We start from the raw sequence: 41,656 nt of genomic DNA, 5'->3' as shown, positions 1-41,656 counted from the left end.
TGCCACCCTCCAGCACCAGGCTCGCCAATCGTTTCCGTGACTGCATAAGCGATTGCTCCTGAAATGGCATCCCACACCTCCCGAGCGAAGTGTAAAGGATGTCTTGTCAGAAACTGTCCACCATCTATTGTCATCAGACAGTATTGGGGGGTAGGGGGGCGCCGGAACGCCTCCGATGTCGGCGAGGACGCCGACACTACCGTGTTCGGCCATTCTGCATTCTGAACTCTGACTTCTGCATTCTCCCCTAGAACTCCCAGCCTTTGCGCGGCTTGGTGCGGAGGAACGCTTCGGCCTCGGGGAAGCCTTTGCACTGGAGCTTCTTCGGGTCCCATTCCAGCTTGCGGCCGGTGCGATACGCCACGTTGCCCAGCAATACGGCTTCGGTCAGTGCGCCGCTGTAATCGAAGTTGCACGTGGTTGGCCCGCCGGTCTTGCACGCCTCGATCCACTCCTTGTGGTGGCCGATGCTGTTCGGGATGGTCGGCTTTGGCGGTTCGAACCCCTCGAAATCCTTCTCGGGCAGGAGTTTCCACTGGCCGTAATCGGCCAGAAGCATGCCCTTGTCACCGACGAACAGGGTGTTGCCCCAGTCCTTGGGGCTGCCGGCCTCATCGAACGCTTTGGGCCGCGTTGGGCCGTTGTACCAATTCAGCGTCACAGGCGGGTTCTCGCCGCGCGCCGGGTATTCGTATTTCGCGCTCGTCCAGGTCGGGCAGCGCTGAGCGTCCACGGCGGGACCCTCCGCCTCCACGGTCAGCGGCGCGCGCAGGTCCAGCGCCCAGTGCGAGAGGTCCATATGGTGGCACGCCATGTCTCCATAGGCGCCCCCGCCGAAATCCCACCAACCGCGCCAGTTCACCGGACCCCACACGGGGTGATAGGGGCGTTCCGCGGCGGGGCCAAGCCACAGGTCCCAGTGCATGCTCGCCGGCACCGGCGGGAACTCCGTGGGCATGGCGTCGCCGTCCCACACGCGGTTCACCCACACGTGGACGAGGCTGACCTTGCCGATGGCGCCGCTCTTCACGATTTCCACCACGCGCCGGTAGTTGTCCCCGGCGTGGATCTGGATGCCCATCTGCGTGACGCGCTTGTGGCGCTTCGCGGTCTCCGATACCAGTCGACATTCGGCGATCGTGTGCGTCAACGGCTTCTCACAATACACGTGGCGTCCGGATTTCAGCGCCCACATCGTGGCGATGGCGTGCGTATGGTCCGGCGTGCCGATGGTGACGGCATCGATATCCTTCCGCTCCAGCAATTTGCGGAAATCGTTGTACGTCGCGGCCCTGGGGAACTCCTTCGCCACGTTCGCGAGGATGGTGTCATCCACGTCGCAGAGCGCGACCACGTTCTCGTCCTTCACGTTTTCGACGCTGAAGTGCCCCTGGTTGCCGACGCCGATGCACGCGATGTTCAATTTCTCGTTCGGCGAGCGCTTCTTCGCCCGCGCCAGAGCCGGCGAGCCGACGAGCGCGATCCCTGCCGCGGCCAGAGCCGAGGACTGCAAAAACTCGCGCCTGGATTGCTTGTTTGCCATTGTCATCTCCTCTACGTGTGATGGAAACGAGGAAATGGCACGGACATTTCCTCATTTCCCAGTTTCCTCAGTTCGCTATTTCCTCGTTTCCTTTTCGCTGGGCCTTCAGTTCCTTCTCAACCTTGGCCTGCAAATCCGCCAGGGCGGCTTCCGGCGTTTTCGTGCCGAACATCACGAACTCGGTCGCCCGGCCCAGTTCGTCCTGATACAACTGGCCGACCGGCGATACCGGAAATCCCCGGGCGTGAACGTTCTGCGCGATCTGCCAGAATTTACCATAGTTCCGGCGCGCCTCCGAACCGGTGGTCAGGCGCCGCATCCGGAGGGCGGATCGCGTGTTGGGTACGTTGTTCAACGCCTGGGCAAACTCCAACTGCACCTCCGGCCTCTGCAGCCATCTCAGAAACTCCCATGCCTCGCCCGGGTGCTTCGCCTCGGTCGGTATGGCCAGCAGGTTCACGCCGATGAGGGTCGTGCCCTTCAAATCGGGCCGCGACGCCTCGTACGGCACCGGCGCCACACCGTAGTGCAGCCTGGGCGCGTATCTCTCGATCCAGGACGGGATCCACTCGCCGTTCACCATCATCGCCACCTTGCCGACAAAGAACGGGTGGTTCGGCCCCTGCACCACACCGAAGCCCGACCCAAACGCTTCAACGCGCTCGCGCCCGCCCATACCATCCACCAGAGCCTTGTAGAACTTGAATGCCCTGATGTTGGCCGGCGTGTCCGCGGTCGGCCGCCCGCTGGAATCGACAAAATCGCCGCCAAACACCCAGCAGAGCAGCGTCGTGTCCGGCAGCATAAGCCCCAGGCGCCGGATGTCGCCGCTCCTGTCTTTCAGCGTCAGCCGCACCGCGTAATCCTTGAGTTCGGCCATGGTCCTCGGAGGGCGTTCGGGATCCAGCCCCGCTTCCCGAAACGCATCCTTGTTCCAGAACAGCGCGTTGGTGTCCATCAACAGCGGCACGCCGATGAAGTGCCCCCGATACTTGCATTGATCCACCGCGCCCGGCACGAGGTCCTCTTCCTTCAGCCCGGACGCCTTGTACTGGGCATCCAGGTTGCTGATGGCGCCGTAAGCGGCCAGTGGCCCCACGTCCCCCGCGTTCCAGATCGTGAAGCAGTCCGGCGGCACGCCGGCGGTGATCGCGCGGATCACCATGCTGTTGTCCGTCACGCCGCCGCGGTTGTGGATCCGCACGCCGGGGTGCGATCTGTTGAACTCGTCGCAGAGTCTCTGGAACGAAACGGCCTCCTGGCCGGTCCACCCGCTCCACACCTCAACGGTCACACCGCCGCGCCCCTCCGGCCGGCCCGAACAACCGGTCGCGGCGATTGCGGCGAGCGCCAGAATGCAGATGCGCGGTTTGAGCATGATGGTGATGGGCGCTGGGTGCGGTGTAAACCCGGCAGCAACAGAGCGTTACGCTCCATTGTGGCACGGAACATGGCCGAAGGGTATAAACCGATATAGCGGGCGGACGCCGACGCCGAACGCGGAACGGCAAGCCCCGTTTTTCAGACCGGTCCCCACCCTCCATCTCGAGCCATCCCGGTATGATTTCACCGGAATTGATGTGCCGGACATGGTAAATCATCCGCCGGACCGATGGCGCCCAAGCGTGAACACGGTACCCGGGCTACCTGCGGTGTTACCATTTTCCCCTGGTCGGTTGAGCCCCTCCGGGCCGACCCTGATATTGGGGTCGACCATGTCCGGAAATGCTCGGACGGCCGGACCCGCGCGGAGAGCCAGGAGGCAACCCCATGGCCAAACGGATCAATCAGGATCTTTGTATCCAGTGTGACGCCTGCAGGACGAACTGCCCGAACGGCGGAATCTACGAGATTGAGGCGGTCTACATCGTCGACCCGCGCCTGTGTCAGGAATGCTCCGGATTCGACGGGCGGACCTTCTGCGAGGAAGCCTGCCCGGTAGGCGCCATCGAGTGCGATGATTGGAACTGGGACGGCGTGATGAAGCCCATCCCCGAAGGCGCCATGCGCGGCCCCGTTCACTGAGCCAAAGGAGACGGACATTGACCAGCCGAGAGCGTGTCAAAGCTATGCTGGCCGGCCAACCGGTCGATCACCTCGCTTGCATGCCGATCACCATGATGTTCGCCGCGGACCGGATTTCGGTTCCGTTCCTCCAATACTCCATCAACCACGAGGTGATGGTCGCCGGCCAGTTGGAAGTCTCGAAGGATTTCGGCATCGACCACGTCAATGTCATGTCCGACCCGGCCGCCGAAGCCTTCGATTGCGGCGCCACCATCAAGTTCTACCCGAACCAGCCTCCCGCAATCGATGAAACGGATACCCTGCTGTCGCACCGTGAAGCCCTGGCATCGTTCCGCCATCCGGACGCCCGGAAGCCTGGCCGCATGCACAACCGCGTCAACGCCCTGAAGGCTTACAGGAAGCGCGTGGGTTCGGAGAAGTGGATCGAGGGCTGGGTCGAAGGGCCTTGCGCCGAAGGCGCGGATCTGCGTGGAATCAACACCGTCATGACGGATTTCTACGATGATCCGGATTTCGTTCGCCAACTCTTCGCCACTATCATTGAGATGGAACTGCGCTTCGCAGCGGTCCAGGTGGAGGCGGGCGCGGACGCTATCGGGATAGGGGACGCCGCCGCCAGCCTCGTTGGCCCGGCGGTGTACAACGAGTTCGTGTGGCCGTTCGAGAAACAACTCGTGGACGGGATCCACGCCCTCGGCGTGCCGGTCCGCCTGCACATCTGCGGCAACACCGGCAAGATGCTGGAAGGCATGGGCCGCCTCGGCTGCGAGATCGTGGATATCGACTACTTGGTGCCTCTCGCGAAAGCCCGGGAGGCGATGGGACCGGATCAGATTCTGCTAGGAAATATCGACCCCGTCAGGACACTGCGCGACGGAACGCCAGACTCCGTCACCGCCGCCATCGCCGCGTGCCATCGAGAAGCCGGACCGCGATTCATCGTCGGCGCCGGCTGCGAGGTGACACGTGATACCGCCCCCGAAAACCTGTTGGCGCTCGCCCGATACGCCCAAACCCACGCCCCCGATGACCTCTAGGTAGTGTCGGCGTCCCCGCCGACATCTGGCATCGGTGGGGCGGGCCTCCGTGCCAGGCACCGTGTCGGTAGGTCGGGCATCCGTGCCCCCATCGGTAGTGTCGGCGTCCCCGCCGACATCTGACATCGGTAGGTCGGGCCTCCGTGCCACCATCGGTAGTGTCGGCGTCCCCGCCGACATCTGGCATCGGTAGGTCGGGCCTCCGTGCCCGACACAATATCAACGGCCGCGCGTCCGTGCCCGACGGGAAGGTGTCGGGCACGGAGGCCCGACTTACCAATTTGGGATGCGGGCGAGGCGCCCGCGCTCCGGTGTCGGGCACAGAAGCCCGACCGACCGTGAAGGAAATCAACCTCAATTGCCTCCAGAAACCACATATCGCATCCTGCTGCAACCCATCGGGGTGGAACTCACCGCTTCGGCGGGAACGCAATTACGTGACATCCTGTTCGATCAGGGCGTGGAATTCCCCTGCGGCGGGCAGGGACGCTGTCGCGGCTGCCGCCTGCGTGTCGTCAAGGGGAATTTCGCCGTCAACGACGCCCAGCGTGAACACCTCAGCCCCGCGGAACTCGCCGACGGTTGGCGGCTCTCCTGCCAATGTACGGTCGAAAGCGACGCGACGATCGAACTGCGGCAGTGGGATGTGCCGGTCCTGGTGGACGACTCCTCGTTCTCGTTTACACCGCGGCCCGGCTTGGGCGTTGCCGTAGACCTGGGCACCACCACCCTCGTGGCGCAACTACTCGACCTGGAAACCGGGCGGGTGCTGGCGGTCCGCACCGCGCTCAACCCGCAGGCGCACCATGGGGGCGATGTCATGAGCCGCGTTGAGTTCTCCATGACCCCGCCCGGCCAGGAGCACCTTCAGACGCTGATTCGCGGCGCCATCGGGAAACTCATCCACCAGTTGCTGCACGTCGCGGAGAAGGACGGCGAACGGATCGCCGCCGTCGCGCTGGTCGGCAACACGGTGATGCATCACCTGTTTTGCAGCATCACCTTGGAGCCGCTGTCCCATACGCCGTTTGAGCCGGTTGATGACGGCCTGCAGATCCTGACCGCCGAAGAACTCGGCTGGGACGGGATCGGCGAGCCGGAGGTCCGTTTTCTTCCCTGCCTCGGCGGGTTCGTCGGCAGCGACATCCTCGCCGGCCTGCTGGCGACCGGCGTGCACCTGAGCGAGGACCTCGTCGCGCTGGTAGACCTGGGGACGAATGGTGAGATCGTGCTGGGCAACCGCGAGGGGCTGCTTTGCGCCTCCACCGCGGCGGGCCCGGCGTTCGAGGGGGCGCGTATCTCCAGCGGGATGCGCGCTTCAAGCGGCGCCATCTGGAAGGTCACCGGATCGGATGGCCGGATGGAATGCGAGGTTCTGGGGGGCGTCGAACCGACGGGCATCTGCGGAAGCGGGCTGGTGGACGCGGTGGCCGTTGGCCTCGACCAGCAGCGCATCAAACCCGGCGGACGCCTCTGGAACGGCGAGGCGGACATGAGCATCTGCGAGCCCATCCGCATCACGCAGACGGATATCCGCGAACTGCAACTGGCGAAAGGCGCCATCGCCGCCGGCATCCGGTTGTTGTTGAACCGATGGGGCGCCGGATTGGGCGACGTCAAGCGGGTCTACCTGGCGGGCGCGTTCGGCAATTACATCAGCCGCGCCAGCGCGCAGCGCATCGGCCTGCTGAAGTTCACGAAGGAGCAGGTCGCCCCGGTAGGCAACAGCGCCCTCCTCGGCGCTAAAATCGCGCTCTGCATGGATGGGTCGCACGACCCCGATTTCGCGGACCTCCTCGGCCGGGTAAAACACATTTCACTCAGCGAAGAACCGGGCTTTCAGGACGTCTACGCTGAGGAAATGGGATTCCCGGCAAAGCATTCATAAGCCCTCGCTATGACCAAGGTCTCCCCGCGCGATGACCGCGCGCATGTTGGCGCGCCGTTTAATAAACACGCCAGGACTTGACCTTCGGCATCATAGATGACGAGACTAATCATGCAGATTCCGAAATGACGAGGCAGGTGACCAGATTGATAATCAGAACGAATAAACCTTTGACGCTGGTGCCGGGGCTGTGCGGCCCGCTGGACTCCGTTGACTCCGTGGAATCGTGTCTGCGATCGGGGTCGGCCGGGCGTCCCGACGGTTCGCTCGCGGTCGGCGATCTCGCATCGCCCCGGTCGTCTGCTGAAACGCACCCCGCAGGCTCGGGGCACTCCTATATCAACCGAAAGGACCTCTGTTGATGCAAAGCGATCAAACCACGGTTCAGGGAAGCAAAGCCGGCCCCGCGCCCCCAGGCGCGCCTGGTTCCGACGACCGCCGGTGGAAACTCGTAAGCGCTACCATGCGCCGCCACGGCCATTCGTCGCAAGCCCTCATTGAGACGCTGCACACCGTTCAGGAAGTCTATGGATACCTGGATGACGACTCGCTGAAGCAGGTAGCCCACGCTCTGGGCGTTCCGCTCAGCAAAGTGTACGGCGTGGCGACGTTCTACCATTTCTTCACGCTGAAGCCGCAGGGCGAGCACACATGCGTTGTTTGCATGGGCACCGCCTGCTACATCAAGGGCGCGCCGACACTCGTTGCCGCGGTGAACGAAGTTGCCGGAATCTCCACCGGCGAGACCACGGCAGACGGCAAGCTGTCGCTGCTCAGCGCCCGCTGCCTCGGCTCCTGCGGACTCGCTCCCGCCGTTGTGATGGACGGCGAGGTCGTCGGACGGATCGGCGACAACGATATGAAGGCACGCATCACGAACTGGCTCGAATCGCCGGGAGCGGAGGTGGCAAATGCCTGAAGAAACCACTAACGGAACGCAGGCCCAGACAACACTGGACATCTGCGTCGCCGCCGGCTGTCTCTCCTGCCAGGGCGACCTCGTAAAGGAAGCACTGGAGAAGGAAATAGACGCCCGCGGTCTCGCGGAACGGGTTGCGGTGCGCGGCGTCGGCTGTCTCGGCCTTTGCATGGCGGGTCCGCTCCTCCGGGTGAGCCCGGACGGGATCCTCTACCAGGCGATGGTGCCGGAAGACGCCGGCGAGATCGTGGAAAGCATCGGCAAGAAGCCGGTCAAGCGCCTTGAGTGTGACGCCGAGCAGTCCTTCTTCACCCGACAGGTGAAGATCGTCCTCGAGAACTCCGGTGAAGTCGACCCGGACAAACTGGACGATTACACGGCGGTGGGCGGCTATGACGCCCTGGCCAAGGCGGTTGGCGAAATGGAGCCGTCCGAGGTCATCTCCGAGATGGTCACCAGCGGCCTCCGGGGCCGTGGAGGCGGCGGCTATCCCTCGGGCCTCAAATGGGGCACCGTGGCCAAGGCCGATGGCGCCCGCAAGTACGTAATCTGCAACGCGGACGAGGGCGACCCCGGCGCGTTCATGGACCGCAGCGTCCTCGAAAGCGATCCGTTCCGCGTCCTCGAGGGCATGGCCATCGCCGGCTACGCCGTCGGCGCGGACAGCGGTTACGTTTACTGCCGCGCGGAGTACCCGCTGGCGGTCAAGCGCCTGAAGAACGCGATCCGCCAGGCGGAGCGCGCGGGGTTCCTGGGCAGCAACATCTGCGGGTCCTCGTTCCGCTTCACGGTTGATATCCGCCTCGGCGCCGGCGCATTCGTGTGCGGCGAGGAAACCGCGCTCATCTCCAGCATCGAAGGCAACCGCGGCAGCCCGCGGCCCCGCCCGCCGTTCCCGGCGGCGTCCGGCCTCTGGGACTGCCCCACGCTCATCAATAACGTGGAGACCTTCGCCAACGTGGCGCCCATCATACGTAACGGCGGCGAGTGGTTCTCCGGAATCGGCACCGAGAAGAGCAAGGGCACCAAGGTCTTCGCGCTGGCCGGACGGGTGCAGAACACCGGACTCATCGAAGTGCCGATGGGCACCGTCCTCCGCGACATCATCTTCGATATCGGCGGGGGAATTCCGGACGGCCGCAAATTCAAGGCCGTTCAAACGGGCGGACCCTCCGGCGGCTGTATCCCGGAACAGTTCCTGGACATGGCTGTCACCTACGAATCATTGGCGCAGGCGGGCTCGATTATGGGGTCCGGCGGCATGATCGTGATGGACGAGACCTCGTGCATGGTGGACGTGGCGCGCTACTTCATGGAGTTCTGTATGACGGAATCCTGTGGAAAGTGCGTACCCTGCCGGGTCGGTACCATGCAGATGCACGAACTCCTGGAAAAGATCACCCAGGGCCGGGCGTCTATGAAGGACCTCGACCTCCTGGAGGAACTCTGCGAAGTCGTGCGCTTCTCTAGCCTCTGCGGCCTTGGCCAGACTTCCCCGAATCCCGTTCTCAGCACGCTGCGCTATTTCCGCGACGAGTACCTCGCGCACATCAGGGATCACGTGTGCCCGGCCGGCGTCTGCAAAATGAAATCGCCCAGTAAAATCCACGCGGAGGTGGCCTGATGCCTGCCAAAGTCATAACCCTGACGATTGACGGTCGAGACGTCAGCGCGCGCGAGGACTATACCATCCTCGATGCCGCGAAGGAAGCGAACGTTAAAATACCGACCCTTTGCCACCTCGAAGGCCTCTGCGACGTAGGCGCGTGCCGCCTCTGCATGGTCGAGGTCAAAGGGATCCCGAAGCTCCTGCCCGCCTGCGTCACGAAAGTGAGCGAAGGCATGAGCGTGACCACCGACTCAGAGCGTCTGCTGCACTATCGCATGACGATCGTGGAGCTGATGTTCAGCGAGCGCAATCACATCTGCTCCGTCTGCGTGTCCAACGGTCACTGCGAACTGCAGGCCATGGCCATGCGGCTCGGCGTGGACCACATGCGGGTGCCATACCGCTACCCGACGCTGCCGGTGGACGCCTCGCACGAACGCTTCGTGCTGGACCACAACCGCTGCATCCTCTGCACCCGATGCGTGCGCGCTTGTGACGAAATCGAAGGCGCGCACACGTGGGACGTCATGGGCCGCGGCATAGACGCCAAGGTCATCACGGACATGAACGAGCCATGGGGCAAATCCGAGTCGTGTACTAGCTGCGGCAAGTGCGTGAACGTATGCCCCACCGGCGCGCTCTTCGAAAAGGGCCGGTCCGTGGGTGAAATGGTGAAACGCAAGGCATTCCTGCCTTACCTGACGCAAATGCGGGAGGGGAAGAAGTGAGCAAAACCCGTGTTGCAACGGTGTGGCTGGATGGCTGCTCCGGTTGCCATATGTCCTTTCTGGACTTGGACGAGCGCCTGCTGGACATCGCGCCGCTCATCCAGTTGGTCCACAGTCCCATCGCGGACGTGAAGGAGTTCCCGGAGAACGTTGACGTCGCCCTGGTGGAAGGCGCTGTGAGCAGCGACGAAGATGAGGAGAAGATCCTCAAAATCCGCGAGCGCTCCAAAATCCTGGTGGCGCTGGGCGATTGCAGCGTAACGTCAAACGTGCCCAGCATGCGAAACCAGTTCGAACCGAACAGGATGCTCCACGCCATCTACGGCGACGGGGTCATCCCGCTGGGCGGCGGACCCGTTCCCACGCTGCTGAGGAAATCAAGACCGATCCACGAGTTCGTGAACGTGGACGTCTACGTGCCGGGGTGCCCGCCGCCCGCGGACCTGATCTTCGATACGATCAGCAACCTGCTGGCCGGCCAGAAGCGCGAAGACGCGCCGGCGCCCAAGTTCGGATGACGGAAGGAAAATAATGGCACAAACAATAACCATAGACCCCGTCACCCGCATTGAGGGTCACGCGAAAATTACGCTGACCCTGGGTGACGATGGACGCGTATCGGACGCCAGGTTCCACGTAACGCAAGTACGCGGTTTCGAAAAATTCGCCGAGGGCCGCCCCTTCTACGAAATGCCCTCCCTGATGGCGAGGATATGCGGAATCTGCCCGGTGAGTCACCTGGTAGCCTCCGCCAAGGCCTGCGACGGCCTGCTGGCGGTGAAGGTACCGGAAACCGGCGCCAATCTGCGCCGCTTGATGAACCTTGGACAGATCACGCAAAGCCACGCGCTGTCGTTCTTCCACCTCTCCTCGCCGGACTTCCTGTTGGGAATGGATTCCGACCCCGCCACCCGAAACGTCTTCGGCCTCGCCGAGAAGTTCCCGGACCTGGCGCTGGCCGGCATCCGCCTGCGCAAATACGGCCAGGAGATCATCGAAACGCTGGGCGGCCGCAAAATCCACCCGGCGTGGATCGTCCCCGGCGGCGTCAACGACCCGCTGACCGTTGAGGAACGCGATCGCATCCTCGCCGGACTGCCGGAAGCCAAGGACACCACACGCCTGGCGCTGGACCTGTTCCGCCGCACCGCGCCCAAGTTCGCCGACGAACTGGACTCTTTCGCCAACTTCCCGTCGCTGTTTATGAGCATCGTGGGCAAAGAGGGCGAACTGGAGCATTACGACGGCAAGTTCCGCGTGGTGGACTCGGACCGCAAGATCGTTGCGGACGGCGTCGCCCCCGCGGACTATGCGGACATCATCGGGGAAGCCGCCGAGGAGTGGACCTACCTGAAGATGCCGTACTACAAGCCGCTGGGCTACCCGTACGGTCTCTACCGCGTCGGCCCGCTTGCCCGATTGAACACCGTGGACAAGTGCGGCACGCCGGAAGCGGACGCCGCTCTCCACGAGTTCCGTGCAATGGCTTCGGGCTCGATCCTGAGCTCGTTCCACTACCACACCGCGCGCCTCATCGAGATCCTCTACGCGCTGGAGAAGATCGAGGAGTTGCTCACCCAGACGGACATCCTGAATACGCACGTTCGCGCTAAGGCCGCGCCGAACGCCAGCCACGGCATCGGCGTTTCCGAAGCCCCGCGCGGCACGCTGATCCACGACTACGAAATCGACGACGACGGCCTGATCACCAAGGCCAACCTCATCATCGCCACCGGTCACAACAACCTGGCGATGAACAAGGGCGTCCTGCAGGTCGCTCAGCGCTTCGTGGATGGCAAGAACCTCCACGAGGGGATGCTGAACCGCGTAGAAGCGGTGATCCGGTGCTACGATCCGTGCCTCTCGTGCTCCACCCACGCCGCCGGCCAGATGCCGATGATCATCACGCTGGTAAACCCGGACGGCACCGTGGCGGACTCGATCACGCGAGGATAGGAGTTAGTGAGCGAGGATTCAGGGTTCAGGATTCAGGATCCAGTTGTCCGGCGAGACGCCGGACCTACCGTGGCTGGGCTGAATCCTGAATCCCGAATCCTGAATCCTGTTCTCCTGATTGGTTACGGCAACGGCCTTCGCGGCGACGATGCTATCGGCATCATCATTGCGGAGGCCGTTGACGCGTGGAACCTCCCGGACGTCCGCGTCATCGCCTGTCATCAACTCACGCCGGAACTCGCGGAAGACATCTCGGAAGCCGGTCTGGTGATCTTTGCCGATGCCGCGTCACCGGGCAGCCCCGGGGAAGTGACCGTAGCCGAAGTGGACCCGATGGACCCCACGGCATCTTCGGCTCACTCGGGCGATCCGGCCAGGCTCCTCGGCCTGGCCCAGGTCGTTTTTGGGAAGTGCCCGCCCGCGTGGTATGTCACCGTTGCGGCCGAAGACATGGGATTCCGCGAAGGCCTCACTGAGACCGCCCGGCGCGGGGTCGAAGAAGCATTGGCGCGGATTCGCGTGTTCATAACCGGGTGATGTTGCTTCCGTTCTGCTTGCCGCCGGGCCTCAATGCAGTTCACCATGCCGGGGAACGCTCGTTGGGTGAGGAGGATATCATGCCAACACGGGAAATACGGCGCGACGGCGGGAGGGTCTTCATCGAGGGCGCCCCGCGCGTGACGTGGGACACCGGCCAGATGTGTGAGTTTGCCTCGTGCCTGGTCTCCGCCCTGGACTGCCTTGGCCAGACGGTGCCGTACCACGATGTGATGGCGGCCTGCGGCGCCGCGTTCCGATTCACGCTCTCGCCGGACCACTGGAACCCCGGGAACTACAGCGTCGACAGCATTACCACCGATCCTCGTGCTCCCACAGACCGCGCCTTCCGTATGGTGGGCCGACCGTACACGTGGGTCCAGTGCGGCGATGCCAAACGCGATGCGGCCTCCATCACGGAGAGCATCGACCGGGGTGTGCCCGTCATCGCGTCCGGCGTTGTCGGCCCGGCCGACTACAGCCTCATCACCGGCTACGATTGTGGCGGCGAAGTGCTGATGGGCTGGAGCACGTACCAGGACATCCCTGTCGACCACAACGAGCCCGCCGACGAGTCCGGCTACTTTCGCAAGTCGCAATGGCATGCCAACACACGCGGCTTCATCCTGATTGGAGAGGCCGTCGCCCCGCCACCACGCCGGGAGATGATCCTCGATACCCTTCGCTGGGCGGTTGAGCTGGTGCGATACCCGCGGGCTGACGACTGGGTGCGCGGCCTCGAGGGCTACGATGCGCTGGTGGACGATCTCCTCGATGACAGCCTGTACCCGCCCGGGGACATGGAAACCCTCGGTTTCCGATACCTCTGCCTGCTCTGCGATATGATGATGGTCGATGACCGCCGCGCCGCCATTCCCTTCCTCCACCAGGTTGCCTCCGACGAACCGGACATGGCGGGCGAAGCCCTCGCCGCCGCCTCCTGCTACGAGTCCACAGCCGCCGCGCGCGACGAGGCGCGTTCGGTCTTGCCGGAGGACTTCAGCGAGGCGACGACCAGAAGCGTCGCCGACCGCACCACCCGCCTGGCCTACGCGGACGCGATCCGCCGAATTCGCGATGCGGACCTCAGGGCCATCGAGCACATCGAGCGGTGTTGTGGGGTACCGTGATTCACAGCGGCGCCTCAATACCGGCCGTCGGTGCCCCTCGAGGGCGATTGTCACCGCACCACCGCCGTGTCCTTCCACCCGTACGCCACTTCGACGAGGTCCACGCCGCCAATGGCGAGCACCCGTCGGCGGACGTACTGGCCGCCAAGCGCCTCGTAGAAACCGCGCGACGGGTTGTCGCGGAGAACCCAGATCAGCATCGAGTCCATCCCGGCTTCGCGCAACCGGCGCGCAGCCTCCGATACGAGGCGCCGCCCGAGGCCAAGGCGCTGGTGCGTCGCGAGGAGATAGAGGGCCCCAAGCTCTCCAGTGAACACCGGGTCTTCGCTTCGTTCCGGCCCGGCGCTGGCGAAGCCGACAACGCGGCCGGCGTCCTCTGCCACGAGCGTGAACCAGCCCTTGTCCACGTCCTGGGCCAGGTTCTGCGTCCAGCGCACCGAGCGGTCTTCCACACTAAGCCCGTCCAGGACCGCCTCAGGCACGATGCCACGGTAGGTCGAGCGCCACGAAGAGACGTGGACGCGTGCGATCCCAAAGGCATCGGCGAGAGATGCGAGCCGGATGGTGATTCCGGTGTCTGAGGTTGGCACTGAGTCTGCCCCTACTTCGGTCCGATGAGCGGGTGTTGGCGAAGGATTACCTGGACGGCGTGTATCATCAGCAGCAACCATCCGATGACGGCCGCCCAGCGAGGGATCGCCAAGGGGTCGGAAGGTTCAGCGCGCGGCAACCGTTCAGGCTCATCACCGGGTGGAGTCGGGACGCGCAGCGGTTGCGGAGGGCCGAAGACGACCGGCGCCGATCCAAGGGGCGCGAAACCCAGGCCGGCGAGGCTCCCCGGAGAGCCTTCCGCGATCTCGGCGCCCACCCGATTGAGACGGGCAGCGGCAAGCTCAGCGTGGGTGGGCGGCGGCCCTTCGGGGGCGCACCGCCAGCAGCAATCATCCCCCAGCGCCATGAACGTGTCCCGGCACTGCGGGCACTGCACCAGTTCGATATATGTGTGTACGGGCTTCATAGTGGATATACTCTTCGCTACGACCAAGGATACGTCACACTCCACATGGGAGCCAAATCGCCGACGGGGCAGGGCGCACGGCGGCGAAAAATCAAATCTGAATCCTTGACAATATACCTGAGTTACTTTATCATATTACTTAACCAGAGCGGTCGGCGACGCGTCCCCCAGGGATTGCGCCGACGTCAACCAGGGCGATTGTCGGATTCGGGTCATTGTATTCCGGGAGGCAGCGGCATGAAATTCGCAACGAAGGCTATACACGCGGGGCAGGCGGCGGACGAATCCACCGGAGCCACTATTGTTCCCATCTATCAGACGTCCACGTACACGCAGGCGGGGGTTCACAAGCACAAGGGCTACGAGTATTCGCGCTCGGGAAACCCGACGCGGGCCGCCCTGGAGGAATGCATCGCCTCCCTGGAGGGTGGGGGGAACGGCCTCGCGTTCGCGTCAGGGCTTGCGGCCGAGACCGCTGTTCTCTCGATTCTACGTCCGGGAGACCACGTAGTCTCCGCCGCGGACATCTACGGGGGGACTTACCGTCTCTTCGAAAAAGTTCTGACGCCGCAGGGCGTCAGCTTTTCCTACGTGGACGGGGCGATCCCCGCCAATTTCGAGGCGCCGCTGACGCCCGCCACGAAACTGATATGGATCGAATCGCCCACGAACCCGCTGCTGCAACTCGTCGATATCGCCGCGGTTGCCGCTATCGCCCGCGCGCACAGCGTGCCTCTGGCCGTGGACAACACGTTCGCTACACCAGCCCTGCAGCGACCCCTCGCCCTGGGAGCGGACATCGTCGTGCACAGCACCACAAAGTACATCGGCGGCCACTCCGATGTCATCGGCGGCGCGGTGGTGGTGAACGACGCGGTCCTGCACCGTGATATCCAGTTTTACCAGAACGCCGCGGGCGCGGTCCCGGGGCCGTTCGACGCCTGGCTCACGCTGCGCGGCGTCAAGACGCTGCAGCTGCGTATGCGGCAGCATGGCCAGAACGCCCAGCGGATCGCTGAATTCCTGCAAACCCACCCGCAGGTGGATGCCGTCCACTACCCCGGGCTGCCGGCTCACCCTCAGCACGAGCTTGCGAAACGCCAGATGGACGGCTTCGGCGGAATGGTATCGTTCGCCATCAAGGGCGGCCGCCCGGCGGTGGAGGCGTTTGCGAGCAGCCTGAAGGTCTTCGCCTTTGCGGAGAGCCTGGGCGGCGTCGAATCCCTCTGCTGTTACCCCTCGGAAATGACCCACGCCTCGGTCGCCCGCGAGGAGCGCGAGCGCCGGGGCATCACCGACGGAACACTGCGGCTGTCCGTCGGCATCGAGGATTCGGACGATCTCATTGACGATCTGGACGCCGCGCTTAAGGCGGCAGTTTCAAGCCGGTAGGCCGGCACGGAGGCTGGCGCCGCGCGACAGACGCGGGGGCCGGCGCCACACTAGGGAAAAGGAACATACAAGATATGAGCACTCAGAACCAGGGGGTGGAAACCCTCGCCCTTCACGCCGGCCAGGTTGTTGACCCGGCCACCAACGCGCGCGCCGTGCCGATCTACCAGACGGCATCGTACGTATTCGATTCGTCTCAGCATGCGGCCGACCTCTTCGGGTTGCGCGCTTTCGGCAATATCTACAGCCGCATTATGAACCCTACGACCGACGTGTTGGAGAAACGCCTGGCCGCGTTGGATGGCGGTACAGGCGCGCTGGCGCTTTCCTCGGGGCAGGCAGCGATAACACTGGCGGTCCTGAACATCACCAGCGCCGGGCAGAACATCGTTTCCGGGAGCAATATCTACGGCGGAACTTACAACCTTTTCCACTACACGCTGGCGCGCCTGGGCATCGATGTCCGGTTCGTCGATTCGTCGGATCCGGCCAATTTCGAGAAGGCGATCGATGAGAACACGCGCCTGCTCTACACGGAATCGCTGGGCAATCCGGCCAACAATGTGGATGATTTCCCGGCGATCTCCGAGATCGCGCACAAACACGGCATTCCGCTGGTTGTGGACAACACCGTGGCGCCGCCGCCGATCCTGCGCCTGAAGGAACTTGGCGCGGACATCATCGTGTACAGCCTCACCAAATACATCGGCGGGCACGGCACCAGCATCGGCGGCGCGATCGTGGACCTGGGCGCCTTCCCGTGGGACAACGGCAAATTCCCCGAGATCACGGAACCCGACCCGTCTTACCACGGAGTCTCCTACTGGGCGGCCTTCGGCAATCACGACAAGGCGGTGGTACCCGGCATCGCGTACATCCTGAAGACGCGCGTTCAATTGCTTCGAGACATCGGTCCCACGCTGGCGCCGCAGAACGCCTTCTATTTCCTGCAGGGTCTCGAGACGCTGCCGCTCCGCATACGCCAGCACTGCGCCAACGCGTTGAAGGTTGCGGAGTGGCTGGAGAAGCACCCGAGCGTAGCCTGGGTAAACTACCCCGGGCTGGCCAGCCACAGGGACCACGCCCGCGCGACGCAGTTCCTGAAAGACGGCTTCGGCGGGATCATCGGATTCGGCATTAAGGGTGGCAGTGAGGCCGGCGCCAAACTCATCGACAACGTGAAGCTGTTCTCACACCTGGCGAACATCGGCGATGCGAAAAGCCTGATCATCCACCCGGCGTCCACAACTCACCAGCAGTTGACGCCCGAGGAACAGAAGAACTCCGGCGTTTCCGCCGATTACGTTCGCCTGTCCGTCGGTCTGGAAAACGTGGACGACATTATCGCCGACCTGGACCAGGCGCTCGCGGCCAGCCAGGCGTAGGCTGGACGACGGGTGACAGGTTTTGAGTATTGAGTTTTGAGTTCCGGGTTTCGAGACCCGGAACTTGGAACTCGAAACTCAATACTCTCACAGGCCGTGCGTCTTTCGGAGAATCCACACTGCGTCGTCCATTTCGATGGACGGGCCGCCCGTCACGTTGAGACGCGCCATATCAACGGGCGTCGCCACGTTGAAGCCGAGCGCGACCTCCAGCGCACGCACGGCGTCTGCCGCGGAATACGCCCCCACGGCTGTCAACTGAACATGGACATCATCGAGGGCGAGTTCCTGGAAATTCGGAGGGGTGGGGTTCTCTACCACGCACTTCACGTGCAGCTCATCGAAACCTTCGGGATCATACCAGCCGACGATCGTCCCGACCGGTAGAGAAGGGTTAGGCCCGATCTGCCCCGAAGACACAACGGCGGTCCCCCGCAGCGTCTCCCACACGAGCCAGCCGAGGTTATCGCCCCACGGGACTCCGTAGATGTCGCCGGTGGTCCAACCATTGCCGTACAGGAACTCAATGGCGTAGATCCGCTTCTGGTCGGTGGTGCGAATAGTGGCCTGGGTCGTGTTACCGAAGTCAGGGAAAAAGAAGGCCTGGGTAGCCGGGTCCATCGGCAGATGGAACGGATTAAACGGGGGTATGACGCTTGGCCCCCATCCGACGGTGCTGTCACCATCAGTGCCGATGAAGAGGAGGCCCTCGGTGTAGTCGCTCAGCGGCGTTCCGTTGTGCGTCCAGTCCAGCCGGTCGAACGTCGCGGAGCGGTCAATCGACGATACAGACGATCCGGCGCCGGTCGAAGTGACGGTCGCGGCGGCAGCGTCGCCGCCCAGCATCAGCTCAAATGCTCCAATAACGACAGCGGAACACAGCGCCAAACGATTCATCCGGGCCCCCCATTCCGACGCGACAATCAAGACAGGCAGCCTAAGAGAAGAAGCAGCCCCGCCCCAAGCGCCTTGGGCGTTTATTACCCTGCAGAAAGCCGAATCCAAAACGGGTAATTTGCACCGTCTCGAAGTACCCGGGTACCAAAGAGGAGGGTTCCGGGTTCCGGGTCTCGAAACCCGGAACTCGGAACCTGAAACTCCCTTACTGCGGCTTGAGCACGACGCAGTCGAGGCCGAAGAGGTACCCGCTGGAGAGGGGGTCCTTGCCGGCATTGGTGACCTTGATCTCGTTGTCGCCGGCTTTCAGCTTCACACTGCCAATGGGAATCGGACCGGAGGGCATCACGCCATCGTGGTAGAGGTTGATCTCGCCGGGAATGGAGACGCCGTTCACCGAGACGCGGAAGATGCCATAATCGTGGGCCTTCGTGAGGTAGGCCGTCGCATCATATGTGCCCGCGTTGGCGACCGGAAGCTGAAAGGTCAGGACCCCGTTGGCCCGTTCGGGAATCCACCAAAGCTGGTTGTCGCCGCTCCAGGCGCCCGCGTCCGACGTCAGTTCTTGCGTGAGGACGTTGCCGACGGTGGCCTTTGCCGAGCCCACGAGGTTCTCGCCTTCAATGGCGCCCTGGATCTTCATCGGGGGCGGCGGAACGGTCGGCAGCAGGTCGGCTGCGTTGGCAGGCAGGGGCGGGTAGGCCTTGTGCGGCTCACTCTGATAGAAATAGGCAACGCTGGAGTAGTCCGCCACGTGGTCATTGTTGGTGCCGTGCTCGATGGTGAACTTGATGGACTTGTGGAACGGGATCGCGTCCTCAATATGCCATCGATAGGTGCTCACGCGCCCGAGGGTCTCATCTTTGATCTGTACGCCGTGGTAGTTGGCGGAGTAGGTGCCTCGATCGAAGTACCAGCCGCTGGAGAAGTAGTCTTCAGTGCCGGTTCCGTTGATGCTGGGCGTGGTTTCGCCATCGATGTAAACCATCTCGTCCCCCTCGAGGAAGCCGAGACCATGGCCCCGCCGGTTCTGCATGAAGAGCGCGGTACCAACGTAATGGCCGTCGCCCTCGGCCTCGAGGATCGTGTAGTTCTTGCCGGGAGAAGTGGGGTTCTCGCGCCGCCACGAAGCGTGGAAATGCCTCATGTTCGGGTTCATCGTCTCGAGGGCAGTGTAATCGATGTTGTAGTAGAATGCATCCAGATTCTTCTTGCTGCGGTTCTCAATGGTCCATTTAGCCGACTGGTGGAACGGCATCGGCCAGTAGCAGTTGTAACCGCCGCTGGTTTCGTTGAGCGGCATGGACTGGTAGTCTACCTGCTGCCCGAAGCCCACCCCGAAGAAATCGCCGATGGGGCATTCCACGCTGGGGTCCTTTTCGCCGTCCCAGTACATGCGGATGATGGTCTGTCGCAGGATTTCCGTATCGGTTCGCGGGGCGATGGTCACCCAGAAACGGTGGACCACCGCGGGGCCTTTCGCGTCGAAGATGGTCAGCGTTTCTCCGGGCTTGATGAAACGCATATCGGCATTGCCGCCTGAGCGATCCCAGGAGCCTTCATGTTTGGCCGTGCCGGCGTGGGGGTTTGCTAGCCCGGCAAGCGGACTTCCGGAGCCGCCGCCGAATCCGCCGCGGGGAGCCTGTGCGCCTGCGGTGCAAGGCAGGAAAGCCGCCATGGCGAAGGCGGCAAGCGTCAAACGGGTGTGCATTGATGCTTCCTCTCTAGCGTGGAGATGAGGGATGCGGAGCCATGCCGCTCCCGCGGGTATGGTAGCAGTTTTCGCGGCATCTTAAGGACGAGCTAGGCGAAACCTGGAGATGTCCGACGGGACCACTCTGCGGTTGGCGCAGATGAAGGTCTCCCGGTAGATGATTGGACCCGCCGGGAGACACCCTCACGCTGCGGGATCACATTCCCACGGTCTTCATCTTGCGGACGTCTGCCTTCGTCTTGCCAGGAACATCGCCCTGACCGGCTTCCCAGCCACCCTTGCACTCCCGGCAATTGCCCATCCCACTGGCGACGCCCTTCGCACAGGAACACGAGCCCATATGCGTCGCACAGAAGTCACACGAAGGGCCGATGCAGCAATCGTATCGGCCGTTCTTCGCCGCCTTAACCTTGACGGCATCTACATGCTTGCGCAGCTTCCTGGCGTCCGGGGTCATCATCATGCCCATGCCGCCCTTCATGCCCTTCATTCCGCCCATAGGCATGGCTTTTATCGTGCCACCCTGCGCCACCTTGCGCTGGGTGGACTGCTGGTCCTTCGGCGCGGCCGAAGCCGAACCCGTTATTCCTGCGGCCATAGCCGCGCTCAACACGAGCATCGCGAACCGTTTCATATTTGCCTCCTGAGGCTCATTGCCGGGTCAACTCCGTGCGGCTCCCACCCGGCTTCGGGAGCGGCCAGCTTTCGCGGCGATGCGCTCATTTTCTCCACCAGTTCCAGAAGCGGAAACGCCGCACCGGGTCCGGCCGGCGGCCGGAGATGGCCGCCATGATACGGGCGTCGATCGCTGCCGGAGCTCGGACGTTGGTCATGAGGGTTGCGCCTGCCACGTCCTGGGTCTCGGAGAGGAGTTCCATCGCCTTCTGGCACCGGAGGCACTTCTGGACGTGCCGGTACAACTTGCTGGATTCGGACACGCCGAGTTCGTCGGATAAGTAGGCCAGTATTCGGTTTTGCACCCAGCCGCACGTTACCATCAGCCTATCCCCACGCCTTTCCGGGCAAGTTGTTGTCTCACCTGCACCAGCGCCCGCCGTAACCAGGTCGAAGTTGTGGCGAGCGGTACCCCGAAGGTCTCACCAAGCTCCTTGAACGACATACCGTCCAGCACGCGCAAGATCACAACCTGTCGCAGTTTCGGGTCCAGTGACTCGACGGCTTCGAGCACTGCGCGCCGTGTCTCGATCGAGAGGATGGCTGCCGCTGGATCGGTTCCTTCAGCCGCCACTTCGCCGCCGTCGTCCGGCAGTCCCAGGTCCACAGTTGCCCGCCACCGGTTCCTAGAATGTGCCAGGTTGATACAGACATTCGAGACCACCCTGTAAAACCACGGCGCAAACGGCCGGGACGCGTCATAATAGCCTAGCTGAGTGTACCCGCGTATGAAACACTCCTGGGCCCAGTCCTCGGCATCCTCCGAGTTCCCCGCGCATCGATAGCAGATGCGGTAGACCCGGTCGCGGTGGCGGGCAATGAGCTTCTCGAAACAGCTCTGCTCACCTTCCGCCGCGCGGCGGGCCAGCACTTCATCTGGAGCTTGAAAGATCATTCGTTTGTTCGCCGCGCACGTTCTCCCAGCGGCATTCATTCAATGTACAGTGTGCGCCAGGGAAATTGTTCAAAATTAACTGAGGATGTTCTCCGATTGGCGGGGAGACGGCTACGCGCCTCCCCGCCATCGTCGATCAAGAACGGCCGGGAGGGAAGCTGAGTACGCTGCGAATCGAGCCGCCCTGCACCACACCCCGCGCGCGTCCCACTCCCCAGACCGGGTGGAAGAGGTCGCAGATGAACCCGATATTCCCGTTGGCGTCCGCCACGATGGGAGTGAAGGACTGGTAATGCATCACGATCGGTTCAGGTTGCGGGTGAGGCCGTCGCGAGGATTGGTTCCCGGGCTTCTCCACTCGAATGTTGTAGTTCCCGTAGACCAACATCGCACCGGCTGGCAGCGTCTTTCCGTCCGGCCCGCCAAACGCGCCGTGGACCACCGTTTCCTGAGTCAGCATTACGGCCCAGCCACCATCCCGCACCTCCCAACCGCTCGCCGGAACGGATTCACCGGAGATGGTGTAAGCGCGGTAGTTCACTTGCGGACTCTGATAGAAGCCGGTGAACATGGCGCCCGGGATCATCTCCTGGCCCATGGCGTCCGCCTGGGTGCTTCGGAAGTCGAGGCCGAAGCGATCGAAGAAGAACTCCTTCGCTGCGGTCTTGTCGGCCGCGATCTGCGCCGGGGTCCGGCCCATCACATGGCTTTGGAAGTAGTTCACCGTGGCGGGATCCATGCCGAGGGTGGATTCCCCTGGAGCGGCGCTGGATTCAGCCATGTAGACCAGGTATTTGTTGAACCCTGTCGGAGTCGGCGTGGTCCCGCCGGGATCGGCTGATGCGGATGCGGCCTGGAGGGCGGATACTGCGACGACGGCTGCGCCGGCTCGGAGCAGGAATGGTATATGTCTCATCTCGGTTTCCTTTCGTTCGGCCCACGCATCTAGCGGGCCGGGACTTGGCGGCTCGTGCCGCTCGTGCTTTCACAGGGTCTTACAGGCTCGCTCGGGCCGATTGTTCAAAAAAGAAACGTGAATAATGTACCCGCCGCCGCGTGTAACCATGCTTGGGGATTGTGTCTCATCACCGACATTGGTCCCCGAACGTGACAGGCCTCGGACGGCAATCAAAGGAGGTTGTATGGGGATGCGAGATCACATCAAGCCACCGGGTATGGCGGTTCCGGTTCTATTGCTGCTGGCAGCGCAGCCGGGGTATACTCAGAAACCGGCGGGGACAGATTCGGCGCCAAAGAGCCTCACCGGCCGGAAGGCAGCAGCCTTCTCGCTGCCGGATGAGGACGGGCGTAAGGTGGACATCGGGAGGATCATGGGCAGGAAACCCATCGTCCTTGTGTTCTATCGCGGTGTGTGGTGACCGTACTGCCATGCGCAACTGGCCCAGTTGGGCCGGCTCAAACAAGAGTTTCAGAAGTCGGGAGCCGCCGTTATCGCCATCTCGAATGAGGACGGGACCGCCCTGAAGCAGATGCAGGACAGGGAGAAGGCTGACTTCATCACCTTCCTGTCGGACCGGAACGGCGAAGCCGCACGGAAGTACGCCGGGGTCTACACGAACGGGGTACTGAAGCCGGGCACGTTTGTTATTGACCGCAAGCGGCGCATTTCATTCGCCTATGAAAATGAGGACTACAGGATCCGCGCTGCGGCGGAAGAGGTGCTCGATGCTGTGCGGAAAGCGGCTCGCTGAAGGCGCGATCAGGGGGCGAGGCGCATCTGGCCAACGGCCAACAAGCATCTCGCCCCCAGCATCCGCATCCTTGGTCAATCGCTCTCAGTGTGCCAACATCGGCGCGCCACTCGACCACTCGCCGCCGTGGTCCTTTGCCGGCGCGCCGGCAATCGCGCCGAGGATGGCGCCGTAGACTATGTGTAACATCATGGGCCCGGCAACCATCATCATCGGACTCGGGGTCTTGGTGCCGAAGAAGCCCAGCCCCACCATGGGGAAGGCCATCGTCTCCATGCCTAGCCACAGCGCCGTGCCCCACAACAGACCGCGCACAACGGGAGCACCGGGAAGTATACGGTGAACGAAGTGCGTGTAGACGAGCGGGAAGACGATGGAGCCATTCACGAAGTGCACCATCATACCCAACCACCATATCCCGCTCATCATCGGCGGGTGGTGCCCGCCGTTCATCATCGATCCGACCATCCCGGCAAGGTCCATCTGGACCAGGCCCATCATATTCGCGGCGTAGAGCATAACCGTCATCACCGCTGTCCCGACGAAGCCCCCTACCATCGCTTTTCCCGAACTGACGTTGTTCATCTGATTCTCCTTTGGTTCCTGTAGTTCCTGCCCCGCTGAGCGGTGCGTGTATGCCTGACATGGATTACTACAGGTGGAGACAGCCGTGTTATTCATCCGCCGGGAACGGAATCGGGCATCCGGGCGGAGAACACCAGGCTTGGCTGACGCCTCGGTAGGCGTGGTGGTGAGTCTGTGCTTTTTCAGGAGAGTCGAGATGACGGATGCGGAGCCATACCGATCGCGCGGGCATGGTAGCCGTTTTCGGCGAAGGGGATACGAAGACCGGAGTCCAGCCGTGACCGTGGAAGCTCAATGTCACACGGAGGACGAACCGCCCCGCGCGCTTGAAACCGCGGCTGGAATCGCCACGGCGTGCCGTGGCGTTTCCAGCTAACTCACAGAAGCCGCAGGCCGGCCGCGATGCGCATGATCTGCGCAACGTCGCGATAGTCCAGCGTACCGTCCCCGTGGAGGGGGCCGCCCACACCCGCCCATGGGTAGATGTCGAGGCGCTGTTGGCCGTACGGGTCCATGGGGTCCGTCCCGGCGATCATCCGCGCCGCCTCAACCGCGTCGCGCATATCCACAATGCCGTTGTGATCGATATCGCCATACGGCCATGGGAAGTTGAAGTCCGCACCGAAATTGTCCACGCCGGGCCGAACCGTCACTACCACAGTGCCGATGGACGTTGTGGTGGACGCTGTAACTGCCCACTGTCCCGGCGCGAGGTTGGCGATCCGGAAGCCGCCGTCGGGGCTGCGTGTGTTTACGCTCTTCGTTACCGTACCCATGGTCGCCGTGATGCGGATTCCCGTTTCGGCGTTGGCATTGGTCGTCACCTTACCGACAATGCACCCAACTGTCGCGTTGCGCGTATCGACGTTACCGAGTGTTTTCGCCGCGTCGATCCGCCCGAAACCACCGTACTCGCTCCATCCACCATTGGCAACGGCCTGGGTATTGACCGCGCTCCGCTGAAGCGCCTGGTAGAGGGTGGCGGCGGCGTTGGGGGTGTTGCGGGTGATCCCGAATTTCTGCGCGTACAGACCGGCGAGGCCGGCCACGAAAGGACACGCGGCCGACGTACCCGGCGCGTAGTCATAGTTCTCGTGCAGGTAATCGTTGATAGTACCCCCCATACCGTCGGATTGCACCTGCAATTGGAACGGATGGGTGGGCATACAGGACCATACGGTGAACTGAACGGGTACATCCAGGACCCCGTAGATGGGCACCGTCACATTCGGGTCCAGATCGCCTCCCGGAGCGGCGATGCCCAGATACTGCCCGTGATTCGAGTAGGAGGCAGGTGTGTCATAGTGGTCGGTGGCGCCAACCGCGAGCACGTGATTGTCGCACGCGGGGTACAGGGGACGGTTCTGCCCGGGGTTTCCGAGCGCGTCGGCGCCTCCATCGTTGCCCGCCGCGGCGACAACCAGGACGTTATGCTGCCAGGCATAGTCCACCGCATCCTGCTCGAAGGAAGAGTACGTATAGTCGCCGAGACTGAGACTGATCACCTGCGCGCCGTGGTCCACCGCCCAGTAGATGCCGCTGATCTCGTCGTCTACCGAACCGGTTGACGCGTCGTTCAGGACCTGGATCGGCATCACCTGTGCGGCGTACGCGATCCCGATGGCCCCCCCGACGGGGTTGACCGTTCCGCCGTTATTGGCGGCAGCGCCCACGATTCCCGCTGTGAACGTGCCGTGCCCAACCTGATCGTCGGTCAGCGGCTGCGCCTGTCCGGTGCCTCCGAGGAACGAAACGGCATCGGCCAGGTCGAGCTGTCCCCCCTGCGCGGCGTTAGCGCTGCTGCCCCCCACGTTCAGCCAGTCCGGATGCGCCAGGTCACACCCGGTGTCGATCACGGCGATCTTGACGGGGTTCGCCGGCTTCGTGGCGGACATGTAGTATGTGCCAGGGTAATCGCGCCAGGCATCCAGAGCGTTGATCTTCTGGAGCGCCCACATGTAGGTTTTCTGGTCCGCGGCGGCAATCGACTCGCCGTAGGTCCGCGTGGTGTAATCGGGCTGCGGGTCGGTGGCTGTCCAACCCGGCTCATTCGGCGGGTTAAGGGTGAGAATCCGACGCCGCACATTGGGCTCCGCGCGCAGCACGCGCGGATCGGCGCGTAGCTCAGCCAGGGCGGCGCTCATCTGCGCGCCCCTGGGCAGTCTGAGGATCGACATGGCCCCCTGAGTATGGGTGCCGATGACCGGGAAGTGGAAGCGCACGGGCGGGCTGCCGTCGCGCCACTTGACCATGATGCGGTCTGTGGTCCACGGCCGCTCGGACCGCGAGAGATACGGCAACGCGCCGTTCGCTCCGGCGACGGCGCCGAAGCAGGCCAGAAGCGCCAATAAGCGCGGTCTAAACATCTTCATATACCTTTTCCGACGGCAAGACCCGCGCCATAGTTCCGGCGCCCGAACGGCGAAGCAGGAACTACCAACACAGAATCATGCAGCCTTGTCGCGCACTCCTGTGGCTCGCCCCCCGTCCTAACCATATTGTCCGGCCAGGGCCAGCACTTCGTTCAGCGGGCGCATGCCGGCGGAGCAGGTCGGGTCGCTCAGGCTGGCCGCCGCCGCGCAGACGGCCAGCGTCAGCCGATCTTCCATCCCCCAGCCTTCGTGGGCGCCGTAAAGGTATCCCGCGCAGAACGCATCGCCCGCGCCCGCGGAGCCTTGAATGTATCCCGGAGGCAGACGCAGACTGGACCTGAACCACTCCCGGCCGGCTTTGTCGCGAGCATAACCGCCTTCGGGCGCATGAAGCACAACCGTCTCGTTCACCCCGAGTTCCAACAGTGTGGCTGCCGCGCGCGACATGGCGTCTCTATCCAGCGCATCTCCCACACGGATGTCGATGCCCGCGATGCGACCGCCCTCGATCTCGTTGCAGATGAGCGTATCGATGTGCGGAAGAGCCGGCCGCGCGATGCGCTGAAACCGGTCACTGGACTCGCTCACAACGTCCACGGAAGTGTGGATGCCGCGACGCCGCGCATCGGCGAGCAACCGCGCCGCCGCGGTGCCATATTCTTCGTCTTCGGCGTCCATCGACTCCAGCAGAAGCAGGTATCCCAGATGCAGGATGCGGCAATCAAGCATGTCCAGCGGCACATCCCGCGGTGCGAATTCGGCATTTGGCCCGCGATTGTGAAAGAACGTTCGGCGCCCCGTGCCGCGGACCGTCATGACGCAGGTGTATGATGTTCTGCCTGTCTCGCTTCGGCGGAGGAAACACCGGACACCGCGCTCGCGCATATCGCGTTCAATCGCGTCGCCGTCCTCGTCGCAACCGAGTACGCCGATTCCCGTGAGTGGAAAAGGTGCCTGCAACGCCGCAAGGTCCATCAGGACATTGTACGGAGCGCCGCCGGTGCCCTTCCGTTCGTCCAGTATGTTTGCCAACGCTTCCTGCTCGGGCCATGTGTCAATGATCTTGACGTTGTCCACAATCCAGTTGCCGGCGGCGGCAATGCCCCGGCGTTCCGAGTTCGACATAGCGGCTCCTCCGTTACATATTATCCACAGGTAACGCGCACGAGCACATATCGAGGTGGAAACATGCGCTGGGGAATCACAATCGCAGCCTTCGCCCTTGCGGCCTCAGGCGCGCGGACACAAACGGCCGCCCCCCTCCGGTTTGAGGTTCAGCTGGCAAGGGAAGCGGCCTCCGCTCCGGTTTCGGGCCGCCTGCTGGTCTTCATCACGAACGTCAAACAGCCGCTGGATACCATCAGCACCGGCTTTGGCGGCGCCTTCGGAGGCGCTTCCACATACACCGCCGCGCAGGAGGTCGAGGGCCTGGCTCCCGGCGAAGCAGTGGTGATAAACCCGGACACGCTGGCCTATCCGGCGCCACTCTCCTCGGCTCCAAAGGGCGACTGGCAGGCCATGGCGCTGCTGGATGCCGACCACTCCTTCGCGCGTTCGGAGCAGGGTCCGGGGGACATCACAAGCGCAGTCGTCAAACTCTCGAACCTGGATTCGGCGCACGCCGGGACGATTCCCCTTCTGCTGACCCGTGTGACGCCCGCTCCGCGCAAGCGGACGGTAGACGGCGTAACCGAAGTCAAGTTCACCAGCCCCATTTTGTCTCGGTTCTGGGGGCGCCCCGTCACGATGCGGGCCGCTGTCGTGATGCCGCCGGACGCCTCGAAACGGCGGTGGCCCGCTGTTTACCGCGTGCCCGGTTTCGGCGGCGGAGACGAAGGAGCATTCTGGAGCTCAAGATCGCTCAGGGACCGGATGAAGCGCGGCGTCATCCCGTCGATGGCGCACGTGTTCCTTGACCCGGAGACATCTCTCGGGCATACCGAGTTCGCGGACTCCGTCAACAACGGACCCTGGGGCGCCGCGCTTACCCGCGAGTTCATCCCGTTCCTGGAGAAGCGGTTCGGCCTGCTAACCGACGCCCGCGGGCGCTTCCTTACCGGCCACTCGTCTGGCGGATGGAGCACGCTCTGGCTGCAGGTGAACTACCCGACGTTCTTCAACGGAACGTGGTCCACCGGGCCGGATCCGGTCGATTTCCGCTCGTTCTGCACGATCAACATCGATGCAAAGCCCCTTGAGAACGCTTACGTGCGTCCTGACGGTGCGGCCCGCAACCTCGTGCGCTTCGGCGGCGCGGACACTATGTCGTTCCGCGACTTCGCGCGGTACGAAATGGTTGCTGGCGAGTACGGCGGACAGATGGCGTCGTTCGAAGCCGTCTTCAGCCCTCGAGGCCAGGACGGCCGCCCGATGCGCCTGTTCAACCGCCACACCGGCGCCATCGATCCGGCCGTGGCTCGCGCATGGCGCCGCTACGACATCCACCGCGTGCTCGCGGCCGGCGGGAAACCGCTCATGGCGAAGCTAAAAGGGAAACTCCATATCATCGTGGGCGACCGTGACAATTTCCACCTCAACGAAGCGGTCGTTCTTCTTCGAGACTACCTGAAGTCCGTCCATAGCGATGCCTACGTCGAGATTGTGCCCGGGCGCGATCATATGGACCTGTACACCGGCGGCCTCGAGAACCGTATCCTGCAGGCCATAGGGAAGCGGTGGAACGCAACCGGCCAGGCAGCGTCTCCAAAACGGATTGAAGGTTCCGCGCGGGCAAAGGGTCAGACAAGACAAACGCTCACGAAGAGGGAACGAAGATGAAGATTCGACCAGTATCACGGTGCGCGGTTCCAGGCTACCCGGCCATTGCGATGGCAGCGCTCGTGGCAGCGGGCGCCAATGCGAATGCGGCAAACCTGATCATTAAGAGCGGGCCCAAGCCACCGAAGACCACGCAGACAGAGCCCAAAGCGCCGGTTATGCTTGGAAAAATCGCCGCGCCGCTCCTGCCGAAGAACGGTGTAGACGGCGCGCCGGTCCTGTGGAGCGATACGGCATTCGTATCAACAGCTATGCTGGCGGATAAACTGGGCGTCCGCGTGATCCACCCTGCCAGCAAGAGCGATTGGACGCTTGAACTCGGTACTAAGCGCGTCGTTCTGACTCAGGGGAGACTCGAAGCGATCGCCAACGGCAAGCCCATCCGGTTGCCGGTGCGCCCGTTCATGCAGGGCCGATCGCTTTACGTTCCTGTGCGGGCTGTGGGTGAAGCGCTAGGACTCACCATCGGGCAACGCGGGTTGGACATCGCCCTCAGCACATCGAAGGGGCGTAAAATGCTCATCCTGAAGGCCGTTCCTGTGGACAAGACTGGACCAGCCGCGCCACAGCCGCTTCAGGGCACCCCCGCCCCGCCGCCGCTGCCGAAGCGCTAGTTCGAAGAACGTGCCAGACACGGCACAACGGGATAGAGGTACGACATCATGCGGCTACGACCCACCAAACACTATAGCTCCCCTAATTACCCGGCCATGTTCCTGGCGGCACTCGCCGGTACAGGTGCCGCCGCGAACGGGGCGAATCTAATCGTCAAGGGAAGGCCCGCGCCCCCGAAACTGCCGCCCGTTGAGACCAAGCCGATGCCACTCCTCGGCGAGGTCGCCGCCCCGGTTCCTCCCACGCGAGTGTTCAACAGCTTCGGGATCCTGGTGTCGAGCACCACGTTCGTCCCGGTTACAGTCCTGCGGGACGCGCTGGACGTTCGTCTGGCTCACGCTGGGAATCCACCGGCCTGGACCCTGAAACTCGGCGAGACGACGGTTGTCCTGGCGCCGGGACAGACAACCTCCACCGTGAACGGCCGGGTGATGCGGTTCTCGGAAGCGCCTCGCCTGATTCGAGGCGAGCTGTTTGTGCCGGCGCGGGCTGTTGGGTCGGCGCTGGGTCTGAACGTCTCGAAGCGTGGCGCAAACGTTGCGATTTTCTCCGCGACGGGGCGCAAGGCGCTGGTCCTTCAGAACGTCGCACCCAAACTCCCTCCGGCGCCGGGCATGATGGGGCCTCCGAGGTTACCCCGACCGTAGCCTGTTCGCTCCGGATAGAAGGATCGTTCATTTGGACCTGTCCCTGCACCTGACCGCCCGCTGCAACCTGCGCTGCCGGTACTGCTACGAATCCACCCACCAGGGTGGCGATATGACCGTCGAGACAGCCCGCGCGGCCGTGGACCTGGGGGTCGATATCACGCAGCGCGAAACGCCCGCATGGCCGGTCGAGATCGTGTTCTTCGGGGGCGAGCCACTCCTGCGCCGGGACCTTATCGCGGAAACGGTAAGGTACTGCCGGCAGGTCTCGCGGAAGACGAGTCGCCGATTCGTCTTCCATATGCCCACCAACGGGCTGCTTCTGGATGAGGCGTTCCTCACGGGCGAGGACACGCGTGAGATCCAGGTCGCCCTCAGCATCGACGGCACCCCATCCGCCCACGACGCCAACCGGGTGGACGCGGTGGGCCGCGCTTCCTTTGGGACCGTAGCGCGCGCAGCGGAACTCCTGCTACGGCATCAACCGGACGCTCAGGCGCAGATGGTCGTCACGCCGTTCACCGCCCGCTGGCTCGCCGCGTCGGTGAAGTGTCTGCATTCCATGGGCTTTCGGTCGATTGTCAGCACGCTCGATCACGGCGCGAAGTGGGAACTGCGGCATTTCCGCACGCTGGAGCACCAGTACGAGTTGGTTGCCGACTGGTATTACCAGGCTTACGCCGACGGAACGGCCGTCCGGTTCAGCCCTTTCGACCACAAGATCCAGTCCCACATACGGCCGGATCGCGGCCATCTCGCTCAGTGCCATCTGGGGCAGCGGCAGATTTCGGTTGCGCCGAACGGCCGTCTCTACCCATGCGTCCAGTTCGTTGATGACGGCGAGGGGGACGCGTGGGCCATCGGCGACGTGAGGACGGGCCTTGATGAGGCCGCCCGCGCGCGCTTGCGAGACCTTAGCACGGAGGACCCGCCGGAGTGCCTCGAGTGCGCCATCCGCCCGCGCTGCATGCACTCCTGTGGTTGCCAGAACAAGCAGACCACCGGCCGCCTCGAGCGCGTCTCCCCGATCGTGTGTGCCCACGAGCAGACGGTCCTGCCGGTTGCCGACCGCGTCGCCGAACGCCTATACGGAGAGCGAAATGGGCTCTTCATCGCGACCCACTACGGCGGCGACACCGTGCAGATCGACGGCGCGGCCCCACGGCTCAGCAGTCGAAAGACCCGTTGACGCCAGCCAGGGCGTTCGGCTTCAGTTCGCAGGCCATTACGTTCGCTTCGATCTCCGGGGTCTGGTGCGCGAACGTGATGCCGAAATCCGTGGACGTTCTGAAGCCGAACCGGTGGTAATAGGCCGGGTCGCCAAGAAGCAGCACGGAGGTGTAACCCATCTCGCGTGCCAGCCCCATGCTCTCCCTGATCAGAGCGGAACCGATTCCATTGTCACGATGCTCCAGGGCGACGCAGACGGGCGCCAGAAGGAGCGAACCCGACTTGCCGGTCCCGTTCACGATGTCGATCTTCGACATCATAATGTGGCCGATAAGTTGCCCACCTTCCTCGGCCACCAGGGCCAGTTCCGGGATGTATGCATCGCCGCTCCGGACCTGGTTCACAAAGTCCTGTTCGGTTCCACCGCTCACCTTCGCCGTCTGAAACGCGACTTTGACCAACTCGTATATGCGCGGGAAATCGTCGCTGGTTTCTGTTCTGATGATCATGTCGATCCTCCGTTGCCGATCCAGATGCCCGCATACGGGAGGCGTCCCCCCGCATGCGTGCTATCCACACCATTTTTCGTAGGCCATCCGGATCCGGCGTACGTGGTACGCGACGTTGGCGGACGTGCAGCCGAGAACGTCGCCGGCCTCACGCCACGTCATTCCGTCCATCAGGCAGTCGAGGACGGCGCGCTGGTTCTCCGGTAGCTGGCCGGTGAACTCCCGGACGTGGACTGTGGCGGCGGGGCCGTCACTGCGAGAGGTTGTCACTTCGTGCACGGCGTCATCGAGTGGCACGCAGCGCCGAAGGCGCTGCCGTTTGATCGTGTCCAGCATCCGCCACTTGGCGCGCTGAATCAGGTACGGCTCCGGCTGCCCGATGCGCGTATCGAGCACGGGCAGGGCTTCCAGCAGGCCGACCATCGCGTCCTGCAGCAAGTCGTCCACGTCCTCGCCCGTGACGCGGGCATAGTGCTGGGCCAGGCGTGAGACGCGCGGACGCAGCGCATCCACCACGGCACGCGTGGCGCGCGGATCACCGTTTCTGGCATTTTCGTAGCACGGCCGGATATGACCGGTCCGTGCGCTGTCCAACAGGGGATTCATCCCGGGTAACTCTCCAATACAAGACGAACGAATACGACGCACGAGCGCTTGGCCCGCGTTCCAGCGGTTCGAAATGGAGAGCCGGGAGGTGTATGAGGCGATCAGCGCCTCAAGGGAAACCTACGGCCGGGGATTGCCGGAACGGGGCGAGCAACAGGGGGCTGCATTGACCAAGATATTCTTCACGTTTCTCGTCTCCTTTCCGACGGTGGGTTTGCCGCACGGCGGGTGATTCCGCCGGATGCAAGCAATATGATAGCGCGCGATATCGCGCGCATTCAAAGACATATAGAACGGGGGGCGAGGTTTGCTAAACAAGAACTGAGACCTGAGAATTGAGATTTGAGGCCAGGCGGTCACCCTCAATTCTCAATACTCAACTCTCACTTCTCAGTCGCCACGCATTCGCCGCTCCAGCGCGCGGCGGCACGGCGCCAGGCATCTGCTTCGTCGCCCCATGCCTCCGCGGCGTAGCGGTAATCGTGCTTGCGGATGATCTCGGCGAGTTCCGAGATAAGCGGCTCCAGATGTGCGGCGCAGGCCATGCGGACCCAGTGGTCGGTCCCGCGGCGGGCGCGGCGGACGAGGCGCTGGATATGCGGCACGCAGAGTCCTGGTGAGGACTGGAACGATGCCTGAACCTCCGGCCAGACGAGGGCGGTGGCGAGCGCGTCCACGTAGCGCGCTTCGGTCTCCTTCAGGTAGGCGCAGGCGCCGCACCTCGGTGCGGGGCGCCGGCCGGACGACGCCGGGGAGGTCTGGGTAAGCACATCGTGAAGCAGGATGGAGACGCCGAGCGGGCTGCCGTTGTCCTCAAGCAGCCTCGTGTGTTCTCCGCAGAGCCCTCCCGCCTCCCGGAAGCGGAGCCGCGCCTTCACATCCGTGATGCCCTCGCGCAGCAGGCTCTGGATCCAGCCCTCGACGGCCCGTCGATTCAGCCCGCAGATAGCGCACCCGCCGCGGGCGAGCGCCTCGCGCACCTCGTGTTCAGTCGCGTGCTTATCGTTCTTCATCAAGGGCATTATGTCGCGTTCGCCGGCGGCGGCGCCATCACATCGTGCGCGCGTCCTGCAGCCATGCGACGTGGCTGTCCAGAAACAGGCGGTTCCGCCCGCCCATATGCACGGACCGCCCTTTCAGCTCGGCCGCCACCGTCGGGATGGTCTTCGGAAAGTACGGATCCACCACCAGTTCGACATCGGCGGCGCTGTTCGGAACCCCCGCGTTCGGGTCGTTCGCCGCGCGGAGGTCGGCAATGGCGTGCTCCGGAGTCTTGCCCCACATATCCGTCGGCGGCGTCGGGTCGTCTGGGCGGTCAAACCTCCACATCCAGTAGCTCGTCGTCGCGGTATCGGTATTGGACAGTCGCTGGACCACCTGAACGGCCTTTCCCAATGGCGACCCGACGATCGACGGGCAGTTCCATATATCGTTAGAGCGGATGTAGGGCCCGAGCACGAGCGCAGCCCATCCGCAACGCGGGTCAGACGCCGGCCAGGATGTCCACGGGTGGTATCCGCCGGGGAGCGACGTCTTCAGATCGCGGCGGTCCGGCATCCGGAGATCGTTGTCGTCCAGGTACATGACCATCGCCGTGCCGATCTGCTTCAGGTTGTTCACGCAGGCGGAGCGTTTCGCTTGCTCGCGCGCCCTCGCAAAAACCGGGAACAGTATCGCGGCGAGAATCGCGATGATGGCTATCACCACCAGCAGTTCGATGAGCGTGAAACCACGTCGTCCGGTCTCTGGATTGTTTATCACGGGTTGGCATCCAGTCCGGCGGCCTTGCGAATCAGCAGCGTCACGCCGCGAATATCGAGTTGTCCGCCGGAAATCAGGGCGGGCGCACTCATAGCATTCTGAAGGCCGCCCGCTGCATTCAATGCGTAGGCAACGTCCATATAGTTGTAACCGCGCGCAAGCAACGATGCGGACGGAACGACGGCCTTGGCGATCGAAGGCCCGCTCCAGAGCAGCCGGGCCACCGAACCGCCGTAGTTCTGATAGAATTCGACGGTGACAGGGTACCGCACGCCGGCCGAAAGCGTGATGGCGCCCGAGTGCTCGGTTGGAGCCTGATCGACCCACGCATCCACCAGCTTCGATCCGTTCACCCACAGCCTCACTCCGTCGTCCGTCACCGTGTAGAACGTGTAAGGCCCCGACGTCGGCGCTCGCAAATATCCGGTCCACCTGACGCTATACGTCACCATCCCGATCGCCGGATCGGGAGGCGAGTTATTCCAGTCAAAATCGATGATCGGATCCACGCGGACAATGGCGGGCGAGCCGCTGAGGTTGATGTTCGTGAAGTAGGACCCTGTCAGACCGGAAAGACCGGAAAGCGACAGCGTGACGCTGGCGCCGGGTGGAATGGCCCGGGGCGGGGTGGAACGGTCAAGAACGCCCGTGACGCGCAAGGTATAAGGGACAAACGTCAGAAGAGGCGATGTCGTCAGCGTTACAACCGTGCCGCTTGAATCCAGATTCGCGGCGATGACGGCGGCGCCATTGTCCAGGACGTAGTTCGACGCAGCCTGCGAGGTCGTGCTGTCCAACGGGCACGTGAACGTTACGCGGACCGAGGTGTTACCCATCGGGACGGCGTTCACGATGCCAAGGGGCGCGCCAAGCCCGAAAACGTCCAATTCAGTGCCCGTGCCGACGTAGACCTTGCCGTTCGCCACCGTGGGCACGGCGAATTTGATGGCCTGGCCCATGACGTCCCGCGCGCCGGCCTGGTTCGAATTGTACAGCTCGCTCGCCAGGTTGCTGGCGTCATAGGCGTACAGCACCGCGGGACCATCCGAGCCATAGGATCCCACGTTGAGGGCCCACAAAATGCCGTTGGTGTTCCCGTTAGCCGAGACCACCGGCGTGGCGCCGGGGTAGCCGAAGGTCGCCGCCGACCTTGAGTCCGGACCGGCTGACAGCTGGCCATTGGCTAGGGCGAATGACTTGAGCGCATCCCCCTGTGAGCCGAAATAGACGTGCGAATTCCAGTATGCGGGCACTCCCCACACGCCATTATTAGCCCCTCCGATCTCCTGCAACACGTTATCCACCGCGCCATATCCGCCGAGGCTGTCGCGGTTCAAAAGGTAGATCTTGCCTTCCTTTCCGCAGCCCACCATGACGTGAGGGTGTGTTCCAGGTTGATCGGGAAGGAGAAGGGGGCCGCCGGAACCTACGTCCGCGTCCGCGGCATCCAGGCCGGCCTGATTGGACGGCGTGAAGTAACTTGATACCGTCAGCGGGCCGACTCCCTGGTTGAGCTTCAGGAAGGAATCACCGTAATTGGATGTCGCGGGCGAGAAAGAGCCGTTGCCGGTGGCGAAATAGATAGCGCCCGATCCGTCCGCCGCCGGTCCGCCCGCTCCTTGCCAGACGCCCGCCCGTCCGCCGTTGGGCGTCGCGCAGAAGACCGCGTAGCGGGTCAGGGTCTGAGTGGGCTGGTTGACGGTGAAAGCCATGACCCAGCCGTGATAGGCGTCGTGATCTTCGTGCGCGGCCCACGCGACATAGACGATCCCGTTCACAAGCAGGAGGGCTGAGCGCTGGTTCTCATTGCGAGGATCGAACGCAACCCCGTGCGAGACGTCTTCAATGACCCCGTACGCGCCGTTGTAACCCGTGCCGGAAACGGAACCCGAGATCGTGAGGGGGCCGCCAAACTTCTCGGCTCCCGAGGCTACATCAAGCGCATGAAGGCGCTGAACGTAGGCGGGTGTGGCGCCGGAGGTCTCTTTCGTCTTGGCCACGAGGTACATCGTGTTGGTGCCTGCGTCGATCACCGGCGTGCCACAGATGCCAATCTCCCGCTCTATGTCCCCGTAGCCGTTCCCCAGATCGGTAGTTGGCACGGACGTTACACCGGGCGGGTTTGTGAATGTGCGCGACCACAGCGGCGCGGAGTTGTCGCCAGACGCGCTGTCTGCGTCGAAGGCATACACCGTGTCGTGCATCGTGCAAACGAACACGACGTTGTGAGTTCCCTTTCCGCTGATCGGCATGTCCGCCATGTAGAGAGGTTCCGCGTATATCTGGCCGTCAACCGCCTGCGAAAAGGCCTTCCCGAACCCGCACGCGTTCACGTTGGCAGGCGTCAGCACGGTTTCAGCCGCGTTCGCCCCCGTGCGCGCGTTGTCATTGTGGTATGTCAGGACGTTTACGGCAGCCGCGGAGTGCGGTCCGTGAAGCATCACAAGGGAAAGGGCGCATGCCAGCGTCATCCGCAGCTTTCCCCGGGTGGGTGTCGGCGCGCCAGAATCCATGGGCTCAGTTCCTCTCAAGAAGCGCTGTAGTACGGCCTAGCGGCGGGTTGGACGCTTCCCGTACGTTACGCGGTAGATAAGGTCGTTGCCGTCTTCGCTGACGAGTAAGGACCCATCCGGCAGAAAACAGATGCCGACCGGGCGGCCCCAGACGTTGTCGTCCGGGAGTACGAACCCGGTGAGGAAAGCCGACGGCGGACCGGCCGGGCGGCCGGCCCTCACCGGGATGCGGATGACGCTGTATCCGTCCCGCCGGGCGCGGTTCCACGAGCCGTGGAGAGCGACGAACGCGTCTCCCTTCCCGGGAAGCATTCTCCCGGGGTTGAAGGCGAGGTTCAGGGCGGCGACGTGGGCGCCGACGAGCACGTCGGGCACGATGGTCTTCGCCACCAGGTCGGGGCGCTCACCCTTGCGCCGAGGGTCTTCGTGGGGCCCGATGTACGCGTACGGCCAGCCGTAGAAACCGCCGGGCTTGACCTCCGTCACGAAATCCGGCGGGAGATCGTCGCCCAGATTGTCGCGCTCGTTCACAGCCGTCCACAGTCGGCCGGTATCCGGGTTGATCGCAAGTCCCACGGGATTGCGAAGTCCGCTCGCATATGTATGGCGGGCGGACCCGTCCGGGTTCATCTGTAATATGCTCGCCCGCGGCGGTTCCTCCGGATCCACGTTCGTTCGGCTGCCGACGCTGACAAATAGCTTGTTGTTACGGACATCGGCCAAGACGTTCCGGGTCCAGTGCTGGTTGTAACCGCCCGGCGTCAGTTCCGTGATGCGCTGTGGTTCACCGACTGCCTTCGTCTGCCCCGGCTTGTACGGGAACCGGACAACCGCGTCGGTGTCGCCGATGTAGACCCAGTTCTTATAGAACGTGAGCCCGAACGGCTGACGAAGGCCTTGGGCGAACACGAACTGCTCGCCGGGCTTCGAGTAATCGCCTTTCGCCGGCCTGAAGACCCGAACCCGGCCGCGGTTGGATTCGACCACAAACACATCGCCATTGGGCGCAAGCACCACGTTGCGCGGGTTGTGTGCATCGGCGGTCCACAAGGCCACGGTGTAGCCGGCCGGGACCTTTGGCAGTGCATCGACCGGCGGCGGCACAACGCGCGGGCCGTTGTTCGCCGAAGGCGTCGCAAACGGTGGGGGAAGCGACACTGGCCTGCCTTCCGCCGGGGAAACGGCGGCGGAATCACCGGTCGCTGCCGGCAGCGCGCGGGCGGGCCGTGAGGCGGAACAGCCTGCACAGAGCGCTCCGGCGAGGGCCAAGGGGATATACTCGGAAAGGGCCGATCTTCGTCCCAACATACGTTATTGCTCCAGTATCGACGCCTGCGGCGTCTATGGCCGATCGCCTGCAACCCGGCGCGGGCGAACCGCGAAAAATGGCTGGACGCCGAAGCGTCTAGATGGCGCCGTGCGCGCCCGATATCAGGCTGGGCGTCCGCGCCCACGCATTACTGTTCATGGAATCAGGAGGAGATGGATGCAGTTCCCAGGTTTGTTGCCAACCAGCTTGCAGAATGAACGCTTCGGGGATATTACGTACCACATCGAGGGCGAACTCGTGCCGGCGTTGCACGTTGAACTGGACGGCAGGATGCCGATCTATTTCGAGCATTACACGCTGTTGTGGAAATCGCCCCAGGTCAACGTGGGGGTCAAGCCGCTGGCCGGCGCGATGCGGAGGATGTTCGCCGGGATGCAGGTATTCGTGACGCAGGCGACAGGCGTCGGCCAGATTGCGTTCAGCCGGGACGGCGCCGGCCACGTATTCGCGATGCACCTCGCGACGGGCCAGCGCATCGACGTCCGCGAGCATCAATTCCTCGCCGCCACGGATAACGTGGACTATTCCTTCCAGCGCGTGAAGGGAATCGCCAACATGATGTTCGGCGGAACGGGCTTCTTCATCGACACCTTTCGCTGCGTCTCGGGCGAAGGCATCCTGTGGCTGCACGGATACGGAAACGTATTTGAAGTGAACCTGGGGCCCGGCGAGCAGATCGACGTTGAGCCCGGCGGCTGGATCTACAAGGATCAGAGCGTCCAGATGGAGACCGTGCGGCAGGGGCTGGCCACAGGGCTCTTCGCCAGCGCGGGTTCATTCGTCTTCAACCGGTTCACCGGCCCCGGACGACTCGGCATCCAGAGCATGTACATCCACATGCCGACAGAAAGCTGACAGGTAGCGGAGCATTACGCAGCGCATGGAGGACACGCGAATAATCACTGAAGAACGAGAGACGGCTGGCGCAGCCGTCGCCAGCGTTCGCGACCTGCGCAAACGCTACAAGGAAGTCGAGGCGGTGCGCGGACTCTCCTTTGACCTCAGGCGAGGGGAGATCTTCGGCTTGCTGGGGCCCAATGGCGCCGGCAAGACCACCACGATCGAAATCATGGAAGGCTTGCGCGCCTACGATGCAGGCAGCGTGAGCGTTCTGGGCCTCGATCCATGGCGCCAGACCCAGGATCTCAAACAACGTATCGGCGCGGCCTTGCAGGACACTATGCTGCCGGACAAGATCAAGGTCGGCGAAGCGCTGTCCCTTTATGCCGGGTTCTATGACCGCCGAGTGGACCTTTCCGCGCTGATGGCCCGGTTCGATCTGAAGGCCAAGCGCAACGCCACCTACGAAACGCTGTCCGGCGGACAGAAGCAGCGCCTGGCCCTCGCGCTGACGCTGGTGAACGACCCGGATCTCGTTTTCCTCGACGAACCCACAGCCGGCTTGGACGCCCAGGTGCGGCGCGACCTGCACGAGATCATACTTCAACTTCGCGCGGACGGGAAGACTGTTCTCCTGACGACGCACTACATCGAGGAGGCCGAGCGGCTATGCGACCGCGTGGCGATCATCGCTCAGGGTGAATTGAAGGCCATCGGAACGCCCGAGGAACTGCGGTCGCGGGCGTCCAGCCTGGCCCGGATTGGCGTTCGAATCGTTCCCGGAGTTGGGGAGGACGTTCTGCGCAGCCTGCCAACGGTGGCGGATGTGACGCTGCGAGACGATATCGCATGGCTGAGCACACGGCGGCCGGCCGAGACCGTCGCCGCGCTCGTGCGGATGCTCGACAACCGCGAATCATCGCTGGAGAGCATATCCATCATCCAACCGACGCTGGAGGACCTCTACCTGGAACTCACGGGCGCCGAGGAGGCTGCCCCATGATCCGGGTCCTCTCCAACGCGATCGCTCTCGCGCGAATCACGCTGAAGCTCTATATGCGCGACAGGAAAGCAATGGCGCTCAGCCTGCTGTTTCCGCTCTTCTTCACCGTGGCATTCGGCGCCGCGCTGGGCAAGGGCGGGCGCGAAGAGGTCCGTGAGATCATGCCCATGCTCGTGGGGCTCTCGATCATCACAAGCTCGTTCTTCGGTCAGGGTCTGGGCGTTGTGGTCCAGCGGGAGCGCGGGATGCTGCGGAGATATCGCCTGACGCCGCTCGGCGCCGGAGGGCTGCTCGCCGGCACGGTGCTCGCGGGACTGGCCATGCTCACTTTCACGTTGGGCGTGCAGTTGTTGATGCTCAAGGTCGTATACCACGCTCCGCTCGACTTCCCCGTGGGACCTTTTCTCCTCGTGACTGTTGTCGGGGCCATTTCGATGGCCAGCCTGGGCCTCGTCATCGCGGCGATAGCATCGACCATGCAGGAAGCCCAATTGCTCATGCAGATGTCCTTCATGGGCACGCTTTTTCTGAGCGGACTCACCTTTCCGCTGGAGATGTACAGCCTGCGGGTCCGCCAGTTCGCGCAATTTCTGCCTCCCACCCACCTGGTAACGCCGCTGAAACACGTAATGCTGGGCGGTTTTTCGCTGGAGAGCGACGGCGTGGCGCTGTGCGCCCTGGCGCTGATGGCCGCGACGGCCTTCACAATCGCCACGCGGCTGTTCCGCTGGGACCGCACGGAACCGCTTCCCCGCCGGGCCAAAGCCTCCGCCCTCCTGGCGCTCATACCCGTCCTGCTGTTTGGAGCATGGCGGAACACGCACACGCAGGCGCCACGCATCATCATCCCCTCCGCACAGTCGAGGCGCTGACCGGGGGTTCCCCGAGCCTGCAGGTCGTCTCTCACATGCCTGTCTGGTAGCCGTTTTCCGTGTCCACACGCAATCGACGCTTTCGACTTTTCCGCAGCCGAAAATCAGGAGATAATCCAGACGGCACGGTCACGCTTTCCCTTCGACACTAATCCTTGGCAGCGGGCGGGGTACGCGGTCAATCCAGCGTGTACTACTTCACGTCGGCATCGATGTGGATCATCACGAACCTGGACGGAGGCGCCACGCCGTCGAATGCGTCGTCCAACGTATTGGTGATCAAGAAGGGCTGAGGGCAGTAGTTCGTGCGCGCGTGCCCCACGCCGCTTGTCGCCAACCCTCCGGGCCGATGCCGCCGGTCTGCTCGCGCTAGAATGAGTCAATAACGCAGGTCTGAACATAAAGGGGAAAGCGATTATGATTGTCATTCTGAAAACAGGTGCAGGAGAAGGGGAGATACAGGAGGTCAGAGCCTTTCTCGAAAGCCAGGGATTCTCCATCCACCTTTCGCAGGGGGCGGAGAAGACCATCATGGGCGCCGTCGGCCTCACGGACAAGGACAAGAACGTCCTGAAGGACCAGTTGATCGGCCTGCCGCAGGTCGAGGACGTGGTCATCGTCGCGAAGCCGTACAAACTCGTCAACCGCGATTTCCACCCGGAGAAAACGGTCATTGACGTGTGCGGCGTGAAGATCGGGGGACCGGAGGTCGTCGTCATGGCGGGGCCGTGTACGGTCGAGAGCCCCGAGATGATCCTTGAGGCGGCGCGAGTGGTCAAGGCCGCGGGAGCGCGCATCCTGCGCGGCGGCGCGTACAAGCCCAGCACCTCGCCGTACTCCTTCCACGGCATGGGCATCGAGGGCCTGAAACTGCTCCGCGAAGCCAAGCAGGAGACCGGACTGCCCATCATTACAGAGGTGATGGACACGCGCGACGTGGAACTGGTGGGAGAGTACACGGACATCTTCCAGATCGGCACGCGCAACATGTC

41 protein-coding genes and 1 pseudogene (1 of these 42 only partly in view) are annotated in these 41,656 nt (G+C 63.4%); 22 read left to right on the top strand and 20 right to left on the bottom strand.

Translation table 11 applies throughout. From position 1 onward, the window contains the following. Positions 1-247: 247 nt before the first annotated feature. Both VGM51_04995 and VGM51_04990 read right to left on the bottom strand, forming a co-directional pair. Positions 248-1,543: a Gfo/Idh/MocA family oxidoreductase gene (locus tag VGM51_04995; protein HEY3412403.1), complete on the bottom strand. Its 1,296-nt coding sequence runs from the start codon at positions 1,541-1,543 to the stop codon at positions 248-250. A gap of 67 nt (positions 1,544-1,610) precedes the next feature. After that, entirely contained in the window at positions 1,611-2,921 is a 1,311-nt protein-coding gene (locus VGM51_04990; GenBank protein HEY3412402.1) for an ABC transporter substrate-binding protein, read from the bottom strand. Positions 2,922-3,313: 392 nt separating this feature from the next. Between VGM51_04990 and VGM51_04985 the strand changes: the two genes are divergently transcribed. The 10 genes from VGM51_04985 to VGM51_04940 all read left to right on the top strand — a co-directional run bounded on the left by VGM51_04985 (position 3,314) and on the right by VGM51_04940 (position 13,375). Then, the gene (locus VGM51_04985; protein ID HEY3412401.1) at positions 3,314-3,568 is read left to right on the top strand and encodes a 4Fe-4S binding protein; all 255 of its coding nucleotides are present in this window, start codon (positions 3,314-3,316) and stop codon (positions 3,566-3,568) included. Between the two features lie 17 nt (positions 3,569-3,585). Continuing rightward, on the top strand, positions 3,586-4,608 hold the full coding sequence (locus tag VGM51_04980; GenBank protein ID HEY3412400.1) for a uroporphyrinogen decarboxylase family protein: 1,023 nt from the start codon (positions 3,586-3,588) through the stop codon (positions 4,606-4,608). 358 nt (positions 4,609-4,966) lie between these two features. After that, positions 4,967-6,496, top strand: coding sequence for an ASKHA domain-containing protein (locus VGM51_04975; protein ID HEY3412399.1), 1,530 nt, complete (start codon positions 4,967-4,969; stop codon positions 6,494-6,496). Between the two features lie 361 nt (positions 6,497-6,857). Continuing rightward, a complete protein-coding gene (gene hoxE, locus VGM51_04970) occupies positions 6,858-7,415 on the top strand; it encodes a bidirectional hydrogenase complex protein HoxE (protein HEY3412398.1) in 558 nt (185 codons plus the stop codon). After that, a complete protein-coding gene (locus VGM51_04965) occupies positions 7,408-9,039 on the top strand; it encodes a NuoF family protein (protein HEY3412397.1) in 1,632 nt (543 codons plus the stop codon). The genes hoxE and VGM51_04965 overlap by 8 nt, the downstream gene beginning before the upstream one ends. Beyond that, complete coding sequence (gene hoxU, locus VGM51_04960; protein HEY3412396.1) at positions 9,039-9,752, top strand: bidirectional hydrogenase complex protein HoxU; 714 nt, start codon at positions 9,039-9,041, stop codon at positions 9,750-9,752. Before VGM51_04965 ends, hoxU begins: the two co-directional genes overlap by 1 nt. Next, positions 9,749-10,270 (top strand): NADP oxidoreductase, encoded by a 522-nt coding sequence (locus VGM51_04955; GenBank protein HEY3412395.1) that lies wholly within the window; start codon positions 9,749-9,751, stop codon positions 10,268-10,270. The genes hoxU and VGM51_04955 overlap by 4 nt, the downstream gene beginning before the upstream one ends. 13 nt (positions 10,271-10,283) lie before the next feature. Then, positions 10,284-11,708 (top strand): Ni/Fe hydrogenase subunit alpha, encoded by a 1,425-nt coding sequence (locus VGM51_04950; protein ID HEY3412394.1) that lies wholly within the window; start codon positions 10,284-10,286, stop codon positions 11,706-11,708. A 6-nt stretch (positions 11,709-11,714) separates the two neighbouring features. Continuing rightward, complete coding sequence (locus VGM51_04945; protein HEY3412393.1) at positions 11,715-12,245, top strand: hydrogenase maturation protease; 531 nt, start codon at positions 11,715-11,717, stop codon at positions 12,243-12,245. Between the two features lie 80 nt (positions 12,246-12,325). Then, positions 12,326-13,375 (top strand): hypothetical protein, encoded by a 1,050-nt coding sequence (locus VGM51_04940; GenBank protein ID HEY3412392.1) that lies wholly within the window; start codon positions 12,326-12,328, stop codon positions 13,373-13,375. 50 nt (positions 13,376-13,425) lie between these two features. Here the strand turns inward: VGM51_04940 and VGM51_04935 are convergent, their stop codons facing one another. Both VGM51_04935 and VGM51_04930 read right to left on the bottom strand, forming a co-directional pair. Further along, positions 13,426-13,965, bottom strand: coding sequence for a GNAT family N-acetyltransferase (locus VGM51_04935; protein ID HEY3412391.1), 540 nt, complete (start codon positions 13,963-13,965; stop codon positions 13,426-13,428). 11 nt (positions 13,966-13,976) lie between these two features. Continuing rightward, positions 13,977-14,393, bottom strand: coding sequence for a hypothetical protein (locus VGM51_04930; GenBank protein ID HEY3412390.1), 417 nt, complete (start codon positions 14,391-14,393; stop codon positions 13,977-13,979). Between the two features lie 237 nt (positions 14,394-14,630). Between VGM51_04930 and VGM51_04925 the strand changes: the two genes are divergently transcribed. Further along, positions 14,631-15,785, top strand: a complete 1,155-nt coding sequence (locus VGM51_04925; GenBank protein ID HEY3412389.1) for a cystathionine gamma-synthase — start codon at positions 14,631-14,633, stop codon at positions 15,783-15,785. A gap of 74 nt (positions 15,786-15,859) precedes the next feature. Further along, a complete protein-coding gene (locus VGM51_04920; GenBank protein ID HEY3412388.1) occupies positions 15,860-17,170 on the top strand; it encodes an O-acetylhomoserine aminocarboxypropyltransferase/cysteine synthase in 1,311 nt (436 codons plus the stop codon). An 87-nt stretch (positions 17,171-17,257) separates the two neighbouring features. Here the strand turns inward: VGM51_04920 and VGM51_04915 are convergent, their stop codons facing one another. The 6 genes from VGM51_04915 to VGM51_04890 all read right to left on the bottom strand — a co-directional run bounded on the left by VGM51_04915 (position 17,258) and on the right by VGM51_04890 (position 22,267). Next, on the bottom strand, positions 17,258-18,067 hold the full coding sequence (locus tag VGM51_04915; GenBank protein ID HEY3412387.1) for a hypothetical protein: 810 nt from the start codon (positions 18,065-18,067) through the stop codon (positions 17,258-17,260). 205 nt (positions 18,068-18,272) lie between these two features. Further along, positions 18,273-19,778 carry a DUF2961 domain-containing protein gene (locus tag VGM51_04910; GenBank protein HEY3412386.1) on the bottom strand — a complete coding sequence of 502 codons (1,506 nt, stop codon included), beginning with the start codon at positions 19,776-19,778 and terminating at the stop codon, positions 18,273-18,275. A 199-nt stretch (positions 19,779-19,977) separates the two neighbouring features. Next, a complete protein-coding gene (locus VGM51_04905; GenBank protein ID HEY3412385.1) occupies positions 19,978-20,415 on the bottom strand; it encodes a hypothetical protein in 438 nt (145 codons plus the stop codon). Between the two features lie 85 nt (positions 20,416-20,500). Further along, a complete protein-coding gene (locus tag VGM51_04900) occupies positions 20,501-20,779 on the bottom strand; it encodes a hypothetical protein (GenBank protein ID HEY3412384.1) in 279 nt (92 codons plus the stop codon). Continuing rightward, positions 20,779-21,351, bottom strand: coding sequence for a sigma-70 family RNA polymerase sigma factor (locus VGM51_04895; protein HEY3412383.1), 573 nt, complete (start codon positions 21,349-21,351; stop codon positions 20,779-20,781). Before VGM51_04895 ends, VGM51_04900 begins: the two co-directional genes overlap by 1 nt. Positions 21,352-21,487: 136 nt before the next feature. Further along, positions 21,488-22,267 (bottom strand): hypothetical protein, encoded by a 780-nt coding sequence (locus VGM51_04890; protein HEY3412382.1) that lies wholly within the window; start codon positions 22,265-22,267, stop codon positions 21,488-21,490. 232 nt (positions 22,268-22,499) lie between these two features. Here VGM51_04890 and VGM51_04885 point away from each other — a divergent pair, with 232 nt between their 5' ends. Further along, positions 22,500-22,730 carry a hypothetical protein gene (locus VGM51_04885; GenBank protein HEY3412381.1) on the top strand — a complete coding sequence of 77 codons (231 nt, stop codon included), beginning with the start codon at positions 22,500-22,502 and terminating at the stop codon, positions 22,728-22,730. 12 nt (positions 22,731-22,742) lie between these two features. Further along, a pseudogene (locus tag VGM51_04880) lies at positions 22,743-23,063 on the top strand (redoxin domain-containing protein). Between the two features lie 84 nt (positions 23,064-23,147). Here the strand turns inward: VGM51_04880 and VGM51_04875 are convergent. The 3 genes from VGM51_04875 to VGM51_04865 form a co-directional block, all read right to left on the bottom strand. Beyond that, positions 23,148-23,648, bottom strand: coding sequence for a DUF6789 family protein (locus tag VGM51_04875; GenBank protein HEY3412380.1), 501 nt, complete (start codon positions 23,646-23,648; stop codon positions 23,148-23,150). A gap of 377 nt (positions 23,649-24,025) precedes the next feature. Beyond that, positions 24,026-26,020: a S8 family serine peptidase gene (locus VGM51_04870; protein HEY3412379.1), complete on the bottom strand. Its 1,995-nt coding sequence runs from the start codon at positions 26,018-26,020 to the stop codon at positions 24,026-24,028. A 117-nt stretch (positions 26,021-26,137) separates the two neighbouring features. Continuing rightward, entirely contained in the window at positions 26,138-27,145 is a 1,008-nt protein-coding gene (locus VGM51_04865) for a carbohydrate kinase family protein (GenBank protein ID HEY3412378.1), read from the bottom strand. Between the two features lie 63 nt (positions 27,146-27,208). Here VGM51_04865 and VGM51_04860 point away from each other — a divergent pair, with 63 nt between their 5' ends. The 4 genes from VGM51_04860 to VGM51_04845 all read left to right on the top strand — a co-directional run bounded on the left by VGM51_04860 (position 27,209) and on the right by VGM51_04845 (position 31,249). Continuing rightward, the gene (locus VGM51_04860) at positions 27,209-28,798 is read left to right on the top strand and encodes an alpha/beta hydrolase (protein ID HEY3412377.1); all 1,590 of its coding nucleotides are present in this window, start codon (positions 27,209-27,211) and stop codon (positions 28,796-28,798) included. Next, the gene (locus tag VGM51_04855) at positions 28,795-29,412 is read left to right on the top strand and encodes a copper amine oxidase N-terminal domain-containing protein (GenBank protein HEY3412376.1); all 618 of its coding nucleotides are present in this window, start codon (positions 28,795-28,797) and stop codon (positions 29,410-29,412) included. Before VGM51_04860 ends, VGM51_04855 begins: the two co-directional genes overlap by 4 nt. Before the next feature lie 204 nt (positions 29,413-29,616). Then, the gene (locus VGM51_04850; GenBank protein HEY3412375.1) at positions 29,617-30,060 is read left to right on the top strand and encodes a copper amine oxidase N-terminal domain-containing protein; all 444 of its coding nucleotides are present in this window, start codon (positions 29,617-29,619) and stop codon (positions 30,058-30,060) included. A 31-nt stretch (positions 30,061-30,091) separates the two neighbouring features. Continuing rightward, entirely contained in the window at positions 30,092-31,249 is a 1,158-nt protein-coding gene (locus VGM51_04845) for a radical SAM protein (GenBank protein HEY3412374.1), read from the top strand. Here VGM51_04845 and VGM51_04840 read toward each other — a convergent pair. The 6 genes from VGM51_04840 to VGM51_04815 all read right to left on the bottom strand — a co-directional run bounded on the left by VGM51_04840 (position 31,227) and on the right by VGM51_04815 (position 37,927). Beyond that, entirely contained in the window at positions 31,227-31,739 is a 513-nt protein-coding gene (locus tag VGM51_04840; GenBank protein HEY3412373.1) for an N-acetyltransferase, read from the bottom strand. The two genes, VGM51_04845 and VGM51_04840, sit on opposite strands and share 23 nt — an antisense overlap. Positions 31,740-31,799: 60 nt before the next feature. Further along, positions 31,800-32,345 carry a sigma-70 family RNA polymerase sigma factor gene (locus VGM51_04835; GenBank protein HEY3412372.1) on the bottom strand — a complete coding sequence of 182 codons (546 nt, stop codon included), beginning with the start codon at positions 32,343-32,345 and terminating at the stop codon, positions 31,800-31,802. A gap of 383 nt (positions 32,346-32,728) precedes the next feature. After that, positions 32,729-33,358 (bottom strand): DUF6062 family protein, encoded by a 630-nt coding sequence (locus tag VGM51_04830; protein ID HEY3412371.1) that lies wholly within the window; start codon positions 33,356-33,358, stop codon positions 32,729-32,731. Between the two features lie 37 nt (positions 33,359-33,395). Then, positions 33,396-34,106 carry a prepilin-type N-terminal cleavage/methylation domain-containing protein gene (locus VGM51_04825; protein HEY3412370.1) on the bottom strand — a complete coding sequence of 237 codons (711 nt, stop codon included), beginning with the start codon at positions 34,104-34,106 and terminating at the stop codon, positions 33,396-33,398. Then, the gene (locus VGM51_04820; protein HEY3412369.1) at positions 34,103-36,619 is read right to left on the bottom strand and encodes a PA14 domain-containing protein; all 2,517 of its coding nucleotides are present in this window, start codon (positions 36,617-36,619) and stop codon (positions 34,103-34,105) included. The genes VGM51_04825 and VGM51_04820 overlap by 4 nt, the downstream gene beginning before the upstream one ends. Positions 36,620-36,655: 36 nt before the next feature. Beyond that, a complete protein-coding gene (locus VGM51_04815; protein HEY3412368.1) occupies positions 36,656-37,927 on the bottom strand; it encodes a sorbosone dehydrogenase family protein in 1,272 nt (423 codons plus the stop codon). A gap of 178 nt (positions 37,928-38,105) precedes the next feature. Between VGM51_04815 and VGM51_04810 the strand changes: the two genes are divergently transcribed. From VGM51_04810 to VGM51_04800, 3 genes are read left to right on the top strand one after another with little or no spacing between them, the layout of a single operon-like run. Continuing rightward, entirely contained in the window at positions 38,106-38,804 is a 699-nt protein-coding gene (locus tag VGM51_04810) for an AIM24 family protein (protein ID HEY3412367.1), read from the top strand. A 25-nt stretch (positions 38,805-38,829) separates the two neighbouring features. Next, positions 38,830-39,792 carry an ABC transporter ATP-binding protein gene (locus VGM51_04805; protein HEY3412366.1) on the top strand — a complete coding sequence of 321 codons (963 nt, stop codon included), beginning with the start codon at positions 38,830-38,832 and terminating at the stop codon, positions 39,790-39,792. Then, positions 39,789-40,664 (top strand): ABC transporter permease, encoded by an 876-nt coding sequence (locus tag VGM51_04800; protein ID HEY3412365.1) that lies wholly within the window; start codon positions 39,789-39,791, stop codon positions 40,662-40,664. The genes VGM51_04805 and VGM51_04800 overlap by 4 nt, the downstream gene beginning before the upstream one ends. A 193-nt stretch (positions 40,665-40,857) precedes the next feature. On the opposite strand, the gene VGM51_04795 is transcribed toward VGM51_04800, so the two are convergent. Further along, complete coding sequence (locus tag VGM51_04795) at positions 40,858-41,001, bottom strand: hypothetical protein (GenBank protein HEY3412364.1); 144 nt, start codon at positions 40,999-41,001, stop codon at positions 40,858-40,860. A gap of 80 nt (positions 41,002-41,081) precedes the next feature. On the opposite strand from VGM51_04795, the gene aroF reads away from it, so the two are divergent. Further along, positions 41,082-41,656, top strand: partial view of a 3-deoxy-7-phosphoheptulonate synthase gene (gene aroF, locus VGM51_04790; GenBank protein HEY3412363.1) — the 5' portion only. 448 nt of this gene lie beyond the right edge of the window; only the first 575 of its 1,023 coding nucleotides appear in the window; it begins with the start codon at positions 41,082-41,084; its stop codon lies off the right edge, out of view.

This window comes from Armatimonadota bacterium, from assembly GCA_036504095.1.
GTDB lineage: Bacteria > Armatimonadota > DTGP01 > JAKQQT01 > JAKQQT01 > DASXUL01.
Note: the sequence above shows the minus strand (reverse complement) of the source record. Positions and strands in the feature narration are given on the sequence as shown.

Bases quoted from the DNA above. Each gene is read 5' to 3' on its own strand.
- VGM51_04995 (HEY3412403.1), bottom strand. From the start codon at position 1,543: ATGGCAAACAAGCAATCCAGGCGCGAGTTTTTGCAGTCCTCGGCTCTG.
- VGM51_04990 (HEY3412402.1), bottom strand. From the start codon at position 2,921: ATGCTCAAACCGCGCATCTGCATTCTGGCGCTCGCCGCAATCGCCGCG.
- VGM51_04985 (HEY3412401.1), top strand. From the start codon at position 3,314: ATGGCCAAACGGATCAATCAGGATCTTTGTATCCAGTGTGACGCCTGC.
- hoxE (HEY3412398.1), top strand. From the start codon at position 6,858: ATGCAAAGCGATCAAACCACGGTTCAGGGAAGCAAAGCCGGCCCCGCG.
- VGM51_04965 (HEY3412397.1), top strand. From the start codon at position 7,408: ATGCCTGAAGAAACCACTAACGGAACGCAGGCCCAGACAACACTGGAC.
- hoxU (HEY3412396.1), top strand. From the start codon at position 9,039: ATGCCTGCCAAAGTCATAACCCTGACGATTGACGGTCGAGACGTCAGC.
- VGM51_04950 (HEY3412394.1), top strand. From the start codon at position 10,284: ATGGCACAAACAATAACCATAGACCCCGTCACCCGCATTGAGGGTCAC.
- VGM51_04940 (HEY3412392.1), top strand. From the start codon at position 12,326: ATGCCAACACGGGAAATACGGCGCGACGGCGGGAGGGTCTTCATCGAG.
- VGM51_04930 (HEY3412390.1), bottom strand. From the start codon at position 14,393: ATGAAGCCCGTACACACATATATCGAACTGGTGCAGTGCCCGCAGTGC.
- VGM51_04925 (HEY3412389.1), top strand. From the start codon at position 14,631: ATGAAATTCGCAACGAAGGCTATACACGCGGGGCAGGCGGCGGACGAA.
- VGM51_04920 (HEY3412388.1), top strand. From the start codon at position 15,860: ATGAGCACTCAGAACCAGGGGGTGGAAACCCTCGCCCTTCACGCCGGC.
- VGM51_04915 (HEY3412387.1), bottom strand. From the start codon at position 18,067: ATGAATCGTTTGGCGCTGTGTTCCGCTGTCGTTATTGGAGCATTTGAG.
- VGM51_04910 (HEY3412386.1), bottom strand. From the start codon at position 19,778: ATGCACACCCGTTTGACGCTTGCCGCCTTCGCCATGGCGGCTTTCCTG.
- VGM51_04905 (HEY3412385.1), bottom strand. From the start codon at position 20,415: ATGAAACGGTTCGCGATGCTCGTGTTGAGCGCGGCTATGGCCGCAGGA.
- VGM51_04900 (HEY3412384.1), bottom strand. From the start codon at position 20,779: ATGGTAACGTGCGGCTGGGTGCAAAACCGAATACTGGCCTACTTATCC.
- VGM51_04895 (HEY3412383.1), bottom strand. From the start codon at position 21,351: ATGATCTTTCAAGCTCCAGATGAAGTGCTGGCCCGCCGCGCGGCGGAA.
- VGM51_04890 (HEY3412382.1), bottom strand. From the start codon at position 22,267: ATGAGACATATACCATTCCTGCTCCGAGCCGGCGCAGCCGTCGTCGCA.
- VGM51_04885 (HEY3412381.1), top strand. From the start codon at position 22,500: ATGCGAGATCACATCAAGCCACCGGGTATGGCGGTTCCGGTTCTATTG.
- VGM51_04875 (HEY3412380.1), bottom strand. From the start codon at position 23,648: ATGAACAACGTCAGTTCGGGAAAAGCGATGGTAGGGGGCTTCGTCGGG.
- VGM51_04870 (HEY3412379.1), bottom strand. From the start codon at position 26,020: ATGAAGATGTTTAGACCGCGCTTATTGGCGCTTCTGGCCTGCTTCGGC.
- VGM51_04865 (HEY3412378.1), bottom strand. From the start codon at position 27,145: ATGTCGAACTCGGAACGCCGGGGCATTGCCGCCGCCGGCAACTGGATT.
- VGM51_04860 (HEY3412377.1), top strand. From the start codon at position 27,209: ATGCGCTGGGGAATCACAATCGCAGCCTTCGCCCTTGCGGCCTCAGGC.
- VGM51_04855 (HEY3412376.1), top strand. From the start codon at position 28,795: ATGAAGATTCGACCAGTATCACGGTGCGCGGTTCCAGGCTACCCGGCC.
- VGM51_04850 (HEY3412375.1), top strand. From the start codon at position 29,617: ATGCCACTCCTCGGCGAGGTCGCCGCCCCGGTTCCTCCCACGCGAGTG.
- VGM51_04840 (HEY3412373.1), bottom strand. From the start codon at position 31,739: ATGATCATCAGAACAGAAACCAGCGACGATTTCCCGCGCATATACGAG.
- VGM51_04835 (HEY3412372.1), bottom strand. From the start codon at position 32,345: ATGAATCCCCTGTTGGACAGCGCACGGACCGGTCATATCCGGCCGTGC.
- VGM51_04830 (HEY3412371.1), bottom strand. From the start codon at position 33,358: ATGAAGAACGATAAGCACGCGACTGAACACGAGGTGCGCGAGGCGCTC.
- VGM51_04820 (HEY3412369.1), bottom strand. From the start codon at position 36,619: ATGGATTCTGGCGCGCCGACACCCACCCGGGGAAAGCTGCGGATGACG.
- VGM51_04815 (HEY3412368.1), bottom strand. From the start codon at position 37,927: ATGTTGGGACGAAGATCGGCCCTTTCCGAGTATATCCCCTTGGCCCTC.
- VGM51_04810 (HEY3412367.1), top strand. From the start codon at position 38,106: ATGCAGTTCCCAGGTTTGTTGCCAACCAGCTTGCAGAATGAACGCTTC.
- VGM51_04805 (HEY3412366.1), top strand. From the start codon at position 38,830: ATGGAGGACACGCGAATAATCACTGAAGAACGAGAGACGGCTGGCGCA.
- VGM51_04800 (HEY3412365.1), top strand. From the start codon at position 39,789: ATGATCCGGGTCCTCTCCAACGCGATCGCTCTCGCGCGAATCACGCTG.